63 protein-coding genes and 1 riboswitch (2 of these 64 only partly in view) are annotated in these 54,302 nt (G+C 61.5%); of the genes, 27 read left to right on the plus strand and 36 right to left on the minus strand.

Annotated elements, in window-relative coordinates; genetic code table 11:
- Positions 1–1,102: the 5' portion of a CaiB/BaiF CoA transferase family protein gene (locus EKH55_RS09410; RefSeq protein ID WP_225192674.1), read on the minus strand. Its footprint begins 113 nt before the window's first position; only the first 1,102 of its 1,215 coding nucleotides appear in the window; its start codon is at positions 1,100–1,102; the stop codon falls past the left edge of the window.
- A 149-nt stretch (positions 1,103–1,251) separates the two neighbouring features.
- On the opposite strand from EKH55_RS09410, the gene EKH55_RS09415 reads away from it, so the two are divergent.
- The 3 genes from EKH55_RS09415 to EKH55_RS09425 are packed head-to-tail and all read left to right on the plus strand — an operon-like array spanning position 1,252 to position 3,860.
- The gene (locus EKH55_RS09415) at positions 1,252–2,307 is read left to right on the plus strand and encodes a LacI family DNA-binding transcriptional regulator (protein WP_246231714.1); all 1,056 of its coding nucleotides are present in this window, start codon (positions 1,252–1,254) and stop codon (positions 2,305–2,307) included.
- Complete coding sequence (locus EKH55_RS09420) at positions 2,292–2,582, plus strand: muconolactone Delta-isomerase family protein (RefSeq protein ID WP_069458241.1); 291 nt, start codon at positions 2,292–2,294, stop codon at positions 2,580–2,582. The genes EKH55_RS09415 and EKH55_RS09420 overlap by 16 nt, the downstream gene beginning before the upstream one ends.
- Before the next feature lie 21 nt (positions 2,583–2,603).
- Complete coding sequence (locus tag EKH55_RS09425; protein WP_069458240.1) at positions 2,604–3,860, plus strand: glycerate kinase type-2 family protein; 1,257 nt, start codon at positions 2,604–2,606, stop codon at positions 3,858–3,860.
- 166 nt (positions 3,861–4,026) lie between these two features.
- Here EKH55_RS09425 and EKH55_RS09430 read toward each other — a convergent pair whose 3' ends face one another.
- Positions 4,027–4,482 carry a pyridoxamine 5'-phosphate oxidase family protein gene (locus EKH55_RS09430; protein WP_069458239.1) on the minus strand — a complete coding sequence of 152 codons (456 nt, stop codon included), beginning with the start codon at positions 4,480–4,482 and terminating at the stop codon, positions 4,027–4,029.
- 160 nt (positions 4,483–4,642) lie between these two features.
- Complete coding sequence (locus tag EKH55_RS09435) at positions 4,643–5,533, minus strand: LysR substrate-binding domain-containing protein (protein WP_069458238.1); 891 nt, start codon at positions 5,531–5,533, stop codon at positions 4,643–4,645.
- A 133-nt stretch (positions 5,534–5,666) separates the two neighbouring features.
- Between EKH55_RS09435 and EKH55_RS09440 the strand changes: the two genes are divergently transcribed.
- The 4 genes from EKH55_RS09440 to EKH55_RS09455 all read left to right on the plus strand — a co-directional run bounded on the left by EKH55_RS09440 (position 5,667) and on the right by EKH55_RS09455 (position 8,952).
- Complete coding sequence (locus EKH55_RS09440; protein WP_069458237.1) at positions 5,667–6,053, plus strand: hypothetical protein; 387 nt, start codon at positions 5,667–5,669, stop codon at positions 6,051–6,053.
- Between the two features lie 67 nt (positions 6,054–6,120).
- Positions 6,121–6,318, plus strand: a complete 198-nt coding sequence (locus EKH55_RS09445) for a hypothetical protein (protein ID WP_069458236.1) — start codon at positions 6,121–6,123, stop codon at positions 6,316–6,318.
- 271 nt (positions 6,319–6,589) lie between these two features.
- Positions 6,590–7,432, plus strand: a complete 843-nt coding sequence (locus tag EKH55_RS09450) for a Hint domain-containing protein (RefSeq protein WP_069458235.1) — start codon at positions 6,590–6,592, stop codon at positions 7,430–7,432.
- Between the two features lie 512 nt (positions 7,433–7,944).
- Positions 7,945–8,952 carry a GlxA family transcriptional regulator gene (locus EKH55_RS09455; RefSeq protein ID WP_106407832.1) on the plus strand — a complete coding sequence of 336 codons (1,008 nt, stop codon included), beginning with the start codon at positions 7,945–7,947 and terminating at the stop codon, positions 8,950–8,952.
- A gap of 209 nt (positions 8,953–9,161) precedes the next feature.
- Here EKH55_RS09455 and EKH55_RS09460 read toward each other — a convergent pair whose 3' ends face one another.
- A complete protein-coding gene (locus EKH55_RS09460) occupies positions 9,162–10,493 on the minus strand; it encodes a diguanylate cyclase (RefSeq protein ID WP_151611396.1) in 1,332 nt (443 codons plus the stop codon).
- A 332-nt stretch (positions 10,494–10,825) separates the two neighbouring features.
- Positions 10,826–11,659 (minus strand): response regulator, encoded by an 834-nt coding sequence (locus EKH55_RS09465; protein WP_069458232.1) that lies wholly within the window; start codon positions 11,657–11,659, stop codon positions 10,826–10,828.
- Positions 11,660–11,883: 224 nt separating this feature from the next.
- Here EKH55_RS09465 and EKH55_RS09470 point away from each other — a divergent pair, with 224 nt between their 5' ends.
- The 5 genes from EKH55_RS09470 to EKH55_RS09490 all read left to right on the plus strand — a co-directional run bounded on the left by EKH55_RS09470 (position 11,884) and on the right by EKH55_RS09490 (position 16,320).
- Positions 11,884–12,687, plus strand: a complete 804-nt coding sequence (locus EKH55_RS09470; RefSeq protein WP_151611397.1) for a potassium channel family protein — start codon at positions 11,884–11,886, stop codon at positions 12,685–12,687.
- Positions 12,688–12,736: 49 nt separating this feature from the next.
- Entirely contained in the window at positions 12,737–14,146 is a 1,410-nt protein-coding gene (locus EKH55_RS09475) for an adenylate/guanylate cyclase domain-containing protein (RefSeq protein WP_069458230.1), read from the plus strand.
- A 148-nt stretch (positions 14,147–14,294) separates the two neighbouring features.
- Positions 14,295–14,954: a dihydrofolate reductase family protein gene (locus EKH55_RS09480; RefSeq protein ID WP_151611398.1), complete on the plus strand. Its 660-nt coding sequence runs from the start codon at positions 14,295–14,297 to the stop codon at positions 14,952–14,954.
- A gap of 96 nt (positions 14,955–15,050) precedes the next feature.
- Positions 15,051–15,470, plus strand: coding sequence for a CBS domain-containing protein (locus tag EKH55_RS09485; RefSeq protein WP_069458228.1), 420 nt, complete (start codon positions 15,051–15,053; stop codon positions 15,468–15,470).
- 214 nt (positions 15,471–15,684) lie between these two features.
- Positions 15,685–16,320, plus strand: a complete 636-nt coding sequence (locus EKH55_RS09490; RefSeq protein WP_069458227.1) for a TerC family protein — start codon at positions 15,685–15,687, stop codon at positions 16,318–16,320.
- 5 nt (positions 16,321–16,325) lie between these two features.
- Here the strand turns inward: EKH55_RS09490 and EKH55_RS09495 are convergent, their stop codons facing one another.
- The 4 genes from EKH55_RS09495 to EKH55_RS09505 all read right to left on the minus strand — a co-directional run bounded on the left by EKH55_RS09495 (position 16,326) and on the right by EKH55_RS09505 (position 22,533).
- Entirely contained in the window at positions 16,326–18,929 is a 2,604-nt protein-coding gene (locus EKH55_RS09495) for a mechanosensitive ion channel domain-containing protein (RefSeq protein WP_427915830.1), read from the minus strand.
- A 351-nt stretch (positions 18,930–19,280) separates the two neighbouring features.
- Positions 19,281–19,841 carry a DUF924 family protein gene (locus EKH55_RS29365; RefSeq protein WP_069458226.1) on the minus strand — a complete coding sequence of 187 codons (561 nt, stop codon included), beginning with the start codon at positions 19,839–19,841 and terminating at the stop codon, positions 19,281–19,283.
- Positions 19,842–19,925: 84 nt separating this feature from the next.
- A complete protein-coding gene (locus EKH55_RS29370; protein WP_192803705.1) occupies positions 19,926–20,324 on the minus strand; it encodes a DUF1636 family protein in 399 nt (132 codons plus the stop codon).
- 122 nt (positions 20,325–20,446) lie between these two features.
- A riboswitch (cobalamin riboswitch) is annotated at positions 20,447–20,659 on the minus strand.
- Between the two features lie 98 nt (positions 20,660–20,757).
- Entirely contained in the window at positions 20,758–22,533 is a 1,776-nt protein-coding gene (locus tag EKH55_RS09505; protein ID WP_069458224.1) for an SLC13 family permease, read from the minus strand.
- Between the two features lie 327 nt (positions 22,534–22,860).
- On the opposite strand from EKH55_RS09505, the gene EKH55_RS09510 reads away from it, so the two are divergent.
- Positions 22,861–23,145 carry a hypothetical protein gene (locus EKH55_RS09510; RefSeq protein WP_151611399.1) on the plus strand — a complete coding sequence of 95 codons (285 nt, stop codon included), beginning with the start codon at positions 22,861–22,863 and terminating at the stop codon, positions 23,143–23,145.
- A 33-nt stretch (positions 23,146–23,178) separates the two neighbouring features.
- On the plus strand, positions 23,179–23,475 hold the full coding sequence (locus tag EKH55_RS09515; protein WP_106407830.1) for a hypothetical protein: 297 nt from the start codon (positions 23,179–23,181) through the stop codon (positions 23,473–23,475).
- An 11-nt stretch (positions 23,476–23,486) separates the two neighbouring features.
- On the opposite strand, the gene EKH55_RS09520 is transcribed toward EKH55_RS09515, so the two are convergent.
- Genes EKH55_RS09520 through EKH55_RS09535 form a run of 4 tightly spaced genes read right to left on the minus strand, consistent with a single transcriptional unit; the run spans position 23,487 to position 25,054 of the window.
- Positions 23,487–23,825 (minus strand): DUF1515 family protein, encoded by a 339-nt coding sequence (locus EKH55_RS09520; RefSeq protein WP_151611400.1) that lies wholly within the window; start codon positions 23,823–23,825, stop codon positions 23,487–23,489.
- Positions 23,822–24,070, minus strand: coding sequence for a hypothetical protein (locus EKH55_RS29720; protein WP_246231716.1), 249 nt, complete (start codon positions 24,068–24,070; stop codon positions 23,822–23,824). The genes EKH55_RS09520 and EKH55_RS29720 overlap by 4 nt, the downstream gene beginning before the upstream one ends.
- A complete protein-coding gene (locus EKH55_RS09530; protein WP_192803706.1) occupies positions 24,003–24,248 on the minus strand; it encodes a hypothetical protein in 246 nt (81 codons plus the stop codon). Before EKH55_RS09530 ends, EKH55_RS29720 begins: the two co-directional genes overlap by 68 nt.
- A complete protein-coding gene (locus EKH55_RS09535; RefSeq protein ID WP_151611402.1) occupies positions 24,245–25,054 on the minus strand; it encodes a lysozyme family protein in 810 nt (269 codons plus the stop codon). The genes EKH55_RS09530 and EKH55_RS09535 overlap by 4 nt, the downstream gene beginning before the upstream one ends.
- A gap of 80 nt (positions 25,055–25,134) precedes the next feature.
- Between EKH55_RS09535 and EKH55_RS09540 the strand changes: the two genes are divergently transcribed.
- Complete coding sequence (locus EKH55_RS09540) at positions 25,135–25,836, plus strand: class I SAM-dependent methyltransferase (protein ID WP_151611403.1); 702 nt, start codon at positions 25,135–25,137, stop codon at positions 25,834–25,836.
- 43 nt (positions 25,837–25,879) lie between these two features.
- A complete protein-coding gene (locus tag EKH55_RS09545) occupies positions 25,880–26,647 on the plus strand; it encodes a membrane-anchored protein (RefSeq protein ID WP_151611404.1) in 768 nt (255 codons plus the stop codon).
- An 85-nt stretch (positions 26,648–26,732) separates the two neighbouring features.
- On the opposite strand, the gene EKH55_RS09550 is transcribed toward EKH55_RS09545, so the two are convergent.
- Positions 26,733–27,422: a glycosyltransferase family protein gene (locus EKH55_RS09550; RefSeq protein ID WP_151611405.1), complete on the minus strand. Its 690-nt coding sequence runs from the start codon at positions 27,420–27,422 to the stop codon at positions 26,733–26,735.
- Positions 27,423–27,854: 432 nt separating this feature from the next.
- Here EKH55_RS09550 and EKH55_RS09555 point away from each other — a divergent pair, with 432 nt between their 5' ends.
- Positions 27,855–29,828, plus strand: a complete 1,974-nt coding sequence (locus EKH55_RS09555) for an acyltransferase family protein (protein ID WP_151611406.1) — start codon at positions 27,855–27,857, stop codon at positions 29,826–29,828.
- Between the two features lie 68 nt (positions 29,829–29,896).
- On the opposite strand, the gene EKH55_RS09560 is transcribed toward EKH55_RS09555, so the two are convergent.
- From EKH55_RS09560 to EKH55_RS09615, 13 genes are all read right to left on the minus strand, one after another.
- Positions 29,897–30,388 carry a hypothetical protein gene (locus tag EKH55_RS09560; protein ID WP_151611407.1) on the minus strand — a complete coding sequence of 164 codons (492 nt, stop codon included), beginning with the start codon at positions 30,386–30,388 and terminating at the stop codon, positions 29,897–29,899.
- Positions 30,389–30,790 (minus strand): hypothetical protein, encoded by a 402-nt coding sequence (locus EKH55_RS30260; protein WP_246231718.1) that lies wholly within the window; start codon positions 30,788–30,790, stop codon positions 30,389–30,391.
- A gap of 10 nt (positions 30,791–30,800) precedes the next feature.
- Positions 30,801–31,553: a hypothetical protein gene (locus EKH55_RS30265; protein WP_246231720.1), complete on the minus strand. Its 753-nt coding sequence runs from the start codon at positions 31,551–31,553 to the stop codon at positions 30,801–30,803.
- Positions 31,554–31,708: 155 nt separating this feature from the next.
- Positions 31,709–32,899, minus strand: a complete 1,191-nt coding sequence (locus tag EKH55_RS09570) for a tail fiber domain-containing protein (protein WP_246231722.1) — start codon at positions 32,897–32,899, stop codon at positions 31,709–31,711.
- 268 nt (positions 32,900–33,167) lie between these two features.
- Positions 33,168–33,632: a GNAT family N-acetyltransferase gene (locus EKH55_RS09580; RefSeq protein WP_151611408.1), complete on the minus strand. Its 465-nt coding sequence runs from the start codon at positions 33,630–33,632 to the stop codon at positions 33,168–33,170.
- Positions 33,629–35,257, minus strand: a complete 1,629-nt coding sequence (locus EKH55_RS09585; protein WP_151611409.1) for a hypothetical protein — start codon at positions 35,255–35,257, stop codon at positions 33,629–33,631. The genes EKH55_RS09580 and EKH55_RS09585 overlap by 4 nt, the downstream gene beginning before the upstream one ends.
- A complete protein-coding gene (locus EKH55_RS09590; RefSeq protein ID WP_151611410.1) occupies positions 35,254–35,856 on the minus strand; it encodes a hypothetical protein in 603 nt (200 codons plus the stop codon). The genes EKH55_RS09585 and EKH55_RS09590 overlap by 4 nt, the downstream gene beginning before the upstream one ends.
- Positions 35,853–36,449, minus strand: coding sequence for a phage adaptor protein (locus EKH55_RS09595; protein ID WP_151611411.1), 597 nt, complete (start codon positions 36,447–36,449; stop codon positions 35,853–35,855). The genes EKH55_RS09590 and EKH55_RS09595 overlap by 4 nt, the downstream gene beginning before the upstream one ends.
- Complete coding sequence (locus tag EKH55_RS09600) at positions 36,446–36,769, minus strand: hypothetical protein (RefSeq protein ID WP_151611412.1); 324 nt, start codon at positions 36,767–36,769, stop codon at positions 36,446–36,448. The genes EKH55_RS09595 and EKH55_RS09600 overlap by 4 nt, the downstream gene beginning before the upstream one ends.
- A gap of 2 nt (positions 36,770–36,771) precedes the next feature.
- A complete protein-coding gene (locus EKH55_RS29375; protein ID WP_192803707.1) occupies positions 36,772–36,942 on the minus strand; it encodes a hypothetical protein in 171 nt (56 codons plus the stop codon).
- Between the two features lie 73 nt (positions 36,943–37,015).
- Positions 37,016–38,011 (minus strand): DUF5309 domain-containing protein, encoded by a 996-nt coding sequence (locus EKH55_RS09605; RefSeq protein WP_151611413.1) that lies wholly within the window; start codon positions 38,009–38,011, stop codon positions 37,016–37,018.
- A gap of 184 nt (positions 38,012–38,195) precedes the next feature.
- Positions 38,196–38,819: a hypothetical protein gene (locus tag EKH55_RS09610; protein ID WP_151611414.1), complete on the minus strand. Its 624-nt coding sequence runs from the start codon at positions 38,817–38,819 to the stop codon at positions 38,196–38,198.
- A 158-nt stretch (positions 38,820–38,977) separates the two neighbouring features.
- The gene (locus EKH55_RS09615; RefSeq protein WP_427915844.1) at positions 38,978–39,163 is read right to left on the minus strand and encodes a hypothetical protein; all 186 of its coding nucleotides are present in this window, start codon (positions 39,161–39,163) and stop codon (positions 38,978–38,980) included.
- A gap of 436 nt (positions 39,164–39,599) precedes the next feature.
- Here EKH55_RS09615 and EKH55_RS09620 point away from each other — a divergent pair, with 436 nt between their 5' ends.
- The gene (locus tag EKH55_RS09620) at positions 39,600–40,211 is read left to right on the plus strand and encodes a hypothetical protein (RefSeq protein WP_151611416.1); all 612 of its coding nucleotides are present in this window, start codon (positions 39,600–39,602) and stop codon (positions 40,209–40,211) included.
- Positions 40,212–40,392: 181 nt separating this feature from the next.
- Here EKH55_RS09620 and EKH55_RS09625 read toward each other — a convergent pair whose 3' ends face one another.
- From EKH55_RS09625 to EKH55_RS09635, 3 genes are all read right to left on the minus strand, one after another.
- The gene (locus EKH55_RS09625; RefSeq protein ID WP_192803708.1) at positions 40,393–41,148 is read right to left on the minus strand and encodes a TylF/MycF/NovP-related O-methyltransferase; all 756 of its coding nucleotides are present in this window, start codon (positions 41,146–41,148) and stop codon (positions 40,393–40,395) included.
- A gap of 727 nt (positions 41,149–41,875) precedes the next feature.
- Positions 41,876–43,981 (minus strand): portal protein, encoded by a 2,106-nt coding sequence (locus EKH55_RS09630; protein WP_151611418.1) that lies wholly within the window; start codon positions 43,979–43,981, stop codon positions 41,876–41,878.
- Entirely contained in the window at positions 43,981–45,417 is a 1,437-nt protein-coding gene (locus tag EKH55_RS09635) for a terminase large subunit domain-containing protein (protein WP_246231724.1), read from the minus strand. Before EKH55_RS09635 ends, EKH55_RS09630 begins: the two co-directional genes overlap by 1 nt.
- A 101-nt stretch (positions 45,418–45,518) precedes the next feature.
- Here EKH55_RS09635 and EKH55_RS09640 point away from each other — a divergent pair, with 101 nt between their 5' ends.
- From EKH55_RS09640 to EKH55_RS09650, 3 genes are all read left to right on the plus strand, one after another.
- A complete protein-coding gene (locus EKH55_RS09640) occupies positions 45,519–45,725 on the plus strand; it encodes a hypothetical protein (RefSeq protein ID WP_151611419.1) in 207 nt (68 codons plus the stop codon).
- 329 nt (positions 45,726–46,054) lie between these two features.
- Positions 46,055–46,393 carry a GFA family protein gene (locus EKH55_RS09645; protein WP_069457357.1) on the plus strand — a complete coding sequence of 113 codons (339 nt, stop codon included), beginning with the start codon at positions 46,055–46,057 and terminating at the stop codon, positions 46,391–46,393.
- Positions 46,394–46,529: 136 nt separating this feature from the next.
- The gene (locus EKH55_RS09650; RefSeq protein ID WP_069457356.1) at positions 46,530–46,931 is read left to right on the plus strand and encodes a hypothetical protein; all 402 of its coding nucleotides are present in this window, start codon (positions 46,530–46,532) and stop codon (positions 46,929–46,931) included.
- Positions 46,932–47,103: 172 nt separating this feature from the next.
- Here the strand turns inward: EKH55_RS09650 and EKH55_RS09655 are convergent, their stop codons facing one another.
- Positions 47,104–47,490, minus strand: coding sequence for a hypothetical protein (locus tag EKH55_RS09655; protein WP_069457355.1), 387 nt, complete (start codon positions 47,488–47,490; stop codon positions 47,104–47,106).
- Between the two features lie 997 nt (positions 47,491–48,487).
- Between EKH55_RS09655 and EKH55_RS09660 the strand changes: the two genes are divergently transcribed.
- Together EKH55_RS09660 and EKH55_RS09665 are read left to right on the plus strand one after the other, a co-directional pair.
- Positions 48,488–48,682: a hypothetical protein gene (locus EKH55_RS09660; protein ID WP_069457354.1), complete on the plus strand. Its 195-nt coding sequence runs from the start codon at positions 48,488–48,490 to the stop codon at positions 48,680–48,682.
- 155 nt (positions 48,683–48,837) lie between these two features.
- A complete protein-coding gene (locus tag EKH55_RS09665; RefSeq protein WP_069457353.1) occupies positions 48,838–49,017 on the plus strand; it encodes a hypothetical protein in 180 nt (59 codons plus the stop codon).
- 63 nt (positions 49,018–49,080) lie between these two features.
- Here EKH55_RS09665 and EKH55_RS09670 read toward each other — a convergent pair whose 3' ends face one another.
- The 4 genes from EKH55_RS09670 to EKH55_RS09685 all read right to left on the minus strand — a co-directional run bounded on the left by EKH55_RS09670 (position 49,081) and on the right by EKH55_RS09685 (position 51,916).
- Complete coding sequence (locus EKH55_RS09670; protein WP_083265244.1) at positions 49,081–49,458, minus strand: BA14K family protein; 378 nt, start codon at positions 49,456–49,458, stop codon at positions 49,081–49,083.
- Between the two features lie 420 nt (positions 49,459–49,878).
- On the minus strand, positions 49,879–50,361 hold the full coding sequence (locus EKH55_RS09675; protein WP_151611420.1) for a BA14K family protein: 483 nt from the start codon (positions 50,359–50,361) through the stop codon (positions 49,879–49,881).
- A gap of 323 nt (positions 50,362–50,684) precedes the next feature.
- Positions 50,685–51,305 carry a hypothetical protein gene (locus EKH55_RS09680; protein ID WP_151611421.1) on the minus strand — a complete coding sequence of 207 codons (621 nt, stop codon included), beginning with the start codon at positions 51,303–51,305 and terminating at the stop codon, positions 50,685–50,687.
- Between the two features lie 101 nt (positions 51,306–51,406).
- Positions 51,407–51,916, minus strand: a complete 510-nt coding sequence (locus EKH55_RS09685) for a helix-turn-helix domain-containing protein (RefSeq protein WP_069457350.1) — start codon at positions 51,914–51,916, stop codon at positions 51,407–51,409.
- 175 nt (positions 51,917–52,091) lie between these two features.
- Here EKH55_RS09685 and EKH55_RS09690 point away from each other — a divergent pair, with 175 nt between their 5' ends.
- The 4 genes from EKH55_RS09690 (at position 52,092) to EKH55_RS09705 (ending at position 54,095) form a co-directional block, all read left to right on the plus strand.
- Positions 52,092–52,784: a S24 family peptidase gene (locus EKH55_RS09690; protein WP_192803709.1), complete on the plus strand. Its 693-nt coding sequence runs from the start codon at positions 52,092–52,094 to the stop codon at positions 52,782–52,784.
- Positions 52,785–52,920: 136 nt separating this feature from the next.
- On the plus strand, positions 52,921–53,250 hold the full coding sequence (locus EKH55_RS09695; protein ID WP_151611423.1) for a hypothetical protein: 330 nt from the start codon (positions 52,921–52,923) through the stop codon (positions 53,248–53,250).
- Entirely contained in the window at positions 53,247–53,501 is a 255-nt protein-coding gene (locus tag EKH55_RS09700) for a hypothetical protein (RefSeq protein ID WP_069457348.1), read from the plus strand. Before EKH55_RS09695 ends, EKH55_RS09700 begins: the two co-directional genes overlap by 4 nt.
- Before the next feature lie 99 nt (positions 53,502–53,600).
- Positions 53,601–54,095: a hypothetical protein gene (locus EKH55_RS09705; protein WP_069457347.1), complete on the plus strand. Its 495-nt coding sequence runs from the start codon at positions 53,601–53,603 to the stop codon at positions 54,093–54,095.
- Positions 54,096–54,115: 20 nt separating this feature from the next.
- Here EKH55_RS09705 and EKH55_RS09710 read toward each other — a convergent pair whose 3' ends face one another.
- Positions 54,116–54,302, minus strand: the 3' portion of a protein-coding gene (locus EKH55_RS09710; protein ID WP_069457346.1) for a pentapeptide repeat-containing protein. It continues 518 nt past the right edge of the window; the window shows 187 of its 705 coding nt (coding positions 519–705); its start codon lies off the right edge, out of view; the stop codon is at positions 54,116–54,118.

Here is a 54,302-nt window from a genome sequence, read left to right on the forward strand (position 1 = left end):
TGTGCTCGCCGATCTCCAACGCCAGAACCCGGAGGTCCGGAACCTTGCCGTCGTATCGGTTTGGATGGTTCACAAGATGAATGGTGCGGCCCTTGACCTGGACCTTGCGGAACACTTCCGAATGGACGAGTTGCGGATCGTTCAGAAGCTCGTCGTAATAGCGGATTGGAGCCCACCAGACATTATGGCTGTCGAAGCGCCGCTCCAGTTCCTCGACACTGAACTTCGCCGTCGCCAGAGCCAGGGCCTTGGCGAACTCGTCGCGATCCTCGTAGCGGTCCTTCGAAAGCAGCGCGCGCATGTCGTCGCTCTCCACCGCCTTGGCGAGATCGGGAACCTTGCATAACGAAACCACAACGTGGCCGTCTCGAGCCGGATAGACGCCATAGGGCGCTTCATGGAACCACGTTGCGAGATTCTTCTCGCGATTTAGGACGTCGCGGGCCATGCCTCCGGCGAACCAATTCACAAGCGGTTCGCCTTGAAGGTCGATCCCCGCGTTGAGAAGGCTTCCTTCCACTCGGGTGCCTTTGCCCTCGCGGAGCTTGCGGACGATCGCGCCGAGAATGCCCATGGCGAGCAGAGCGCCGCCGTGCTGGTCGACGACGGCTGCACCCACAGGAGTCGGACCGATTCCAGGCGTCCCCGTGACGCTGATCAGACCCGAGCGTGCCTGAACTAGGATGTCCTGGCCCGGCTTGTCGACCATGGGTCCGCTCGATCCGAAGCCGCTCGCCGATGCGAAGATGAGGGTCGGGTTGAGGCGGTCCAGTTCAGCCTGGTCGAAGCCGAGCCGGGAGAAGACACCCGGCCGGAAATTTTCGAGCACCACGTCGGCTCCAGCGATCAAGCGTCGAGCGACTTCCTTGCCCTCCGAGCTCTTGAGGTCGATGGCGATCGAACGCTTGTTGCGGTTGGCGCAGAGATAGAAGCCGCTCACGCCTTCGACATAGACGCCCGCTCCGGACCAATGGCGTTCGTATGCGCCCGTCAAAGGTTCGACCTTGATGACGTCAGCGCCCATGTCTGCGAGATATTGATCGGCGGCAGGCCCCTGCAGAAAATGGCAGAAACTGACGACCTTTATTCCTCCTAACAGCACCGTTTCCTCCAGCTGGTCGTTTTCGAGAAATCGATTTCACATAATTTCTCAAGCGTGTCAATGCCTCTTAGAAGAACTGCGAAAACAATTGTTTTTGTCGCCGCATCATGCGATAAATCGTTTTCACGGACTTTCACGGGAGGCTTTTGGTGGTCTTGGATAACGATCGTACGGACACTAAGCTGGTCGATGTCGCACGGCTGGCAGGCTGCTCTCCGGCTACCGTTTCACGGGTGCTCAACAACAACCCCAAAGTCGATGTCAAAGTCCGCGACCGCGTCGTCAAGGCCGCCGCCCAGTTGGGCTACGTGCCGAACGGCTCCGCGCGAGCTTTGCGCTCCACGAAGACCCGGACGGTCGGAGCCATCATCCCGACGCTCGACCACGCCATCTATGCGACGATGGTCAACAGCCTTCAGGCGCGACTGTCGGAGAAGGACGTCTCGGTCATCATCAACACCTCCATGTATGACATCGACATCGAATTCGAGCAGGCCAAGCTTCTCGTCGAGCGCGGCGTGGAGTCCGTCGTCCTCGTCGGCTCGGTGCATCGCCCGGAGACTCTGGCGATGCTGGAACAGAGAAACATCGCATACGTGTTCACCTATACGTCGCTGGCAACCGATATCGGCGCTGCGATCGGCTTCGACAATGTCAAGGCCGGAGCTATGGCGGCGCGTTATCTGGTCGATCTCGGCCACACCCAGCTCGGCATGATCGCGGGCATAACCGAGAACAACGATCGCGCCTCGGCGAGACGCGACGGGTTTCTTGGCGAATTGAAACGACAGGGGCTGGCCAACGACAACATCACGGTCACCGAGTCAGCTTACAAGATCGAGGGCGGGCGCGACTCGATGCGGAAGCTGATGACCGGACCGAATCCGCCTTCGGCCGTTTTTTGCGGCAGCGACATCATCGCGGCCGGCGCTATCAAATATTGCCACGCCGAAGGCATCCGGGTTCCAGAAGACGTGTCGGTGTTCGGGTTCGACAATCTCGAGATCGCGGAACTCACCCACCCCGAACTGACGACGATCGAGGTTCCGGCCAGAGACATGGGGACGATCGCCGCCGAATACCTTCTCGCGACGCCTCTGCAACGCCAACACATGCGGCAGCGCGAGCTATCGTTGAAGCTAGTCGTGAGAGCAAGCACGGCTCCTCGCAAGCCGATTGAGGCGCAGCGATGCAGTTTCTCGTGATCTCCCGGCGGCTGATCGAAAAGTTCAGCGACGCGGACTTCGAGCCGATCGTTCCCTTGGAAGGGGCCCGTGCGAGATACCTCTACAGCATCGGATTCACCCGACAGATATGGCATCGCTGCGACCAGCCGGGCGCTTGCCAGATCGTCGAGGCGGCCAGTCTTGACGAGGCTCGCTCCCACCTCTCCACCCTGCCGTTGGCCGAGGCTGGAATGATCGAGTTCGACATCATCCCGCTGAAGCCCTACGTGGGCTTCGCTCTCCAAACCGTCTAAACGCACATCGTGAAGGGTGAAATGGAAAATCCCAGAGAGTTCCTGGTGTCGTTGTTCAACGCTGCGGTGCAGGCGGCTGACGCCGAACATGCGATCAATGCCCACCTTCCCCAGCGGCCAAAAGGGCGCACGATTGTCGTTGGCGCGGGCAAAGGGGTAGCCCAACTCGCTCGGGCGCTCGAAAAGGCGTGGGACGGTCTCATCGAAGGGACCGTTGTGACTCGATATGGGTACGCCGTGCCGTGCGAACGGATCGAGGTTCTGGAAGCTTCTCATCCCGTGCCGGACGAGGCGGGCCTGCGCGCGTCAATGAGGCTCTTCGAGCGCGTCGCCGACCTCTCCGCCGATGACTTGGTGATCAGTCTGATTTGTGGAGGCGGCTCAGCGCTTCTACCCGCGCCTGCCGACGGCCTCACGCTTGAGGACGAGATCGCGCTAAACAGGGAACTCTTGAGGTCTGGCGCGCCGATCGCCGCCATGAACTCGATCCGCAAGCAGTTTTCGAAGATCAAAGGCGGACGTTTGGCTCTCGCGGCCTACCCGGCGACCGTGGTGTCGCTTGTCGTCTCCGACATTCCCGGCGACATCGCATCATTGGTGTCCTCGGGTCCGACGATAGCTGATTCTACTGCACGCCAAGACGCTATCGACGCGATCGCAAGATATAGAATCGAGCTACCCGCCAATATGCGAAAGCATCTGGAGCATGCCCCGGTGCCACCGTCTCCCGGCGACGAAAGGTTCAGTCGCAACCTGACGCACGTTATCGCCTCGGCTGGCAAATCCTTGGAAGCTGCAGCCGAGTTTGCGCGGAATCACGGCGTCGAAGCTGCCATTCTCTCGGACTCGATCGAAGGCGAGGCAAGCCTTGTGGGCGGCGTCCATGCTTCGATTGCGCGCGAGATCGCAATGCGAAACCGACCCTTTCGAAAGCCCGTTGTTATTCTATCTGGTGGCGAGACAACGGTCACGCTTCGTGGCAAGGGCAAAGGGGGCCGCAACACAGAGTTTCTTCTGGCGTTCGCCATCGCGATCGAGGGGTTGGATGGAATCACCGCATTGGCGGCCGATACCGATGGCATCGATGGGAGCGAGGACAATGCGGGGGCCTTCGCGGACGGCAGATCAGTCGGTGTAATGACGAGCTTGGGCAAGACCGCGCGATCAATGCTTGAAGGCAATGATGCCTGGAGCGCGTTCGATGCTGCCGGGTCACTTTTTGTCCCCGGGCCAACCGGAACGAACGTCAACGACTTCCGGGCGATCCTTATACAATAGATGGGCCTCGATGAACGCTTAGGGCCGAACCGGGCCATTCCTGGTGGGATGACGCCGACCGCTCTGGGTCGAGAGCGGTATTCCGTTTCCGGTACCAGGTTCGCCACCAATTGGGCAAGAAGACTGGCTATCTATCGGTGACAGCTATGCCGGCGCAAGACGGGCTTTACAGGTCCGTGACAAGGTCCGCATGTCCGAAGCCCTTCGAGTAGTCGAGCACGGAGATGACCGTCGGCGTTATGCGGAATATGCGGACGTCCTGCGGGGTCGGCATCGGCACCGGCAGCGAGACCTGCTCGGGATACTTCAGCGGCAACATGCGCAAGACCTTTTCCGCTTCGGTCCGATCGACCACCGCTTGCGCGCGCGCTGCCATGGACAGCCCCGTGATCGCCATCAAGTCCGATGTATCATGGTCGATCGTCAGCGACACCCGGTCATCTTGCGCCAGATTGGTCGCCTTTTGGCTGTCCAGACCGCAGAGGAAGTAAAGTGTAAGGCCCTCGTTGACATAACCGACCGTTGTCGCCTGCGGCCAGCCGTCTGGCCTCAGCGTGGCGATCGTCATGATCCGGTGTTGATCCAACAAGCTCAGGATCTTCTTTCTGATCGCATTGTCCACCTGGCGTCTCCCTGGCCGCGTGACATTCAGGCTCCCATGCTACGGAAGCCGCGTCGAATCGGCATTGATGCGCGTCAATGGACTTTCCGTGTCGGCGGCATGGATTGCGCTCAGGCCGCCCCATAACCGTCGATTGGCTGGACAAGACGCCCTGCCCTCCCTATAGCATCTGCAGTTCTGCAAATGCGGCGCGCACATGCTCCGCGACCGCCAGCACCGGTGCCGGCGCATCCTCGATCACCTTCATGCCGATATTGTAGTGGCCGAGATCCGGCAAACCGTCCTGCTCGCCGAGTGGAATCATCTGGCCCTGCACCAGATAGCGCGGCAGTGGCGCAATCGCCAAGCCGGCAAGCACCGCCGCCCGCTGCCCGGTCGTGTAGGCGCTCAGGAATGCAACGCGGAATTTGCGCCCGGCCCGCGAAAGCTTCTCGACGGCATCGGCTCGCCACACGCAACCGTCCTCCCACATCGAGACCGGCAGCGGATCGCGCAGATGCGCGTTGCCGCACTTGGCGCCGGCCCAAACCAGCTTCTCCTGCATCAGGGTTTCGCCGTCCCTGGCCGCGTCGTCGGTAAGACTGTTGTATATCGCAAGATCCAGCCGGTGCTCGTCGACGCGTTTGCGCATGGCATTGCTCATGCCGATCGAAACGTCGACCGTCACATTCGGGTAACTCTCGGCAAAGCGTTTCAGCACGTCCGGCAGGATCCGCTCGCCGACGTCCTCCGGTGCACCGACCCGCACCACGCCGTTCATGTCGGGCATGAGAAAGCGCGACACCGTCTCGTTGTTGAGCGAGAGCAAGCGCCGGGCGAAGCCGAGCAGGAGTTCGCCCTTCGGCGTCAGCGACACCGAGCGCGCGTCGCGCAGGAAAAGCGTACAGCCCAGAGTTTCCTCTAGCTTCTTGATCTGCATCGAAACCGCCGACGGCGTGCGATAGACGGCCTCCGCAGCCGTGGTGAAATTGCCCGTCTCGGCGATGGCGACAAAGGTCTTGAGCACATCCATCTCGAGCAGTGGAAGCGCGTGACGCAGCATCACGTTCATGGCGGCATCCTTATTCAGAAAATCTGATAGATAACTTTACTCTATTTCGTTTGATTGAACATGACCGCGGCGCGATAGTCAAGCAGCAAGGCAGGCGGAAGTGCCGCCGGCAACGCAACGAAAGGAAAAAGGCATGGCCGCTCTGACGCTGGCAATCGACAATGCCGCAATCTCCGCGCGGCACGCAATTGGTGTCGCCTCCGCACGCGCGCTGGCGAGCGGGTCCCCTCGCGTCGGAGGCGCCGCGCCGAGGCCCCGCGGAGACGACGATTTCCTGCTGCTCATGCTGTCTCGGGCGCAACTCGTCATCGAACGGATCGCCGCCGAAAGGCGCGCCGCCAAGATCGACAGGAATCGGGTGGAAACCTGCCGGCAATTGGCGAAACTGCCGGCATGGGCCCGAAATGACCTGTTCCATGCGGAACAGAAAATAGCGATGCCGTCGGCTAGAACCATTCTCGTGGAGCGGCAACCAATCACGTTGTTTGATGGAAAACATCAAACATATTCGTTTGATTGATAAATTGGGTTGCGTCATACAGCCATCATGGTCGCGACCTTTTGAAAAGCTCAGAAGGATACCAGCAATGTCTATGAACCAGCATTCGTCGTCGTCGAGCCAGAGCCTTTCGGCGCTGCCCGGTCTGTTCAACCTGCGTGCACGCGCATGGGCCGCCTGGAAGCGGCACCGCAATGAGCGCGCACTGGAAAACCTCTCCTACGATACGCTGAAGGACATCGGCTTCCCTGCCGTCGACGACGTGGCTCATAAAACGGAACAATGAACAGCGCCGCCGAATGCCAACCTCCCGGCATTGACCACGTAGCGATCCCCTGAATGGCATTCCACCGGGTGGGATGCCATTCCTTTATTGTGGACCGCCTAGTCCGCTGGCCTCCGATCGCCGGCACGATGGTACTGCATCTACGCCTCGCGAGGTATCGCCACCTTCATTCAAGGGAGCAGCTGGATAGCCGATTGTCGAACTAAGCGTCCCCCGCACGATCTGCCACAATCTAGCCGAGCAACTGTTCGAAAAATAGGGAGAAAGCGCGATGCCCGAAGGAGAGAGGCGTGCAAGGGTGAACCAGGCGCGGCGCCATTTCCTTGGCTTCGCGGCGGCGGCCGCCGCCAGGGTTGTGGCGATGGGCTCGCTTGTCGGTGCGGCGCTTCCCTCGAAGAGCGAGGCAGGCGGCAGAGCATGGTGGAAGCTCGACCATCCCGGTCGGGGTCATGGGCACGGCCGCGGCAAGAACGATCCCATGTGCCTGCTCCGCGGCACCGCGATCAGGACGCCAAAGGGCGAAGTCCCGATCGAGGAACTCCGCATCGGCGATCTTGTCGAGACCGTAAACGGCGTGGCCTTGCCCATCAAATGGATCGGTCGCCACCTGTACCGGCGGACGGCGCCGACCTGGAGCAAGGACGTCGCGCCGATCCGCATCGCCCGCCACGCACTGAACGATGAGTCTCCTCGCAACGACCTCTACCTCAGTGCTCGCCACGCGCTTCTGATCGACGGGATGCTCGTCCGGGCGCAAGACCTGGTCAACGGCACGTCGATTACGCGGGTGCAGCCCACCGACTGGGACAGGCTCGAATACTTTCACATCATGCTCGATTCCCATCAGGTGCTTCTGGCGGAGGGCGCACCAGTCGAGAGTTTCCTGCTCGAAACGGCCAGCTATGAGACCTTCACCAATTTCGCCGAATTCGCGCGCCTCTATCCTGCCGATCGCTTCGCCTTCATGACGCCTTTTGCGCCCTATGTCGGCTATGGCGGCAGGGAACACCTGAAGGCGCTTCTACATCTGGCGGTGGGCGGCCCACGAACGATGTCCCCGCTCGAGAACGCCTGCAGTCGCATCGCGGCACGAGGCGAGAAGCTCCTCCGCTGAGCCTGGTCGATGCCTCGTTGACGCGGCGCCGCAGTTCGCCCATACCCGCGCGCCTCGCGAAAATGCAGCCGCTCCTTCGGCATAGCGCATCGGCCCGAAAATCGTACCCGATTTTCGGAAAGCTCGATGCGCTAGTTCAAAGAGTTACAGCGACCTTTGCGCGTCTGAAAAGACGCGCGGCGCTGTAGCGCTCGATGGAGCGTCGTGCGCTGCTTGTTCAAATATCGACTCCTCCGCCATCGGCTCCAGGGGCGCAATCAGCAAAGCCTACAACCGAACCGCGACTGCCCGTCCTTGGCGCCCTTCGACGGCGGTTGCCAGATTGCGCCATGACGGCCGGCATCGCGTCGCTCTCCATACATTTGCCCAATTCAGCGCGCGCAGCTTCGTCGCTGCGATATCGGATCGCGAATTTTCCCAGTCGCGCCTGTCTTCGCCGACGTCGCAAATCGGCAAGCCGACTGTTATATTAAAAGCGACGAATAGATACCGCGTCCAGGATGGGAATTCTCATGAACAAGCCCCTGATCAAAAAGCGATCGCTCGTATTCTTCCTGGTACCGAATTTCTCCATGCTGCCCTTTTCGGCGGCGATAGAAACGCTGCGCATCGCCAATCGGATGCTCGGCTACGACGCCTATAGCTGGCGCCTGGCCTCGACCGATGGCCAGAAGGTCGTTTCCTCCGCCGGCATCGCCCTTGAAGTCAACACGTCGCTGGCCGAAGAGCGCAAGGCGCTCGGCGGCGAGGGCCGCCCCTCGATGGTCCTCGTTTGCTCCGGCGTCTATGTCGAAGAGTTTCAGAACAAGTCCGTCAATGCCTGGCTGCGCGAAGTCTACAATCGCGGCATCGCCGTCGGCAGCCTCTGTACCGGCGCCCACGTGCTGGCTTCTGCCGGCCTGCTCACTGGCAAGCGATGCGCCATCCATTGGGAGAACCTGCCCGGCTTTTCCGAAAGCTTTCCCCAGGCGGATGTCTTTGCCGATCTCTACGAGATCGACAGCAATATTTATACCTGTGCCGGCGGCACCGCCTCGCTCGACATGATGCTGAACCTGATCGATCAGGATTTCGGCGAGAACCTCGTCAACCGTGTCTGCGAGCAGGCGCTGACGGACCGCGTGCGCGGGCCGCACGATCGCCAGCGGCTCCCGCTTCGCGCACGGCTTGGCGTGCAGAACACCAAGGTGCTCTCGATTATCGAACTGATGGAAGCCAACCTCGCCGAGCCGCTCTCGCTGGTGGAAATTGCCGAAAGCGCCGACCTCTCCCGACGCCAGATCGAGCGGCTGTTCCGCCAGGAGATGGGACGCTCTCCCGCCCGCTACTACCTAGAAATCCGCCTCGACCGCGCCCGCCACCTCTTGATCCAGTCGTCGATGCCGGTCGTCGAAGTGGCCGTCGCCTGTGGCTTCGTCTCCGCCTCGCACTTCTCCAAATGTTATCGCGAGCTCTACAATCGATCGCCGCAGCAGGAGCGCGCCGAACGCAAGCTGACGCTGCAGATGGCCGCCCGGTAGAGCCTCGATCCGCTCGCCTCGTGCCGGCTCTCCGGGAACCGAGGCTATGATCGCTGACCGGACCCGGTTGAAGGTGCCGCGCTTTACGGCGAACGCTTTCAATCGGCGCGTCGAGCTTTCCGAAAGCGGGTACGGTTTTGGGGCCGATGCGCCAGCCGGCATTTTATTCAGATTCACGATGAGTTCGTCGGCGCGTCCCGCCGATCCGTTCAGGAGGCCAGCGCGTCGAGCAGCGTCAGTTCCGACATCACGCGGTTCCGCCCTGCATGCTTTGCCATGTAAAGGAACTGGTCGGCAGCGTGCAGATAGTTCTCGAAGGATTCGGGCGCCTCTACGGTCGCCAGTCCGATCGAGACCGTGATCGTCAAGTCGTCGTCGTCGACGACGATCTTGGACTTCGCCAGTTCCACCCTTACCCGCTCGCAAAAGGCGAATGCCTGGTGGACGTCCAGCCCGTCGAAGAGGATGCCGAATTCCTCGCCGCCGAGGCGGGCAAGCAGATGCTCCTCGCCCACCAGCGCCTTCAGCCGCCGTGCTACATGCTTCAGCACCACATCGCCGATCTCGTGGCCATAGGTATCGTTCAGACGCTTGAAGTGGTCGATATCGAGCACGGCGATCGACGTTCCCTCGCCACGTCGCAGGCATTGATCGACGAGACGCGGGCCCGTGACGAAGAAATGGCGCCGATTGAATATCTCGGTCAGATAATCGCTTGCCGCGGCGCGCCTCAGCCCCTGAATGCGCTGCTGCAGCGTCGCGGCGTGGCGCACACGTCCACAGAACTCCGCCTCGAGAAACGGTTTGCGGATGAAGTCTGCTCCACCCGCCTCGATGAAGCGCGCCGCTGAGCGTGCGTCGCCGTGTTCGCACAGGCCGATCACCGGCACGCTGTCCTCCCCCTGGCGCCTACGAAGCTCTTCGAGCAAGGCCGCCGGCTCCATGTCGGCGCTTTCCGCATCGATGACAATGACGTCGATGGCCTCGCCCTGATCCAGGACCTGCATCGCCTCGGACGCCTCGGACGCCTCGATCACCGACAGCCGCTGTCTGCGCAGGATGCCGGTCAGTTCGGTGCGCGAGTCCTTGCTGGGGTCGACGAGCAGCACGGTGATCCGGCCGTTCGTCAATGCCCTGTCGACAGACGTGAGCAGGCGGTCGATCGATCCAGGCTCGTTCTTGATGATGCAATCTATGACGCCCCTTGCCAGGACCTCATCGCGGGTGTCGTCATTGAACGCCGCAGTGAAGACGATGGCGGGCACCCGGTTTTCGAGAACGAAGTCAAGCGCCTGGCAATTCGGCGCATCCGGCAGGTTTAGATCGAGGACGGAGAGCGCGAAGGGCGAATCCCCGGCGGCCGCCATTTCCGCCCTGGCAGTGTTTAACGAGGCGCAATGGGTGATGTTGATGCCGTGCGTTAGCTCCAGCCCGTATTTCAGGGCGGTGGCGAACATCCGCGAATCCTCGATGAGCAGCAGTCGCTTGTCGCGGTGCTTCTGCACATAAGTCGCCCGTCTCGACGCGCGGCGCAATCTCACGATTCCTGCACCCTCCACCCCTGCTGGTGACGAACGCGAGCGCGCGCATCGCCCTCCGGCAAATCTTTACCGTTCATCCGGCTTGACGGCCACCTGCTTCCTTCCCGTCGAACGGGAAGGAAGCAGGTGGCCGTCAAGCCGTGGCTCTGAATGAGCTCCGGATATGCAAGTGCGCCGGTCGGCGCCGCTCGCAGAAGCCGTGCTTCGACAGACGGCACCGACCGGGTATTCCAATTCTCTTCCGCAATTGAAGAACCCTTCGGTTGCAATTCCGTTAATGGATCAACCAAAAGCCATGAAATTCCACTGCAAGCAGACGTTTCGGAGAGGGTTCAGGCGGAAATCTTCGCCTTCTCGTTCAGCGTCCTGATCTTCGTCAACGTGTCGAGGTTCTGGTTGACGCGACAATAGAACTCCTCATTAACGAAGGGGCGAACGACGAAATCATTACCCCCGGCTTTGAGGAAGCGTGCGGAAAGCAGCCGATTGGTGGACGAGGAAACGCCGATGATGCGCAACTGGTGTGGCCCGCGGGCGGCCCGGATGCGGCGCGTCAGTTCGAATCCGTCGATGTCCGGCATGTTGTAATCGGTGATGACGAGGGCGATATCCGGATTGTTCTTCAGGATCCCGAGCGCGACCGCACCGTTTTCGGCGGCGCTCGTGCGGAAATTGTAACGTTTCAACTGCGTCGTGAGCAGCGCACGCGCTGTCGGGCTGTCGTCGACGATCAGCACGTGGTGCTTCTGATTGGTCAGGAACCGACAGACCGATTCCGCCAGCATGTCGACGGCAAAGACACTGTCCTTGATGACGTAGTCGACGATATCCTTTGCCAGGATCGCCTCGCGGGTACTCTCCTGGAACGAGCCGGTGAAGACGATCGTCGGCACGCTCATCTCGATCAGATAGTTGAGCGCCTCGCCGTTTTCCGCGCCCGGAAGGTTGATATTGGAGATGGCAAGCGCCGGCGGAAAGGATGCGTTCTCGACGGCGAACTGCAGCTCCTCGAGGTCACGACAGACGATCACGTCGATATCGAACAGTTCCTTCAGCCGCTTCGAGACCATGGACGAGAAAAGATTGGAGTCCTCGGCAAGCACGATGCGGTGCTCGCCCAGGGATTCGCCGGAATAATACATTCCGGAAACGCCGAAGAATGACATTGATCGCCTTCAAGAAAGAGTGTTCCCCGAAGGCATGCTAGGGGCAAAAGGCTTTAGAGGCTGTTAATGAGAGGACGACAACCGGGCATGGTAGCGGATCGCGGCCAACGCCGGTCCTGAGGCACAATATCAAATCGCAATCTCGATCTGCTGGCGGGCAGCAGGTCCGCCGCCCTTGTTCGGCAGCCGCTTGACCACCAAACCGGGACGCCTATCTCCCGGTCATGGACAGGATTGATCATCGGCCATGGTCCGTCTCATCGAACCTGCAATCGCTGTCAGTGGCGATCCGGCGCATTGAACGCGGGCGCGATCAGGGGGCACTGCGCTGGCAGGCGCTGCTGGCTTTCATCGATCTCAGCATACTGGCCTTCTTCCTCCTGGGTCCCTACCTGCGGGCCGGCCCCATCTATCTGATCATCGACTACACGATCGCCGCCTGGATCGGCGGCGAATTGCTCGCACGCGCGGTCGCGGCGTCGTCACTGCGGAACTTTATCAAAAGGTCCATGACGTGGATCGACCTGGTCATCCTCGGGACACTGTTGTTTCCGGACGTCCTTTTCAATTTCGCATTCCTGCGAGCCATGCGCCTCTGGGCTATCGGGAACAGTCCGCTGCTCTGCGAAATACTGCGCCGTCTCGGCTGGGCGCATTTGCACGATGTTATCCGGGCCTCTCTGAATTTCCTGGTCTTTCTGTTTATGGTGACGGGGTTCGTCTACACGACCTTCTTCTATGGACGCGAGGCCGGAGAAGGATTCGTCGACGCCCTTTATTTCACCGTTGCCACGATTACCACCACCGGCTTCGGCGATATCACGCTTCCCGGCACGCTCGGCAAGCTGACATCCGTGGTGACGATGATCGTCGGCATATCGCTTTTCGTCAGACTTGCTCAGGTGATCGTCCGTCCATTCAAGGTGAATTTCCCTTGCCCGAAATGCGGATTGCAGCGACACGAGGCGGATGCGGTCCATTGCAAGGCCTGCGGTCAGCTCCTCAACATTCCGGACGAAGGCGATTGAGCAATCAAAATCCCCTGACCGCGCGCCGTTTTCGATATAGTATGCCGCCATGGGAGAAGCTCAGTCTCTATTCGAAGTTCTGCGCCAGTCGGTAAGGCCGCACGTCGTCGAAGCCTTCGAGCGGCTTGTGCGGGATGCGCCGGACCGCAAGCTCTGCCGCATCAACGCGCTCGCCTTTGCAGCCGCCGCAGGTCTCGATGAGGAGGAGACGATCGCGGGCTTCCTGCAGGCCTCGCGGCTTGGCATCTTCGAGCTTTCCTGGAATGTGCTCTGCCCCGGCTGCGGCGGAGTTCTCGACGCCAATACGACGCTGAGGACGGTGCAGAGCACCGAATATACCTGCGCACTTTGTGCTGCGGGTTACGAGCCGACGCTAGACGAAATGGTCGAGGTCACTTTCACGGTAAGCCCGCGGGTGCGCCATATCGAGGCCCATAACCCGCACGAATTGCCCGCGATCGAATTCTTCCGCCAGATGTACTGGGGCTCCGGCGTCGACCTGCCGGAGGAGGACTATGAGGAAAAGGTCGACGAATTCCTGATCGAGGCGCTCGAACTTCCACCGGGCGAGAAGGCGGTGATCTCGCTGCAGCTTCCGTCGAAGTTCGTCATCGTGTTCGAGCCGGTGACGCATGCGGCTCAGTTTCTTGACGTGAGCGGCGAACCGACGCGGGAGCGCCGGAACCTGTCGCTCGTCTTCGACCGTTCCCACCGCCATGCCGAAACGCTGAAGCTGCAACCGGGTCCGATCCGCATTCAGCTCGAGAACCACGCAGAAGTGCGCACCCTGCCGTCGGTCTGCATAGCCGATGAAGCGCTGCACGCCCTGCTTGGCAGCCGACGACCGTTCCTGACCGCAAAACGGCTCCTGTCCAACCAGACGTTCCGCGACATCTATCGCACCGACACGCTCGACGTGGACCAGCGGTTGAAGATCACCAGCCTCACCTTCCTCTTTACCGACCTTCGCGGCTCGACCGAACTCTACGAGCGCGTCGGCGATCTTGCGGCCTTCGACCTGGTGCGGGCACATTTCCGGGTCCTGAACGAAATCGTCGCGGCCGAGGCCGGCGCCGTCGTCAAGACGATCGGCGACGCGGTGATGGCGACCTTCCCGACGCCGGACCGCGCGGTCGCCGCGGCGATGCGCATGCGCGACGCGATGCGCGAACTCAACGACGAGCGCGGCAGCGAGGACCTGCTGCTGAAGATCGGCATCCACGAAGGGCCCTGCATTGCAGTCAGCTTGAATGAGCGGCAGGACTATTTCGGCCAGACCGTGAACATCGCCTCACGCGTCCAGCATCTTGCCACCTCGCGCGAGATCTTCGCCACCGGCTCCGTGCTCGAGGACCCGCGCGCCGCGACCCTGCTTTCAGACCGGGGCCTGAGCCCGATGGCGCATAACGTCGCGCTGCGCGGCATCGCCAACGAAATCAGCATTTTTGCTATTCCCTAAGGCGGCAAAGGCGCGGCGCTGTAGCTGATTGTTCCAACCTGCAACCCACCACCCAATTATTCGACCTGGGAAGTAAAATCGTTTCTCCCTTGTCGGCATTGTCCGCCACCGAACGTCCTGGATGAAAGGCGAGCAAGGAGATACGACCATGCGCAAGATCGTCGTTGGTGCATTCACCAGCCTCGACGGAATCATGCAGGCGCCGGGTGGTCCGCATGAGGATCCCGTCGGCGGCTTCGAATATGGCGGCTGGGCCGCCCCCTCTTTCGACGAGGCGATGGGCCAGGCAGTGGACGAGATGTTCGCCGAGCCCTTCGATCTTCTCCTGGGCAGGAAGACCTACGACATATTCGCAGCCCACTGGCCCTATGCAGGCGCCGACGACCCGATCGGCACTCTCTTCGATCGCATCACCAAATATGTCGCAACGCGCGACCCCGACCGGCAGTTCGACTGGCAGAACAGCCGGACGTTGGGAGCGGACGTGGTCGGCGCACTGAAAGCGCTCAAAAGCGAGGATGGACCGAACCTGCTGACGCAGGGTTCGACCGATTTCCTGCAGACGCTCTTTGAGAACGACCTCGTCGACGAGATGTATGTCTCGTTCTTTCCGGTCATCCTCGGAAGCGGAAAGAGGCTTTTCGGCGAGGGCACGAAGCCCATGGCGTTGAAGCTTGTCGGCTCCCGTGTTTCCGGGTCGGGCGTAACGGTCAACAAATACGTCCGCGCCGGCGAGGTCGTAACCGGCTCCTTCGAGTTCGATCAGCCGACGGAGGCGGAACTGGAGCGGCGGCGGAAGCTGACCTGAGCGGCCGACAGATTTCCTTTGCGATCATGCGAATACCCGCGAATAGCCACGATTTATCGCGTATAATGGGCGCTCAGCTGACAAATGGAGGGTATGATGAGAACCGAAGAAGCCATGCATCCCGGCGTTCGTTGGATCGGGCCGGACACGGACTTGCGTACCATCGCGCGCATCATGAAGGAGGAGGATATCGGCGCATTGCCCGTGGGCGAAAACGACCGCCTGATCGGCATGGTGACGGATCGCGACGTTACGTTGCGCGCCTTTGCCAATGGCGATGACATCTCTTCGCTCACCGCCCGCGACGTCATGACGAGGGAGATCGTCTATTGCCGCACCAACGAATCCGTCGAAGACGCCATTCACCTGATGGAGTCGAAAAAGATTCGACGTCTTCCGGTCATCAATGACGACAAACGCATGGTCGGCATGCTGTCGCTGGGCGATGTTTCCCATTGCGCCAGTCAGGAACTCACCGGCGAACTGGCGAAGGCGGTCAGCGGCCATCACGCCTGAACGCCTTCACCTCAGTTGGCTCCGACGCCGCGCGTTTTGGGAACACGCGGCGTCGTAGGCGCGCCCGAGCTGCGCCGCACGGGATGTCTTTCCCGCTGCGGTTTCCCGGCGGCAAGAATACTGCGGGCGACCGGCAGAACCCCTTGATCGAGTGGATCGTCGCGGTCTATGCCTCTAGCCGCGCGGATATTTCGCGCGCGGAGAGGGGCACGCCATGGAAATCTTCACGTCCGCCGGTTTGCTGGCGCTGCTGCAGGTCATCGTCATCGACCTTGTGCTTGCGGGCGACAATGCGGTGGTGATCGGACTTGCGGCCGCGGGCCTTCCGTCTGATCAACGCAAGAAAGCGATATTGGTCGGCATACTGGCCGCCACGGCCCTCCGGATCGTCCTTGCGACATTTACGGTTCAGCTTCTCGCAATCATCGGGCTCCTCCTCGCCGGCGGCCTGCTTCTGCTTTGGGTCTGCTGGAAGATGTGGCGGGAGATCCGCTCCGGCGGCCACGGCGATGTGCAAGGCCTGGATAGCGCAACCGCGCCACGCAAGACCTTCGTCCAGGCAGCGACCCAGATCGTGGTTGCCGATATCTCCATGTCGCTCGACAACGTCCTCGCCGTGGCTGGTGCCGCGCGAGAGCACACGACGATCCTCGTCTTCGGCCTGATGCTTTCGATTGGCATGATGGGCGTTGCTGCGAACATCATAGCGAGATTGCTCAGCCGCCATCACTGGATTGCCTATGTCGGCCTGGTGATCATCCTCTATGTGGCACTCGACATGATCTACCGGGGTTCGCTCGAGGTCTGGCCGCATCTGATGCCGGCCGCCCAGGCGCTGGTCGCCGGTTGATCGAGTTAGCGCTTGGTCGGGCGCGCTGCCGCGGGCATGTCCTCTTCGTCGGACGGCAGCTTCGCTGCAACGCGCTTCGCACGCGTCTTGGAGAAGCCTTCGTCTTCCAGGGCCTTTTCCAGGGCCGCCTTGTGATCGTCGTCACCTTCGACATGGATATTGAGATTGCGCTGGGGAAAGGGAATCTCGATGCCCTCTTCTCGGAAGCGCTCGAAGATCGCCACGCGCAAGTCGTTGCGCACGCCCACGCCGTTCAAGAGATCGGCCAGGTGCACCCGCAATTCGAAATCCAATGAGAAATCGCCGAAGTTCAAGAAGGCGACCGACGGCTCCGGATTCTTCAGGACCATCGGATGCTGTCCGGCGATCTCGAGCAGAATCTGCATGACGCGGCGGGGATCGCTGTCGTAGCTCACCCCCACCGCCACCTCCGCCCGCCCGACGCGGTTGCGATGCGTCCAGTTGCCGACGGACGCATTGATCAGTTCCGAATTCGGCACGATGATCGATTGCTGCTGGAAGGTCTCGATCTCCGTTGCGCGGACGGAAATGCGCCGCACGAAACCTTCCGTGGTGCCGCTGACGATCCAGTCGCCCACCTTGAAGGGCCTTTCGACCAGCAGGATCAGGCCCGAGACGAAGTTGGAAACGACGTTCTGCAGACCGAAGCCGACGCCGAGCGAGAGCGCGCCGGCGACCAGCGCGAGGCTGGAGAGGTCGAAACCCGCTGCCGAAACCGCAATGAGGGCCGCAGCACCGACGCCGACATAGCCGATGCCCGTCCGTATCGAGTTGCGCACGCCGGCATCGACGCGGCTCCGCGCCATCACGTTCCTGTCGATCCAGCCCTGTATCCAGCGCGTCGCGGCGTAGCCGAACACAAAGAACAGGAGCCCGGCAAGAATGCCGACCAGCGAGATGGTGATCGTGCCGATCCGGATCTCGGTCAGGAGCCGATAGGCCCAGGATTCGATATCGGCGATCTGGAAGCCCCATTGGAGCAAGATGAGCGGGATGAAGAACAATACGACCAGCGCATAGATGCCGAGCCCCGCGGCAAGGCCGATCTGATCGAGCGCCACCGATTCGAGGTTGAACCGCCGCTCGAGATAGCGGCCGACGATCGTCTCCGCAAAAGCGCCTTGCTTGGCAACCGACTTTCCGGTGAGAAACCCGATATACATCATGACCAGGATGGCGCCGGTGATGATGATCTGGGTGGCGATGAAGCGCGCCATGCCGACATAGCCGGCAAGCGCGATGGCGACCAGCGCCGCGCCCATTGCCAGAAGCGATGCGGATATGATGCGCGGCCACGGGCGACCCGGCGCGTGGAGAGGGTCGTCGCGCCGCAGGACCGGCCGAATCCAGGCCATCGACATCAGGATGAGCCCGATGATGATCGACGCGACGAAGCTCTTTGCAACCGTCAATATCACGGGCGAACCAAGCGCCTCACTGATGCTCCCGAGCAGATAGTCGAGGCCGTTGACGAGCGCCATCGCGAAGATCGGCACCATCAGCACCTTGGCACCACGGTCCGAGACCCGCACGAGCCGCCATGCCGAGTGCGTTGGCGACAGGACGGAACTGGCAAGGCTCGTCACGAAGAACAGCACGACGCCCATGCCGAGCGTCACGGCAACGATCGGCGCGATATCAGGCCTGAGCACGTTGAAGCTGTCGAGGAAGAAATAGCTCGAGGCGGCGAAGGCCGTCAGCGCCATGGTGGGAATCATCGTCGACCAGAATGCCCGCGACAATTGCCGGAAATAGGTGGGCTCCTCGTCGTGACGCTGGAGAAAGGGAGCGAAGAGCCGATATCCCCCGGCGAGGAAAATCAGCGCCGCACAGAGCGACAGGAATATCGCGCTGAGGAAGGGCAGGCGCTTGTAGTTCCAGGCAAAGGTCAACCAACTGCTGACGCTGCGCCACAATGCGGTGGCTTCGGCCGCCGTCGCTGTAAACGCCTCGCTCAGCATCTCCGCCGAAACGTTCGTATGCCTCAGCAGCGTAGTGGAGAACAGTGCCCGACGTGTCGCGGTTATCGTGCCGGCAAGCCGTCGCGCCTCGCCGGCAAGACTCTCCGCACGGGCCGCGATCGCATTGATCGCCGCCCGTTCGGCAAGCAGTCGTTGTCGCTCCTCCGTCACGATTGCCGCCTCCGGCGGCTGGTCCTTGCCCGGCGGCTCGCCAAGCTCTTCCAGGCGCGCCTTGATGTCGTCCAGTCGTGGCCGGGTGGCCGCGGCGGCCGAAACGATCTCCTTGGCAAGAGCGTCGGCCTGTACCTTCAATTCGGCAAGGCGCGTGTCATCGTCTTTTGCATTGGCAACGCGCTCCCCCAGTTGCTTGAGATCGCGCTCGGCTTTGGTCAGTTGCGCTTCCGCCTGCTGCAGCACCGGCGATGCGGCAGCTCCGGCGCCCGCTTCACCCCGTGGCGCCGGTTGTCCCGACCGGGCAGGCTCGGCTGCCGGGGCGGGCGATTGTTGAGCGGGCTCGCTTTGCTCCACGGGCCGAGCCGCGTCCTGGGCCGTCGCCGGCGCGCCGCCGGCGAGCGCCAGCACAACCAAAGCAAACAAGAGGGCGGTCAATTGTGCTGCCGAACGCAATTCAAGATCCTTCGCAATCCGTCTATCGCCGATGGGCTCGCCAAAGCGAGCGCCATCATGTCCGATCTGCATACGCAACAAGGCGAAAAGATGCAAAACGGCATCTTTTGCGACTTGCCCGTCAATGACCGCCCGCGCGTCTTTTTCGGACGCATTCAGACGCACATAAAGCGCCGCGCGTCTTTTTAGACGCGCAAAGGTCGCTGTAACACTTTGAATTGCTGCATGTCTTTGTCCTTAAATCGAGGTCGATTAAAGGAGACATGCAGTAGGTCGCCGCATTCTTTGAATCGGCGCATTGCGCTTTGCGAGGACCGTCACTTCGCTCCTATGCCCTGAAGCGGAGCACCGTCAGAACCCCGCGCCAGGCTTAGCCAGATAGGCCTCCTCCGCCGGCGTCGACCGGCGCCCGACGATGCCGTTGCGATGGGGAAAGCGGCCGAACTGCTCGATGACCTCGCGATGGCGGATCGCATAATCGAGATAGTTGGGCTCGCCGAGCTCGGTAAAGAGCTTCACCGACATCGTCTGATCGGCGAGGTTCTCGGAATGCTCGAACGGCATGTAGAAGAAGGCGCGCCATTCCGGCGACACCGCCTTGTCGGCGCTGGCGCCGATGGCAAGCTGTGCTTCGCGCAGGGCGAGTCCGTCGGTCGCAAACGCCAGCGGCGATCCGCGATACATATTGCGCGGGAGCTGATCGAAAAGAATGATCGCGGCGAGCCAATTGCGCGGGCTCGCCCTCCAGACATCGTCGACATGCCTTGAAAGCGCCAGATGCGCATCCCGGAAGCGCTGCACGCACTCGCGATCGAGTTCGGCGCTCGGCGTGAACCAGTGCTCGTAGGAAAGCTCCCCGAACCAGAAACGCAGCACGTCCTCCGGTGTGCAGTTGGTGCTTTGGTCAGTCATTCCGGCCCCTCTCCTTCTGACGGTCGCGAGTGGTCAGATAGGCGATCGACTCCACGATTTCCAGCCGGCCCTCGGCGGCCTCCATCACTGGAAATGCCCGGCAAGCGCCTCGGAGACGATCAGCGCCGCCGGAACGCGGGCGAGATTGCCGCCGCCGGCGGCGCTCGGCCCGCCGTCCACGCCGCCATTCGCATAGGCGACGGCGAAGCCGACGAGATCGTCGATATTCTCTTCGGCCGCGACATCGCCGAAGAGATACGTCGCCCTGCCCGATGCCTGGAAGGCAATGGTGCAGGGACGGGTGCAGGCGGCCATGCACACCGTCCCGGCAATCGCGAAATCATCGGCGAGCGGCTTGCCGAGCGCCGAAATGCTGCCGTTGAGCATGGCAAGCAACCGGGCACCCGGTAGGCACGGCCCGCCTGTTAAGTGGCACTCGGTCGAAAGCGTTATCTTGTGCGCTGATTGATGCGAATTCGCCATGGCTGTTCTCCGCCGGCCCCTGCCAGCTTTGCAAGGGGGCCGCAGAGAATGGCGAAACTCGAAACCGACGATTGACGCCGGACAGAAGCCGCTTCTTTTCCATCGGAACACCCCGTCCGTTGTGGTTGATCGGTTCGATGGCAGGTCTCCTGGCTCGCGGGTCGCGGCGCATCCACGTCTTCCCGGCCTCCCGGCCAGTGACATGTTGTGGATGCGCTTTCCGCTCACAGTTGCGGGGGCAGCCACGGCATCGGCCCCTTTCGGGCATCCTCACCGCGTTCCCTTTTCAGCCGCTGCCGAGTTTCGGCAGCAGCACCATCACGCCCTTGGTTGCACGAGTCTCGGCTCGATGCAATGGGGTCGGGATAATGATCGACAGTGCCGTCCGCCCTTCTTCGCTGCTCCTTCGCGATCACGGCGGAAGACCGGCTCGCTATTGCAGCGGCCAGAACCACATCAGCAAGGGCACCGTGGCAAGGATGATGACGATCGACAGCGGCAGTCCGAGCCGCGGATAGTCGCCGAACCGGTAGCCGCCCGGGCCCATCACCAGCGTATTGCACTGGTGCCCGATCGGGGTGAGGAAATCCGAACCGGCGCCGATCGCCACCGCCATCAGAAAGGCGTCCGGCCTGTAGCCGAGCGTGGCGGCGAAGCTCACGGCGATCGGGGCCATGACGAGCACGGTCGCGGCGTTGTTGAGAAACGGCGTCACCGCCATCGCCGCAATCAGGATGAGCGCCAGCGCCCCGGCCGGCGGCAGGTTGGTGGCTATGCCGCCGAGCCAGCCGGCGATCAGGTCCGAGCCGCCCGTCGTGCGCAGCGAGTCGCTGACGGGGATGAGCGCCGCCAGCATCACCAGGATCGGGCCGTCGACGGCCCGGTAGACGTCCCGCAGCGGGATGACGCGGAAGATCACCATGGCAAGGGCCGCAGCGAAGAAGGCGACCGGCACCGGCACCAGGCCGACCGCGGTCGTCGCCATCGCCGCCGCCAGCAGCAGCAGCGGCAGGGTTCCGCGCCGGATCGTGCCGAGCAGAATCTCGCGCTGCGCCAGCGGCAGGCAGCCGAAGTCCTGCAGGAAGACCGGCAGCTCGCTTCGCGCCCCCTGCAGCACCACGATATCGCCGGCCTGCAGCCGGATGCTGCCGAGACGCTGTTTCAGCCTCTCGCCCTGCCGGCTCACCGCAAGCAGATTGACATTGTGATTGTTGAAGAGCGCCAGCCGCTCGGCGGACATGCCGATGAGCGGCGAATTGCTGCCGATCACCGCTTCGATCGCCTCGATCTCCGCACGCGTCTTGTCGCCCGGCATCGGCAGCCGGTCGCCGGCGATCTTCAGCTTCGCCTGGGAGACGATGCGGTCAAGCGCCGCCGGTCCGCCTTCGAGCAGCAGTATGTCGTCCGTCTCGATCACCACATCGGGTAGCGGCGCCAGATGCGTGCCGCGCCGGAAGATGGCGATGACGACGGCGCCGCCGTCGCCGATCCTGACGAGATTGCTCACGGGCTTGCCGATCGCCGGCGAACCGGGCGCGGCCACGGCTTCCGCCGTATAGTCGGTGATCTCGATCGCCTGATTTACCGAGACCTCCTGGCTCTTTCGCTCCGGCACCAGGCGATAGGCAAAGAGCAGGAAAACGCAGCCGACAAGGGCAAGCGAAGCGCCGACCGGCGTGAAATCGAACATCGAGAAACTCTCGCCGGTCAGTTCCGCGCGCATCCGCGAGACGACGACGTTCGGCGACGTGCCGACCTGCGTCATCAACCCGCCCATCAACGAGCCGAAGGCCATCGGCATCAGGAAGACCGAGGGCTGCACCTTCGAGCGCCGGGCAAACTGAAAGGCGACCGGGATCATGATCGCCAGCGCGCCGATATTCTTGATGAATGCCGAGAGCACGGTGACGGTGACCACGAGCAGTGCAAGCTGCGCCCTGACCGACTGCAGCTCCGGCAGGAAACGCTGGATCGCCGCATCCACGATGCCCGAGCGGGCAACGCCGGCGCTGACGATCAGGGCGCTCGCGACGATGATGACGATATCATCGCTGAAGCCGGCAAAGGCACCGTTGAAAGGCACGATGCCGACTGCCACCGAAAGCATCAGCGCCGAGCAGGCGATGACGTCGTAGCGAAATCGCCCCCACACGAAGAAGACCATCATTGTGCCGATGACGATAAACGAGAGAAGCTGGTCGGCGGTCATAAGCGAGTACCTGAAGCAACGACTGGTCGGACACGGGCCCATTTTTCGACAGACCACCCGGCCGGTCTTGGACGGCGCATCGCTTGGACGGCCGCCCACCGCCTGGCGAGTCTCCCCCTACATCCTCTGAAGCATCCATCCGATGCAACTGAAATATCGCGGAACTCCCCGCCGGGCGCCCGGTCCTCACCAGGAAACTGCGCCGTACCCCTGCCTTTTCTTGGATCGCGTTCGAAGAAAGGATAAGATGTACGAGCAGTTGAAGAACCGGCAATGGTTCTTCGCCTTTGAATTTCGCCTCGACCGGATGCCATCAGGAACGCCGGCATGAAGATCGTCCTTGCCGTTCTCTACGCGACGCTTGCGCTCGCTGCCTGCACACCCACGACACGGACGGTCGGCTACGGGCCCGGCCTCGAGCCGATCCCCGGCAGCATCACCTATGGCGGCCAGCCGCGCACGAAACTGACCAAGGCGCCCGTCGGCAGCATCGTCCCGCACCACTTCTTCGACCGATATGGATATCGCGTCTACGAGACCTACATCATCGAGCCGGATCGCTCGCTGCGCCTGACGAGCCGCCGCATAGACTACGATGTCTTCGACCATTGAATTGCAAAGGAGGGCGGAACAATGCCCAGGGCCCTGAAAAATGCGATCCCGTTGCTCGTCGCGGCACTGCTTTCGGGCGCCTGCACGGTGAGCTATGCCGGCGGCTACAGCGGCTACCACCCCTACGGCCTCGAACCCATTCCCGGCAGCATCACCTATGGCGGCCAGCCGCGCACGAAGCTGAAAAAGGCGCCCGTCGGCAGCATCGTCCCCCATCAGTTCAACGATCGTTTCGGCCGGCGGGTCTACGAGACCTACGTCATCGAACCGGATCGCTCGCTGCGCCTGGTGGACCGTCGCTACCGCGACTTCTTCCCCTTCGATGATTGAGGGGGAGGCCCTCAGCCCATCCGCATCAGCGCCAGTCCGCGCTTCACCGCATCGGCAAAGGTCACGCCGAGCGAAGCGCCGCCAATGCCGATGACGCCGAGCGCGCCGAGCCCCATCAGCTTCCATTTGCGCACATCCTCGGTCACCGGCTTCATCTCGCGGATGTCGTCCCGCGCCGTGGCGACGGCGCTCTCGAGCGTCCCCACCCGCCCCGCCAGTTCCTCCATCCGGCGGCTCATCGAGGCGCGCGCGGCATCGCTTCGGTCCTCCGCGCGGCGAAAATCCTCGCGCAGGTTCTTCACCTCGGCAAGGAGCGTGCCGAGCTGCTGGTGCACATGCCCGTCGATCATTCCCGCCCCTCCCCCTGACCCCGCCTTTCCTGCCGCCCTCGCCTTTCCTCCCGACCCCGCCCTTCCCCATGGCTTGCGCATTCCGCCTTCCCCCATACCGCCGCGGCGCAGAGGCCGACGACGGTCCGGTCGATCTTCCGCTGGTCCGCCGCCGTGGCGCCGCGCGCGCCGATGAGGTCAGTCCCGACCACCGGGCGGAGCCCGGCGACACTCGCCGGCCCCGAAGTTCCACAGGCCGCCGCCATCGATGCAGCGGTCAAAGTCGCTGCGGCGAGCAGCCGATTGCAAAGCCGCTTCATTGTTCTGCCTTTCGATTGTTTGCGTGACCGACCGGGCCCCCTCCTCGCGGATCTGGAGCACCGCCCAGGCGACGGCGGCGATGAGCAGCGCGCCGGCGGCGATCTTCACCCCACCCGGCATCATTTCATCCCCAGCGCCTGGCGCACCGCCGGCATGGAGGTGATCGCGTAAGCCGCGAAGCCGACGATGACGGTTAGGATCGCGAGTTGCACCCGCCAGTCGAGCGCCACCAGGTTGAGCTCCTTCAGCGCCGTGACGATCGAGCCGCCGGCGGTCAAAAGCCAGGTCCAGAACCGGCCGGACCGGCCGATCGGCTTCGGCCGCACCGGGCCCGCCGCCGCGTCCTCCCCCGCCGCTTCTGCCCGCCGCGCCGCCGCGCGCACCCGCTGCAGCATCGCCTCCACCCGTTCCGGCCGCACCAGCGCTTTGTTGAGCCCGTCGCCGGCATAATAGGACTGCCCTCGCCTGACCTTCCCCTTCGCCCCCCTCGTCTCCGCCAGCACGGGCAGCGACGCCCATTCCTGCGCGAGGCGCCGGCCGAATTCGGCCGGCGTCATCCGCCCGGCCGCGAAGTCCTTGTAACCCCGGCGCTTCAAGAGGTGATAGGCCATGCGGTCCTGCAGCTCCGGCGTGAACCGCTCGCTGCCGCTGAGCCCCATTTCGCCTTCTATATCCCTCAGCGTTCGGGGCGCATCCAGCGTGTTCCTCATGAACTGGTAGCCGCCGGCCGCGCTCGACCCGAACCGCCTCGTCCACCCCGGCTGCGCCGCCTCCACCTCGTCGAGCGTCATCGACGTTATCGGCCGCGGCAGCTTGTCTTGATTGTTGCCGTAGATCACATCATAAGACGCGCGGTCCCCCCGCCCGACTTCCGCTTCACGGATAAAGTCGAGCAGGATCGCCGCGCCGGGAGGCACGGTTTTGTCCATGGTTCACCTTGTTGGTTGAATTTGGATATGGGTTGCTTTAAGCGAGCTTCGCTTGCTGTAAGCACGGAGAGGCGGACGACATGAAGTTCATTGAGAAGGCAGCTCGCAAATACCTGCGCAAGCGGGGATACTCTGTCTCACAGAGTGGGGGCGAGGACAGCCATGCCGACTATCGCCTCATGAACTACTCCAGCTATGAACAGTATGTTGCCATTCAAACCGAAGGCAACAAACGCAAAATCGATCAGGTTTGGGCGGACGAAGCTACAATCGATGTCATCTGCCAATATATTCGCGAGAATATTCCCCGCGCCAAAAGAGGCCTTTGTCACGGGTCGAGAAACGGCACCGAAGTTCGGTGGTTTGCGGATCGCTTGGGCATCGAAGTGATGGGCACCGACATTTCGGAAACGGCGGCTCAATTCGGTCTTACCCAATGGGATTTCCACAACGAGAACCCAGATTGGACTGGTCAGTTCGATTTCGTTTACACGAACTCCCATGACCACGCTCATGATCCGAAGAAGGCGTTCACTACCTGGGTAGGGCAGCTGGCGCCCGGCGGGAAGCTTTTCATTGAACACACGATCGGACAAACCCCAGCCACCGTGAAGCAGTTGGACCCGTTTGGCGTCGAACCGAAGTTGCTACCATACGTCGTGCTCGGATTCGGCGAAGGAAACTACGCCGTAACAACGATGCTCAAGCCGGGACACGAAAAGGGAGGCGGGCCTATTAGGATCTTTGTCATAGAGCCGATCAACGCTGTTGTTCAACAGTGACAGGCGCCTCGTACCTCTAACCGATCGAGTAGCGAGATCTCCTATGGTGTGGTTATCCGATTTGCGCAAGCGTGTTTACCGGGGTTTAAGGTACAGGGTGACGCGCCCGTCTCCGCCGATCGCCCCATTTCCCTTCGTTGGTCCCGTTGTTGTCGTTGGGTCGGCTCCCGTTTCCCATAAGCCGATCGGATGGGGCTCGGATTTCCTGACCATCACTGTGAATGGCTCACAGTCCGTAATCGAGTCGTGGGGCACTGAAGTCCCCGACATCACGTTCCTGATGTACAACCAGATATACGGAACGACGCCAAACGCCGTGGCAGTGAGAGGTGTGCTGAAGGGGCGACGCACGGGAATACTCTATGTGCTTCCGTGGGAAAAGAACGACCGCGAACGGTTGGAGAAGGGTTTATGCGCGTTCGATTACAAGTACGACAGCCTGCATATCGTCGATCGTTACGAACGGATGGCGCTTCTAGACCGTATCGCGGGCCTGCGTTCCGCCGAGCTTGATTCCGACTCAAAATGCTCAAACGGCATGAATGCAGTGCTTTTCGCCCTCCACAACGGTGCACCCGCGGTGATCATTACCGGAATCAACCCGAACTCCACTGGACATTCCTACAACAGTGCCGGGTTGGCGCGGCAGCATGTCCAGATGGATAAAGAGATTATCGCCAAGTTGGTTAGCGAGGGCCGCCCGATTTTCACCGCGGACCCGACGGTTTCAGCAGACTTGGGCATTCCACTATGGGCGGGGGCAATTAAACCTCTCGCGTGTCATGTTCCGTCAGATGGTCGTCGACAGTGAGCCGACCAGCAGGCACAAAGGCATCTCCATACGTAGACCGAGGCCGAAGCAATCGCGCAACGACCTCGCTCTGTGGAGTTGAAAATCAACGGGAGCGCTGTGTCACGTGGAGAACGCGATCGCGCGCTGCGAACCACTCCTCAGCGTAATCGTCACTCTTGTATTCCTCGAAGTACGGGCCTCCATCGGTAAAATGCACAAGGCTGGCATCTGCCGAATACTCGTACTCATTGACGAGCCAATTCCAGCGGGCAGGCAATTCACCGATGAGATCCTCGGACTCTAGCCATTTGAATTGATGTAACTCCAGTCCGGTAGCGGTGTTGACGTAATTAACGTCCAATCTTCGGCACTTGGCGTTATTGAAAAGAATCACACTGGACCAGTTCTTTTTTTCGTATTTTGTTTGGACCTGCCCCAGGAACTTAGTTTCAACTTTGGGAACATAATCGTGCTTCACGCACATTGCCGCGTAGCGATCATCTCTTAGCGCCCAGAGCTTGGCTATATCCGTGCGCATGAGCATGTCGCAGTCGACAAAAAGCGACCAACCCTCGTAGTTACTCAGATACGGGACCAGAAAACGTGAAAAGGAGAATTCTGTCGACTGTAGTGGGTTTCGCTCCCGCGTAAATACTCCCTCGACGTTGTTCAAAGCAACCGGCGTAAACGAAACTGGAATTGAACTATTTTCCAGAATACTTTGGCAAAGCACATGATAAGCAACGACTTCCTTGCTGTCGAAGCCGATATAAATCTTAGCGCTATCCGTCATGATTATCCCAATTCTTGTTTTCGATAAATCGTCGTAGACAAGCTCTTACCCGACGCAGCGACCAAGCAGGCATGAACCGAGCACGCGCGGCAACAGCCTTCTGGAGCCAAGGGCTGGTTTAGCCAAAAATGGCAGCGCAGTGAAGCCTAAGCAGTAGACGCCGCTATCAGCCCCGGAAAGCACGCGGTCACCTCAATTAAATTCTTGTGGCCATTCACAGGCCTCAGACTGGCAAATCCCCTAGGCTTCGCTTAGTGGTCCGTCAGAACTTGTAAGAATTGTATTCTAGCCATCGCTGATTTCGCGGCTCGACTAACCCTCCCCTGCCCAGGGCGTGGAGGGTCGGAGCACTTATTGCGTGGCCAAAGTAGGACGGAGAGCGCGTTGGGGGCTGCACTACGGAAGACAAGCTACCGGCCAGATTTGGACGGAATGAGAGCCGTTGCAATCTTGCCTGTGCTTCTTTTTCACGCGGGCTTGCCAGGAACTCCGGGCGGCTTCATCGGCGTAGATGTCTTCTTCGTCCTTTCCGGCTATTTTATGGCTCGCATCATTCTAAGCGACCTCGATCGAGGCTGCTTCAGCGTGAAGCAGTTCTATGTTCGCCGGATAAGACGTATTTTGCCAGCCTTAGCAGCAATGATAGCGGTCTCCAGCGTCGCGGCTTGGTTCTTGTTTATGCCGCAAGAATTTTTGTATTTCGCCAAAAGCGTGGGTGCATCCGCCCTATTTATCTCAAATATTCTTTTCCGCCGTGAAAGCGGATACTTTGATCTAGCTTCTGATATGAAGCCTTTGCTTCACACCTGGTCTCTATCAGTCGAAGAGCAGTTTTATATCATCTTCCCCGTCACTCTCCTCTTGAGCTATAAACATGCGCGTAGGTGGATACCTCTGATACTAATTTCCGCGATACTTCTATCCTTTGGCGTCGGTCTCTGGGCTGTTTTACACGCTCCAGCAAAAGCATTCTATCTCCTTCATTTCCGTATTTGGGAACTACTAATCGGAGCTCTAGTGGCGGCTGCGCCTCCAGCAAAATTTGCAACATTCACGTCCCGAACGCTGACGGTGGTCGGCCTGGCTTGCGTGCTTGTGCCCGTATGCCTCTATTCACCCGAACTGCCTTTTCCCGGAGCCTATGCTGCCGTGCCCTGCCTGGGCACCGCCCTCGTGATTTACTCCCGCTGCGAAGGAGGATTGATAGCAGGATTCTTGAGCAACCCTGCTTCGGTCTTCATCGGCCGAATTTCTTATTCTCTGTATCTGTGGCACTGGCCGATCATCGTATTCTCTCGCCACGCTGTTGGCCACAGCCTCACAGGCGGCTGGATATTGGCTGTTCTCGTAGCATCTTTTACCGTGGCTTACCTATCGTGGAGGTTTGTTGAACAACCAGCGCGATACGGAAAGATTGCGGATTCTCACATAGCCGTGTTCGCCTTCAGCGGTTGCGCGATCTTGACCGCAATTGCTTTCGCTTTCGTCGTCAACAAGTTCGATGGCCTTCCCCAGAGGCTGCCTAAAGATGCATGGAGACTCTATCAAGCTACACATGATCGGAGCCAATTTTACTCGAAGCGGTGCTTTGCGGATACAAACGGTAGCGGCCTAACACCGGATCAAATACGAAAGGGTGATCTTTGCAGAGTTGGAGCCAGTTCAGGCGAACCACAGTTCCTGGTCTGGGGAGATTCCCATGCCGCCGCCATTGCGCCGGCTATTGACGCTGCGGCACGCAGAACAGGTGTTTCGGGTCTGTTCGTCGGGCGCGCATCGTGCCCACCTCTCCCCAACGCAGATTTCGGCCCTTCTGCCGCCGTAAAGCGTTGTGTTGACCACACCTCTGCCGTCATGTCCCTCATCGAGCAGAGGCAGTTCGCGTTCGTATTCATGGCGGCCTATTGGCCGAAGTATGTTCACCGAGCAGAGCTTCCGGGACAGGGCATCTACTTCGATCCTCATGTCGAACCGTCCACTGCAGATTGGTCCGCGCCGGTTCGCGCGAGCCTAGAGACGACCTTGGCCAAACTTACCCATCAGGGCACGCGAGCAATTCTGGTCATGGACGTGCCGGAAATGGGCTACGACGTCCCCGAGGCCTTGGCACGAGCCTCGATAACGGGAGGCTCGCTCGACATAGCGCCCTCCCTTGCGTATACAAACAAGCGTCAGGCTCTGGCGCGGCGCGTCCTACAGCAAACGGCCAAATCCGTGGGAGCGCTTGTCATCGATCCGCTCGGTGCAATCTGTGACGCCCAGCGATGCCACGCAATCCGGGATGGCGTGGTTTTGTACGCGGACCAAGACCACTTATCGGCGAAGGGCGCTGAAAGTCTCGCGCCCCTTTTCTATTCGGTATTAAGCCAAACGTTATCGCGGGAGACAGTCTTCGCGCCCAATTGACGACGGTGGGGGAGCGGGGCGGGAACGCGGATCATATCGCACCTAGTCCAAGGCGCTTTGCATCGGCATCACAGGTCGAGCGCTATCATCCACGCTACGTCTATCTCGACATCTCCGAGATCGAGCAGGGAGCCAATCGTGCCAATGAGATTGTGCGAGCGGTTGAAGATTGGCGCGTATTCCCACTCAATCTGCGCCTTATCCCTATCTGGGCCAGGCGGCATGAGGTTTATCGCAGCCGTGACCTGATTTGGCGAGATGCCAGCATTAATAAGGCCGAGGCGGAACTGGCGCGCGGAAAGCGGCGGCAAAGACGCGCGGAATACCTCAATGGTTGGCGGTAAGTGAGGCTGCACCGGGAAGGATGAATTTTCCGCGAGCCATCGCCGCAACGTCGGGTTTAGGCCAAACATGTCGTCTGGGCGGCTGCAATAGTCAGTGTCGTAGGTGCTACCGTGCACATCCGTGATGTTGCAATGGACGATAAATACGCCGCGCTCGCTTGTAGCTTTGATTGAAGACACGGAATTGAGTGCAGGAGTGAATGAGTTGATCGTCATTCACGCAACCCTCTGCAAGACGGTCCAGCCATCGTTGTTCACCCCGCGGGACCGCCACGTTCCCGACAATATAGCCCCCGCATCCACATGGGCGGAATGGAGGTACTGATAACTGAGGCTTGAACGCAGAGCAGGCGTGACAGAGGCATTTCGCGACGCATTGTTCGTATAACAGAAGATGATATGCCCCAAGGGAAAGCTCGTGTCATTCGCACCCGTGCCCGTATAAACCTCCGCCGCCGTAAACCCCAACGCATGCGTATGGCTCGTGGACGTAACGGAATTTGTCGTCGAGTTGGTGATGCTGCCGGGCGTCCCCAGCGTCAGCGTCCGGTTGGCGGCAAGGTCACCGCCGCCGGTCAGGCCGTTGCCGGCGGTGATCGTCCGCGCTTCCGGCGTCACCCCAAGAGCGTCATAGTTTCCAGCCGTCAGAATTTGGCTTCCGAACAGATAGCCTATGTTCGTGTCGCCCTCCAGTTGCAGCGGGTGCGGGGTATCCCAGGCTCCGTTCCCCCGTCCTGTCGACGAGGACGTGGAAATTCTGGGAATCGACATAGGCCCAGAAGTCATAGGCACCGGATGTCGTGTCGGTGAATTTGAGCCTGGGATTTGCGCCGGATATCTCGATCTCGTTTCCGCTGGTCGCGATCTTGCCCGAGGTGGAAAGCGTGGTGATGCCGGAATAGGCACCAGAAATCCGAGCGTCGGGGACAGTGCCGGCCGTCAGGTTGGACGCATCGTTGGCGCCGAGCGTCGCGCGCGCCGCGGCTGCATCCGCGTCGTTGAGAAGCGTCTGCATGAAGGCCGAAACACCGAGCGTCGTCAGCGCGGCCGCGGCGTTCGCATCGTCGAGCAGCGTCCGCGCGAAAGGCGTCAACGCCGTCGTCGCATAGGCATCCGCCGCGGTCGTGTAGATCATCCTGTCGGCCGCGGTGGTAAGCCCGGAAATCGAAGTCAGCGCGGCATGGGCCGTCTGGGCGCCGAGCGCCGTTCGGGCGGCGCTTGCCGATGTGGCACCGGTTCCGCCCGCGGTGATCGGCCGTGCGGCATTGGCATCGGCCGTCAGGTCGTCGACCAGCGCGTTATAGGGCACGCTCTGGATCGTCGTGTTCGGCACTCCCTTGGTGCCGGCCGGGGGTGAATAGACTCCGCCTGTTCTTGGCAATGGTGCCTCCATCAAAACTAGCGCATGATCCGACCGGAGTGAAAAGAGGATCGACAAGATCATGCGTCGAAAAGAAAGAGCGCCGATCTGATCCAGACAGATCGAAACGCGCTCTAAACCGGGAGCATCTCCGGGAACGCTTAGGAAGGGTCAGCCTACTTTGGCATCTTCCCCGCCGCGAAGAGCCGCCCATAATCCACCCGCCGCATGCCGTCGGGCCCGCGGACGACCGCATCGGGGCGGGTCTTCTCCACCTCCTGCGCCATCACGCCGATATGTTTCGTCTCGCCGGCGGATTCGCCCCGGTAGCGGTATTCGTAGAGATTGTGCCCCTTGAGCCTGCCCACCTTCTCGATATTCTTCTTGGCGCGCCGGTCGGAAAGCGGAATTTTCCCGAACATGCCAAGGACGTTTCCGAGCAAGCTGCTCCCCGCCTGCTGCCGCGCATTATAGGCCGCCACCTGGTTCTGATAGTTCTGCTGCACCAGCCCTGCATAATCCACCGGCTGGATCGATTGCCCCTGCGTCGGCACGAAGCTCGGGTTCGTCACCTGCGCGCCGGATATGAGCGCCGAGATCTCGTTGATCGGCTGGTTGCGCATCGCATATTGCTCGTTCAGATAGTTCGAGCGCGCCGCGTTTCGGGCATCGATCAGCGCCTGTTGCGCGTTGAAGCCCTGGTCCTTGAGCGCGTTGTTGGCCGCCGTCGCCGATTGGCCGTTCTGGTGCATCTGCTGCAGGGCATTGTTGCTGAAATCGGCATTCTGCAGCGCCTGGCCATAGGCCTGCGCCTGTGCCGCATTTTCGAAGCCCGCCTTGTCTCGCGCCAGGCCCGCGAGCCGCGACTGCTCCTGCCCGGCATTCAGCACGGCCGCAACGCGGGCATCGTTCGCCGTCCGGTTGGCCTCGTCGATCGCGCGATCATAGGCCTGCGATCCCGGCTGCAGCCCCGGGTTCGCGAGCCGCGTCTCGAGGGCAGCCCGGTCGCGCGCGAGCTCAGGATTGAGGCGGGCCATCAGCGCCTCCTCATATCTGCGCGTGTCCAGATCCGTATCGTAGCTGCGCGTCACCCTGCCGGCATCGCCGACAGAACTCGCAAGCTTCGGCCCGCCGGAAAACTGCTGGTATTGCGGCAGCGCGAGCTTCGAAGGGTCGCCCGCCGCCGGCGCGCCGGAGAAGATATTCCGATGGTACTCAAGCAATTTCTCCCGGTGGCGCAGGTCAGCGCGCACGCTTTCCGCGACCTGGAAGTTGACCAGGAGGGAGAGCACGAGGAGACCCGCGCCGATCAGCACCAAACCGCCGATCAGCAGGAATCCGTTTCCGAGGAGCCCGCCGAAAACCACCGCCCAGTCCCCCTGTTCCGGTTATCACGAAAAAGGCCACCGGCTACGACCACTCTATCGCGGATTGCGCCCTGGCGAATTCTTTTCAACAGCATGAAGATTCAACATCGAGCTTCCACACAGAAGCACGACCACGACAGCGCCGCGCGTCTTATCAGACGCGCAAAGGTCGCTGTAACGCTTTGAATTGCTGCATGTCTTTGTCCTTCAATTGAGGTCGATTAAGGAGACATGCAGGAGAACTGTCAACGCTCCCCTGGTCCAACCGTCAAAGTCGATTGACGGCATGCGCCCGCCAAGCATCGTCCGTCAGCGTGAAGATGATTTCCGCCTCCCCTCGTCCGCGCAGGCGGGGAATGCGGTGGCCTGTGAACCCGAAGCGGCGGGCGATATCGACCATGCCGCGGTTTTTCTCCGAGACGCGCAGCACCGCCAACTGGCAGCCGATCTCGTCGAACGGATAGCCGAACATGGCCCTGAGGACCGCCCGCGTCAGCCAGCGCTTGCTGCTCGAGGCCGCGGAAAGCTCGATCACCCCCGCTTCCGGCACGTAATTGTGGTAGACGACGCCTGCAATGAGCCGGCCCTGCTCCAGAACGCCCCCCTTCTCCACCACACCCAGCGTCGTGAAGTCGGAAAAGCCCCTTTCGCAGCCCTCGATCCGGCTGGCGACGAAGACGCCGATCGCCTGATTTGTCGCGGAATCGCCCGCCCCGCCCCAGATGATCTTCAAGCGCTTCCCTCCCCGGCCGAGACCTGCATCGTGGCGAGATCCACTGCGATGTCGAGCTTCACCGCGCCGCCGGAGGTGATGACGCAGCCGACGGCAAGCATGTCGCCCGCCGCCCGCACGTTCTGGCGAAAATCGTATCGCAACCGCTCCGACACGCCGTCCCAGCGTGCCACGTCCCAAAGCCCGACATCCCATTCCGGCGACGCCGTGTTGCCTTCCGTCACCCGGTCGAAGGGCGGCGCCGTCCTGTCGAAGTCCGCCCGCGCGAAAAGCTGCACCCTCGGCTTCGTCTTCGCGCGGAAATACATATGCGCCAGCGATGCCGCGGCCCGCTGGCCGAATTGCCCCGCCGGCATGAACTGGGAGAGATAGGTGGCGGTAAAGCTCAGCCCATCGTCGGTGCCGCCGGAGTCCCCCTGCCAGCAATAGCCGTCAAGCGATCCGAAGAAGAGGCCACCCTGCAGCGTCTCGAAGCAGTTTGCCCGCCAGTTGCTGATCGTCGACCAGCGCCCGGTGAGCACATTCATGACGAATGTCTTGTCGCTGACGACGCTGTTGTCCGGAAAGGCGACGAAGACGAGATTCTGCTCGACCCAGGGCTTGAGGGTCCAGCCCGAGCCGGTCGCATTCGCCGCCTGCCGCCAGTCGTCCTCGATCGGCCGGGAGACCGAAACCTGCGCCAGCGCCTGCCCTTCTCGCTGATGGAAGTCGCGCTGAAACACTTGGCTCATCGGCGTCAGGCCGTCCGTCGTGGCGATCAGCACGTCGCCGCCGACGCGGATCCAGGCATTCTTCCCGAGCGGCTTGCCGATCTGGTAGACGCCCTTCAGCGCGAAGTCGCTGGCGCTCGAAGGGTCGGAGCCGGCATAGACGGCGATCTCCCCCTCGGTCGAAACGAAGACGCAAAGATCGGAAAGCCCGTCGCCGCTTTCGAGCGACCAGGAAAAGCCGGTCAGCAACGATCCGCCCTTCTTCATCACGCCGCCGAGCGGAAACAACGAGGCCGCCCCGCCGATCGCATTGACCGGCAGATAATAGGCATCGAGCGTCGCATTCTTCAGGAAGAACTCGCGGTTCTTGAAGAGCCAGCCATAATTGAGCTGAGCCATGGTCGTCGCATCGGAGAAGCTGATCGCCGGCGTCGTCGCCCAGCTGGATCCGTCATAGATGCGGCGCGGATCCGCGCCGTTTAGGCAGACGAGAAAGGAGCCGCCGGCCGTCGTGTGCTGAAAGGCGCACCAATCGCCGCCATTGAGCCCGCTGACCTCCGCGGCGGTCGTCGCCGGCGGTGCTGCCGGCGCCGTCATGTTGTAGATCGCGCTCGCCGTCGCCATGAACAGCTTTTCATTGCTGCCATATTTATATTTGAAGGCGCTCCGGATGGCGCTGCCATCCGCCGCCAGCCCCGCCTTGCGCGAACCGCCGCGGATCGTGCAGCCGGTCAGCGTCGGCAGGAAATTGCTGAGCACGCTTGCCGATCCCGGCACTTGCGAGGCCATGTCGGCGGTCGTCACCAGCCCGCCTTTCGGCGCCGGAAACGTCACCGCATGCGAGGTTTGCGAGCGGCCGATGCTCGCCTGGCCGCGATTGGTGAGTGGCAGCCGGCCGGGAAGAACCCTCGTCATGATGACCCCCTGTCCGCATTGATCTCCTGCAGGAGATCCGCTTCGAATTCCGCCAGATTGTCCTCGAAGGGCAGGCCCTTCTGCCGCTTCCAGCGCCAGATCAACCCTTTCGCAAGCAGCCGCTCCGGAAAGAACGTCGTGTCGTCGTCGGCGCGAAAGAAATCGCGCTCCTCGTAAGGATCGCCGAGCACCCAGTTCCTGGAGAAATAGTCGATCGTCGCGCCGGCGGCCGAAGCGGTCGGGGAAAAGAGCATTTCCCTGCCGCGAAGATGGCAATAGGGCGCCTGAGAGCCGACAGCCGCCACCACCGCCCATTGCGCGTCATTCGTCACCAGCCGGACGCATTCCCCGACGGCGCTGCGGACCGCGCCCCCCGGCGCAAGCCGCTGATAGTCGGAGGGCAGCAGCTCCGGCGAAGCGGAAACGGCGAGGCTCTTCAGCAGGCGCCGCCAGTCGGCGCGCCGCGCGATCTCGCCGCCCGCCTCCTGCGCCAGCGCCACCATCGTCTGCGCATTGGGATCGTTCGTCCCGTAGACGCTCTCGAAACGGTCGAGCGAAACGATATCGCACACCCCGTTGACCGCGGTCAGAAGCGTCATGGCGTCGGCCCTCCGATGGCGATTTCGCCATTGCCCCAGCGCAGCCTCTCGTCGGCGAGCCCAAGCCCCGCCATCGCCTGCCGCTTCAGCGTCTCGGCCGCGCCCGCCTTGGCGGCGTCCCGTTCCCAGATGGCGATTTCCTCGACCAGCCCGTAGAGATAGACGTCGGGCGCTCTGTCGATCAGCCAATTGCTGGGCTCGGCGGCCGTCAGGGCCGGTATCCTGGCGTAATAGGTGACTTCCAGTTCCGCCGCCCCCCTCGGCCGCACCCGAATCCGGTCGCCGATGATCGCGTAGCCCACCGGCGCGCCGCCCGCTGTTGCAACCACCGTCAGTTCAGCCAGCGGCCGCGCCCGCAGCAAACGGCTGCCCGGCGCAAGCACCTGCCGCGCCTCCAGGAAGTCCGCCGGCAAGCTGCCCTCGCCCTCCGCCAGCGCCAGCGTCGCCGCCTTTTCCATGCCGGCAAGGCGCAACACGCGATTGAACTTCTGTTCCGCCAGGGCAACGAAGCGCGGGAAGAGATGGGCAATGTCGTCGCGGCCGGAATAGGCGCCGGCATCGACCAGCAGGGATGCATAATCCGATATCGTCATAGCCGCCCCTCGAATGAGCGCCACGCGCGGTTGTCGCCGTCATTGAGCCACCGCTTCACATAGCGATCGTCCCCCTCGGAGTGGGCCCGGACCAGGCTTTCCGAATGCGCCAGGTTGAGCGGGATGGAGGCAACCTTGGTCCATTCGCCGAAGCCGTTGCCGGCGGTCGCATTGCGGCTAAAGGCGTTCTGGCGGACGAGGTTTTCGACCGGGTAGTCCGTCCGCCAATGGGTTTTGTTGCCGTCCTCCATCACCCAGACGGAGCGGCCGGTCAGGAAATCATGGTCGAAGAGCTTCCAGTCGCCGTCGCGGATCACCATGGTCACTCCCCCGGCAGCGGATCGGCGCGCTCGGCCTTGCCCTTGGCAATCAGGAATTTAGCCGCATCTAGCGGCACATCGAGTAGCGTGCCGGCCGGGACGCGATGCCCTTCAGTTACCCATGTGTCGTAAAGAAGCCTGACCGGTAAATACTTTGTCTTCACTTCAGTCATCGTGCGCCTCGTCCCAAAAACAAAAAAGGCGCCTCTCGGCGCCCGTATAAATGTCGGCGGTTCACCACGCCTGCTAGCTGGCAGCACTCAGGCCGAAGAGGTCTGCCGCGATACCGAGTCCCTTTTCGTTGTGCACCTTGAGCGTGCCCTCGCCGATGATCACGCCCTTGTCGGCGTCGCCAGTCTTGGCGACATCGCGATCCTCCTGAATATTGCGGAGCCACAGGAATGAGAGCATGTCCGTGTCGATGAAGAAGGCGTTGCGCGCCAGACCGGTGCTGACGGCCTGCACCCGGTTCGGATGGATCATAACCGTGCCGAACGGACCCTCGTAATAATCCGCCGTCGCGACGATCGTGTTGCGCTCGCCGCCCTGCGAGACCGCATAGCGGAAGGGCGCCACATTCGCATCGGACATGAAGGTGACGAAGACGGATTTGACATAGGGCGAGACCGAGACATGGCGGAAATTCGCGCCGTTCTGATAGCCCTGCTGCATGACGTCGTCCAGGATGGCCTTTGTGAATGCCCGTTGTGTGCCGGTGACCGGCGCCACAGTCAAACCCGTCCCCGGGTTGAAGCCGCCATTGGCGCCAGTGGCCCCACGCGAGACGTTGGTCTCGATCCAGGTGTTCAGCGAGCCGAATTCGCGCGTGGCGCCACCGGCCGAAGCGTTGGTGTCGGCGATCGCGAATTCCACGTCCTTGCGGATTTCCACGCCCTTCTTGAGTTTTTGATACTTGCGCTTCTGGACGTTGCCGGCCTCGGAAACGACTTCCTGAGTCGCCGAGATAATCCAGTCCTTGCGCATGATTTGCGTATAGTTGCCCAGCCGCTTCGGCGGAGCAATCGCGCCGAAGGCATATTCCTCCCCTTCCTCGCGGATATTGGCCCCCGGCGCGACGAGTTCGTCCGTTTCCCATTCCGGGTGGACCGTGACGCATCTGCCCTTTTCGATCAGCGAATAGATCGGAGTGTCTTCCGGCGTGATGCGCGAAACCACGTCCGAAAGTTCCTCGCGATTGCCGACGGCCTGCGTCGACTGGAATGTGTTAGTAACGACTGCCATGTGTTGGTCCTTATATATTGATGAATGCGGGCCGTCCTCGCGCCGGCGAACCGAGCGGACGGTCATTTCATATCGGGGATTCAATTGCGCTTGGCTGGCACTGAACGTGCTAAATACCGTCTACCCTGTGTCCCTTCGGGATGGCCGGCCAGAGGGGGGTAAGCGCGCCGCCTGGACTTGCCGACTACTCGAAATCGACCGCCATTGCATCGCGGATCGATCCCGTTCTCGATAGTCGCTGCATCGCCTCGCGGCTTTCTCGACTCTGCCGCTGCGCCAGGCTCTTCGCCTTCGTGCGGGGTGCCAAGGCCGGGGCCGCACTAACCTTCTGCAAGGCCTTCGCACGTGCCCTCTCGGCATTGAGCCCAAGCCGGGCATAATGCACGAGCTTGAAAAGTCGATGGTCAATCACCTCCCGCATTTCCTCGTCAGAGAAGCCGAGTTCCCTCGCAGTCTCGAAAGCATCGGCGAAGAAGGACCGCCGCCCCTCGTCATCCCCTGTCTCCGGGAAAGCCTCAAGGAGCTTGGCGTTCTCCGCCGCGATCCGTTCCTCGGCTTCGTTGACTATCTCCTCCTCATCAGGCAAGTTCGGCTCGTCGCCTAAGCTATGAATATCGCCTGGGTCATTCGCGTCCCGTCCGGTCGCCCCGCCGTCGCGCTTGTCCTCCTCCCGCCTTTCCTGGTCCTCCTCTGGCGAGTTGACATCCTGCGGTTCTCGGAAATTGAGATCATCGTAGGTTGCGGGCCTGGTCGAGCCTTCAACGGTTTTGCTCCCGCCAGACAGCCGGTTGGCACTATCGTTCATCATGAAAAGACCCTCAAAAGAGTGTTCGGGCGGAGCGGCGCGTCGACTCCGCATTGAAAAATTCGCGCCATTTCAATTTGCTGCAGTTGCTTCATGGCTCACTTTGAGAAGGGAGCAGCCTAGACGGCAGAGGGACTGCCTCCGCCAGCAAAGCACCTGCCTTATGCGGGGGCGCCTATTCCCTCGGCCTTGACTTGTCCCGTCAGGAACTTGAGCTTGCCGCGAAAATTTCGAATTGCCCGCGCCTCGGCCGCAAAGGCAGCGCGGGATTCGTGGTCCGAAAGCCTCGCATTGACACAACCGTTGATCGCCGCCGCTTCGAGCTCATCCATCATTAGGTTGAACATTGGGTTGTCCAGAAGCGCCCGCGCAGCTTCAGTTTTTTCGTCTGAATTCAACACATGCATCCTTTCTCGGGAGGGAGCTGAAATCTGCCGAGACGCAGACGGAGTAGGACGTGTTACGCCAAGCGCCGCTGCACAGGTCGATATCCCTCGACGATCGGAAAACACCTTCGTCGTCACCAGCACTTGAATTGCTGGATGATAGACAGATCATGCGCGCACGGCTGCATGTCTCCTTAAATCGACCTCATTAAAGGCCAACGTTTGTGCATCTGATAAGGCGCATGGCGCTTTAAATCAGGGGTAACTATGGCATTCGATGAAACCTGCGTGGGATGTTCCTGATGTCTACGGCCATACACGCAATAAGAGCAACGAAGTGAAGAGACTTGTACTACAGCACTATTCCGGAGAACTCGGTGAGGTCGAGAGACTTTCAATGGCCAATATCCGGGCGTTTGCCGATCAGGAATGCGCAGATTATCAGTTTTTGAGCGGCAATATTTTTTCGCCCAAGTTCTCGCCGCCGCTACAAAAGCTGGTGATGCTCGACAAGAAGTTCGATCACTATGATGTCGTCGTGATGCTGGACATGGACATGTTTGTTCGCAAGGGCATGACTGAAAGCCTATTTGAGCAACCGGGCATAGGCGTCTCAGCGCCGGACCAAAGGCGCCTAAAATGGGCATATATCAGAAAGATGAAAGGACTGGTTCATTGGCGTTATCCCTATTGGAGTGGATGCCTTTGGAAGTTGGACCGCTCCCATAGGCAGCTATTCCGTTCGAAGCTGCATTTGGTCGATATCGAGAAATACAACCGTGGTCGCCTAGAAGACGAAGGCGTCATGCATCAGCTCGCGCGTCACAGCCGGTTTACCGGTAGAATTCTGCCGGGAGGCGACAAATGGGGCATGTCTAGTTGGCAAGATAATCTTGAGAAGGCAGCGATGATCCATATTCGACCGCGAGTTTCCACAATTAAGGGAGCTAAGCGAACAAAAATTGAAAACTTGCGCGAGTTGGTCGATCGGGGCCTGATCGCTGGGTAGTTCAACGATATTTGCGTTCGAGCAGTTCCGCCAGGGACTGTATCCATCTCGACATGAGGCCCAGCAACGGCTCGGCCAGAGCAACAGCCCAGGCTCCCAGCGGGCGGAAGAGCGTTAAGCTCTCACCTTGCAAGCCTGTCCAACTAACTCCGCTTCGCCTGGAGTCTGGCTGCCATGCCATTCATACGACGAGCACGGCGCCCATCAGATGGCTTTCCAGAAAGAACGACGGCTTGGTCTTCGCCATATACTCGTCGACCGCAAGCTTCGAACCCGGGAAAGTAGCGGAGCCATAATCATCGATTACGATCACGCCACCCGGGTTCATGCGAGGATAGAAAAATTCGAGGCTGTCGCGGGTTGGCTCATAGAGATCGACATCGATATGGACCAGCGAAAACCGGCGATCCGACAGTCCCGGAACATTGAAGACGCCGGGTATCCAGCCTTTGTGGAGCGAGACAAAGGGGAAAGGCGATAGCACTGCCTGGACCTGTTCGTAATCGGAGGTGAACTTCATTTTCTGCCGCTTTGTGTCTTCCGGGGAAGAATCGCCACGGCCGATGCGATCCTGAGCGACTTTGTCGGAAAGTCCGCCTTCGAAGGAATCGAACACCCAGAACCGGCCCTGCCATTTGAGCGACTTGAGCAAATCTGCGACCATATAGGTCGAGTGACCGCGCCAGCAGCCGCACTCGGCGAAATCGCCAGGCACACCCGACTGGCTTACACGCTGCGCCATTTGATAGAGCGTGAAGAACCGATTTTGCTTGAAGACGTTGTCGCTCGATCCAGTGGCCCGCGCGGCCTCGAAATAGGCGCCCAGATAAGGGTCGCGGTCGTCTGCGTGGCGCGCGTATCGGTCGATGCGCTCGAAATCCACGCTCCGTTCCGAACCACGCTTGTTGGATTTGAGAAACGGCAGTCTGAAACGCATTGGCATTCCCCGAATTCTAAGGCACCCGTGAGTGCTAGGCCTCTGCCCCTTGAGGCGCTACGACCGTGCAAAAAGCAGTCCGCTGTTGCGCCGTCAAGTCTGACGATAGAGCGAAGCTGAATCATCGCACACAAGAACTGTGGCAATTTGGTCTACGATTGTTACCATGCCCCGCTTAAAGAGCGCCCCCCAACCCAGTGACGCTTGCGGGGGGTCCTGTTTCTTCTCACCCCGGCAACCCTCCAATACTGGCCGCATCCAGCGGCTCGCCCCACTACTTCTTCGTCGTCACGCCGAGGTGTGGCGCACCACCCTCATTCGACCAGCACGAACAGGGCACCCCTGCAGGGCCGGTGCCATACGGACACACCACCTTGGGCGTCGTGCACTGCCTGGGACTTTCCTTCGAACTCATTTGCGAAGTGGTCGTACCGGACCTGGCGGAGACGAGCGGGGTCTCCGCGGGTGCAACCGTTTCGCTGCAAGACGACGCAAGCAACTGAAGCAAAACGATAAGTGAGACATGGACAAATCTTCTCATGCTCATGCGCATATGTCGTTTCGCGCGAGTATTCAAGAGTGTTCAGTATTGTTGGGTTGCACCACAGTAACGAAAGACCTCGGCTGCTCGGGCTCTTGTCCAGCCGTATGCCTGCATTTCAACGCGCCTTTTTCCGCGGGAGCGCCATGGCCTGCTTATTTTGAGAAGGCAACTGGGCATTGAAATTCACCCCGGCATCCCCCCAACCTGCGCCGCCGTCAGCGGCTCACCGCCCCTCATTTCCGCAACATTCTGCTCCCGCTTCAGCTCCAGCTCCGCATCGATCTGGTAGCGCTTCAGCGCGCCCTTCTGCTGGATTTCGGCAAGCTTCAGCGCGCGGTCGATCTCCAGTTTCCGCCGCTCGTTTTCCGCCGAAAGCCGTGCCTTTTCGGCCTCCGCCTGCGCCCGCATCTGAAGCTTCAGTATCTCCGGGTTCGGCTGCTCGGCGGCCGCCTGCATGCGCTGGCGGATCTCCTCCGGCGTCGGCTTGGTGAAGTAGAGCTCGGGCGATTTCAGCCCCGCCGCCTCCACCGATTTGGCAATGCCGTTATAGAGGTTGTCCGGCGAGACATAGGGGTTGTCCGGCCCGAGCGTCGTCAGGAGCTTCTCCTGTAGCTCCTGGATCAGCTGGATCATCATCATGTCGCGCTCGCGCGTGCCGGCGCCAAGCCCCGTATTCACCGTCGCGTCCATCTCCGCGTTCCAGTGGCGCGGGTCGAAAGTCACCCATTGCCCGCGCAGCCGCACGGCGCGCGGCCGGTCCTGGTGCTTGATCGTCAGCCGCAACAGGCCCTTGAACACACGCCGCAGCCCTTGCGCGAATGTGCGCACCATCAGCTCCGTCTGGCCGATCCCCGCCTGCTCGATCAGCGCCGTCGCCCGCGCCGTCATGTTCGTCAGCGCGTCCGGCGCAAGCCCGCTCGAGGCGTCGGAAATGCCCGTGCGGTCCGTCGCCTCCTGGTCGAGATAGGAGAGCATCGCAAAGGATTCCTTGGCGACGAAGGGCACCATCGTGTAGCCCACCGCCGCGCGCGCATCGATCCCCTGGCTCACCCGGATCGGCTGGCCGAATTTCGGGTTGAGCACGGCTTCCGGATTGGCGATCGCCCCTTCCTGCACGATCGGCTGCTGGTTGTTCTGCCAGTAGAGATTGTCCAGCGTCTGGCGCATCAGCACGGTTTTCACCCGCTGGATCTCCGCGAGATCGTCGGTCACCGAGCCGCCCTCGCGCTGGTGCGGCCGCCGCTCGATGATGAGGTCGGCAAAGGGCACCTCGTCCCATTCCTCGTTCGAAAGCAGGTTCTCCTCGCTTGTGCCGCCGGCAAAAACCAGCCGGCGCAGTTCCGCAATCCCGTCGTCGTCGGCGTCGATCGTCACATAGAGCTCGTAATAGTCCACCTCCTCCAGCGCCTTCGGCATCTCGTCGCGCGCATCGAAGGCGTCGCGCCGGCGGGTTAGGCCCTCGTCGTCGCGGCCGCTGTCGCCGGTCGAGGCCGGCAACCGCTCGATCATGTCGCGGTCGTAGCCCATCGCGATCAGGTCGGAGCGGCGCATGCGCATGGCAATGCCGGTGATCGGGCTGTCCTCGATCGAGATCGCATCCGGGTGGATGAGAAATTCTTCGAGCGGCACCGCCGCCAGCCGCGCCGTGCCCCGTTCGGTGCGGCGCCGGATCTTGACGCTGTAGCTCGGCTGCGCCACCGGAGCGGGATGAGGAAAAGTGTCAAGCCCGCCCGCATTCGCCGCGAAAGCCCGTGGCGCTGCCGGCTCGATCCTTTCGATCGTCTGCGATTGTTCCAGCACCTCGACATCGTCGTCGCCGACGAGATGCACCAGCGCCGCCTCGTCGAGGCCCGTATGGGTCGAAACGCAAACCGTCTGCTTCTTCTCGTACCACCAGCGGATCACGCCGTTCCGGAGCTTCAGCGCGTCATGCGCCGCATCCTGCACGGCGTCGTAGCCGTTGCTCTCCGGAAACACGACGTAATTGATGTAGTCGGTCGCCTGCTCCGCCGCCGCCTCGTCCCCCTCGCCGACCGGCTGGTATTCCACCACCTTGTCGTTGCCGAGAATGGTGCGGATCAGCGAAGGCAGCACCTTCTTGATCGCCGCGCGCACGTCGCGCGAAACCACCTTGGAGCGATTGGCGTCCGCCGGCACGTCCCGCATCGTGCCGTCGTAATATTCCATCGCCTTGATGCGCTCGGTCGCGAGCGCGTCGCGATAGCTCTCGCAGTCCTTCACCATGTGGCTGACAAGGGCGCACAGGCGTTCATCGGTCATTGCGGCCATCAAAGAACCTTTCGGGCGGTGAAATTCCAGTTCGCGTTGCCGTTGTTCGCCCGCGCATAGCGCTTCATCATCAGCGCGTAGCGCGAGGCGGAGATCAGGTCGTCCCGTTCCTTGACGATGCGGCCGTCCTTGCGGTGATAGAGGCGGAATTCCTCGAACCATTCGGTCGAGGTGGAAAACACCTTCCAGCGTCCGGTCTGCATCCGGGTAAGCATGTCGGAGAGCCCCGCCTCCACGCCGTTGGTGCCGTCGTCGAAGGTGGCGCGCTCGGGCAGCAGCATGAGCCCCTGCGCGCGATATTGCGCCGCAAGCTGGTTGCCGCTGCCCTTGTCGTGCTGCAGGCCGTCATGCGGCCAGGCGAAGGGAAGCCAGCCGCCCCAGGGTTTCAGGGCGGCCGCATGGATGATCGGCGTCGCCTCCCGCTCGCGATAGGTCTTGGTCACGTAGAAGACGTCCGCGTCGCGGTCCCAGGCGCAGCCCGCGGCGGCAAAGGGGTGGTCCCAGCCGAAGTCGAGGCCGCCGATCTGCACCCAGTGTTTCGGGATGTCGAACGGCTCGACGCGAATGCTCTCCTCGGTCACCGGGAAGATCCGGCCCGAGCCGAGCGACGGAATGCCCTTGGTGCGCGCCTCCCGCTCATGCGCGGGATAGCTGGCAATGATCCGCTTCCGCTCCTCGGCCGTGTAGTGGTCCGCGTCCTCGATCGTCATGGTGATGATCTCGCGGTCCGGCGATTTCTCCATGAGGTAGCGCGCCACCACGGCGCTCAAGCCCTTGAGCGGCGTGAAGGTGACGGCGATCGAGCCGCCCGTTGCATTGGTGCGGGTGATGCCCTCGAAATACACGTCCTCCGGCGGCTCCTCGTCGAACCAGACGTAGTCCACCGTGTTCGCCTGCCATTTGCCGCGGCCCTGCTCATAGGCCTTGAAGAGCAGCGTCGAGGTGCCGCCCGTTTCGTGCCGCACGGTGACGCTGTCGAGCGCGCCGGAAGCGCCGGAACGCCGCGTCGTCTGAACGATCGTCGCCTTGGGAATGAAACCGGTGCCCCACTCCTCCTCGCTGAGCGGCGGCCCGACCAGCAGCCGCTGCACGCCGTCGCGGGTCAGCTCGTGGGATTCCGAGCCCGCCAGCATTACGATCGGCTTGTCGAAGCGCCTGCCCGTCCACCAGTCCGGGTAGCGCCCGGTCAGGTGCATGGCCGCTTCGGCCGCCCCGGCAAGCGTCTTGCCGAGCTGGTTGCCGGCCATGAACAGCCGCTCGCGGTAGTCCGCGCCGGCCGCATGAAAGTCGTGCTGCTTGCTATAGGGCCTGTAGCCGGCAATGAGGTTGGTCCGCCGCCGCCGGTCGAGCTCCGCCATCAGCGCGGCCTGTTCTCTCAGCATGGCGGAAAGCTCCGGCGCCACCGCACCGTCGGCCGCCTCCATTCGCTTTGCCATCCGCCGTCCTCGTCTTCATCTGGCCGATGCCGGATGCCCATCCGCCGGCCGGCAGGAACATCGCGGTCCCTGGGCCGTTAGTTCCCCCGGGAGGATGCGCCATGCCGAAACTGATAGGATTCATGATCACGCACATGACGGTCGGGTTCCTGATCGGAAGCCTCGCCGCGATCGCGCTCGTCCTGCTGCATCCCGCTGAGCCGGAGGGTCTTCAACCGCTCGCGCTCTGGCTCAAGGTCTTCGCCCTCGGGGGCCCCTTCGCCCTCGGCAGCCTCGCGACGGCATTGATGCTGGATGCGGAGTCCTGACGCCCAGCCGCAACGCTGCACGTTCCCCATGCAAGCCTTGCACCATCTGTCAGGAAGACCGATTGTGATGAGATGTGTTTACCGGCGCATCGCGCCGAAAAGAGTGGCATGGCGATATAATTGCCCAAAAGTGTGCAGCGGTTTTGGGACAACGACATGCATAAAAATGAAGAACTGAAGCGCGTTGCACGATTACGATGAAGCGCGAAGCGCTTTAGAGCATGATCCGACCGGAGTGAAACGAGGATCGATAACATCATGCCTCAGAAAGAAAGCGTTAGAGCCGATCTGATCCAGTCAGATCGAAACGCGCTCTAGGGAGCCGGATCATGATCGAAGGTCATTGCCATTGCAGGGCGGTCCACATCACCGTCCCCGTCCGGCCGGAAACGCTCGGCGATTGCAATTGCTCGCTCTGCAGCCGGCTTGGTTCGCTCTGGGGCTATTATGCCGCCGAGGAGGTCACGATCAGCGATCCGCAGAACAAGCTCGTCGGCTATGTTCAGGGCGACAGGACGCTCACCATGCATCACTGCAGCACATGCGGCTGCACGACCCACTGGTCGCCGATCGGGCGCTCGTCCCGCATGGGCGTGAACATGCGCATGTTCGATCGCTCCGTCTGGGAGGACATCCCCCATCGGCTGATCGATGGCGCCACCTGGTGAGCGATAGCGCTCGAAACCGCCGTCCCTCCCTGTACCGGCGGTAACTGCCGGCTCATCCGAAATATCCTTCTATCGGCACGTTCTCAAATACTTGGGAGCATGGTAGTTTTTCCGCGAATTGGTGGGAGGAATATACATGCCGCGTATTGCAAATCTCTATTTCAGGACAGCCATTGTCTTTCTCGTGCTCGGCATTGCGATCGGGCTGCACATGTCGATTTCGGGAGACCACGCCGTCACCGGAGCGCACGCCCACGCCAACCTGCTCGGCTGGGTCACGATGGCGATCTTCGGCGGCTACCACGCGCTCAATCCGCAGAAGGCGGCCCGCCGCCTGGCAGCCATCCAGTATGCCGTCTATACCTTCGGCGTCGCCGTTCTCGTTCCGTCGCTCTATCTCATGCTGTCGGGAAACGCGGCCATGGAGCCGGTCGTCGCCATAGCCTCGCTCATCGCCTTTACCGGCGTCCTCCTGTTCGCCGTCATCATCTTCTCGCGCGAAGAGCCTGCCAGGGCGGCGGTCTCGCCGGCGGGCTGATCGGCCTGCCGTCATCAGGGTCAGGACCTATTAAATTCGTCCATTCTGCGTGGCGGATTTCGCGCCTGACTGCGTCGGAAAGTTTTGAAAATGTAAGGCATTTCCTGCATCTTCCCTCTAGGCAGACACGAAATCCGCCACGCAGAATGGACGAATTTAATAGGTCCTGACCCTACTTGGCCGCTCCCGAGCGAGTGGAACGCGTCCGCCGCACCGAGCGGCGGGCGCCGATTTTCTTTACCTCGAGCAATGGCCGGACCGCCATGTCCAGCACGCGGATCCGCTCGATCAGCTGCTCATCCGAAAGATCCTCCATGCCGCTGGCGGCAGCTCCGAGGTCCTTCGGCAAGATGGAGGCGACGAGCTTCAGATAGCTCTCCGGCTTCTCCTCCCGAATGCGCGCCACCACGGCCGCGCCATACGCCTCGAAATCCGCCTGAACCGCATCCGCGAAGGCGCCGCCGAGCCGGCTACGCCCGCTTGCCCGCTTCGCCCCGGCCTTGGCCGGCGCCGTGTCCGGCAGATCCGCGGTGCAATCCGGGCTTTCCTGATCCGGCATCGGAATGCTCCTCTGTTTCACCTACAGCGCCGCGCGTCTTATTCGAGCATGATCCGACCGGAGTGAAACGGGGATCGATAAGATCATGCCTCAGAAAGAAAGCGTTGGACGCGCAAAGGTCGCTGTAGCACTTAGAATTACTCCGCTTCACCCGGGGGCGGCCGGCGATGCCGCCTGCTCGCGCGCCGCGCCTCTTGGCGCCGCTGCAAGGCGAAGGCGCATCGCCGGCCGCATACGGCGCCGCGGCATCTGACGTGAGACGCGCCGGTTCGCCGTGATGCCAAGTCTCGATTTCGTGAACTGTCGGGAAAGGCGGGAGTCTACAGCGCTGCGCGTCCTATTAGACGCGGAGAGGTCGCTGCGACTTGTTGAGCGATTGCCTTGTTCTTGCACCCCTTCACCTAGCGAGAGGTGCGACTGGCTGCCTATCGATGATTGCCGGGGCCGGGATGAGGATACAATTCCTATCGTTGATTTAAGGAATAACCGAGCCGCGCCAACTGTGCAAGCGCCGCAGGAAGTGCGAGCCGGCGATTTTCCGTTTAGCCACAGCTTTATGCAGGCTCTGCGCGCCCAACCCCAAGCAGGATCGGGTCTCGCGGCTTTGCGTCCGACCAGGCGCGCGGCGCCGTAAATACGGCTGCTGTACAAGTGTATATTATAAAACGCTTGCACGAGAGCCGCCGCCTTGGTTCAATCGGATGGCCGATGCGAAAATGCGCGGCATCGTCCGATGGAAGAGTGCCTCCGACAGTAAGCGCGGCGGAACCATCGGACGAATTGCTGATACTCGACTGCCGTTCGTGCGCGCGCGGCGGTGCTATAATTAAAGTGTTGGCGGCCAGCGAAAAAGCTGGCGGCCTATTTGAACAGATTGTCAAAAGCGCTGCAGATTGCAGCAAATTTCAGAACTGTACCATAAAGCCCGCTTCCGGCGGCGTGCCGGGAACCAGAAACTGCCCTCACGCATTGCCTTCGCGGGAAAAGGAGTTTCGCCATGACCAGCTCTTGGATCTTCATTGCCTTCGGGTTCCTTGCCGGCGCCGCCTTGTTTCTGACGGCAGCCTGGCAGCAAATGCCGCCCACCGAACAGGTAGCCGTGAAGCTCGAGAAGACCGATCGCCTGCAGGGGCCCGCCATTCATGCGTCGTTCCTCACGGAGCGCTTCGGACCCGACCGTTCGGTCGAATAGCAATCTCGAAAAAGGCACGCTCGATCGCTCTTGCCTTTCGGCGAGCGACTTGAGAAAAGCGGAAATGATCTGCGCCGGATCCTGCTGCATGTCTCCTCACCTCGCTTAAGGACCATGATGCAGCGGTCCGGCGCAATTTTTCGAAGGAGCCTGCTTTGAGTGCCGACAACAAGCCCGACGCCACCATCAAGGTCGAAAAGCGATTGAACGGGCGCTGGGCCTTCGTGCTCACCTATCGCGGCGTCACCTATCCGGCCCACGGGCAATTCGGCAGCCAGGTCGAGGCGCAGGCCGCCGCGCTCGCCGCCAGCAAGCTCCTCCGAAAAAACGGCTGATCCGCCCCTCCCCCGCTGCGTGGCTCCGAAGCCTTGCTGGCCGGCCGCTCGACGGGCTGGGAATCAGTTATAGGGTGAGTTGCAGGGACGGCGCGGCCCCTCGAAGGGTTGGAACGTATTGTCGTAAGCCCGGTAGGAAATGTAGCGCTCGCGGCACCAACGCAGATGGGCCTTGGCGAAATCCTCTATCCTGCGCCGTGGCCTTGGCAAGGGACCGCCAACCGTCGCCCCCGGACCTATGCTGATATCGGGAGCCATGCCGCGGTAGCGTGCGCCGTAATTCGGATATCGTTGCTGCAGGAAATCGCGGTACTCCCGTTCGATGAACAGCTCATGACGGTTGTCGATACAGGTGCCGGAGGGGCAGTCCTGTGCCGGCGCAGGACCGGTCCCCGTTCCTGCGATCGCCAATACCAGGCCGATGATTGCCGGCGTCCTCACGAGACCCGCCTTCCTTCCTGCGCATCGGCACCAGATCGGACCCGATTTTCGGATTGCACGCCGGGAATCATATCACAGGCCCAAAACCCAAGACACGGGGACTGCCGAAAGCTGGCCCCCACATGGGCTGATGCATGTGGCCTTCCTCGGCGTGCCGCGCCGAAGCGCGGGCCGCTCTTCGAATAGCCACGATGGCGGGAGTTCAGCAGACGAAACCAGCGCGCGTGCCGGCCCCGCGTCGCAGGTGCTGTCGCCCGGCCTGGCCGTCCTCCGCAGCAGCTGCGGAGGACCGGCCGAAGGGACTCGTGGCGCCGACTGCCTCCCCGCGTGCGGGGAGCACGCCGCACGCCTTGTCAGACGCGCGAGGTCAGACGCGCGAGGATCCGAAACGATTTCGCGCTGATGCACTCCCAAGCCCGCTCACAGATAGGGCGAGATGCACGCCCTCCGCGGCCCGTTATAGGGCTGGAACGTGTTGTCGTAGGCGCGATACGAGCGATAGCGCGCGTAGCACCAGCGCGTATGCGAACTGCCGCCTCCACCGTAATAGCGCGGCTGCGCCAGCACGCCACCTATGAGAGCGCCGGCCGCCAGGCCGCCGATGACCGCGCCGAAATTGCTGCCGCGGTGGTGATGACGGTGACGGTACCGATCACGGTAGCTGTAGCGGTGGCGGCGATCGCGGTCGTAGCGATGACCCCGGTCGCGATACCAGCGGCGGCAGGAGCCCGGATTGCGGCAACGGTCGTTCGCGTTGTTCTCGCCGCGCTCGTAAGAGAACTGCACGCGCTGAACGTCCGCGGCCTGCGTTTTGGCCGTCGGCACGATTGGAAATGCCATCGCTGGCGGAACGCCGCTCAAGGCGGTTGCCAGCGACAGGGCAAAAATTGCTAACCTCTTCATTGGCTTCACCATTTTCCTTTGCACAGAGTCCCTTCAGACAGGAAAATGGCCGAACGACGAAATTGTGCCCCATAGGGGGAGACGATCACGAGATGTTGATGGCACGTGACCGAAAATCGATTGCGGCCCGCGCCTCATTAGAACGCCGCGCGTCTTTTCAGACGCGCTAACGTCGTTGTAACTCTTTGAAGCTGCGCATCGAGCTCGCCGAAAATCGGGCACGATTTTCGGGCCGAGGCGCTGGAGGCGCAAAAGTTGCTGTTGTACTCAGGGCTGCGTTGTCCTCGCCCTCGGTCCGGGAGAGATGTGTCAGGATAAAATTCCTATTCTTGAATAAACGAATAATCCCTCTCCCCATGTTCGCGCAAGCCCTTGTCGAAGAGAAGAGCATTCAAACCACGCTTTAGCCACAACAATTGCGGCTCCGGCATCATCCGCAGCCCTTCATAATCCATGACGCAGACATTGAAGACCGTCGTCTTCACCTGCCGCCCCTCCTCGCATCTCAAGAGCACGCCTTCGAGCCGCATCATCGTGTCGGCAGCCTTCCTGGCCTGGCGGTGGCGCGCCTCGCTCGTCTCGCCGGCATGCCCCTTGACGCGGCCGATGACCTGCGCGCGCACGCTCGGAAAGGGTATGCCGGTCAGGTGATAGTAGCGCGTCATCACCGCGGCATAGTCGTCGCCGGCCTGCCGCTGCGTCTCGGTGATCCGCCCGTCGAGAAAGAGCCGGCCGAGCGTATAGCCGGCAAAGGCGCTACCGGTCTCGAGCCCGTGCATGCGCTTGCGCGCCGCAAGCGCCACGGCCATCGCCTCCTTTTCGTTTTCCCGCCGTGACCATTCCGGCTTGATCTTGCCGCAGGCGAAGCGTTCGGCATCGGCCTTGCGCGGACGGCCGAGTTGCGCCTTGCGTTTCGCGCGCAGCTTCTGGGCCTTGCTCATCATCGGACTATCCTTTCAAATTCGGGAGAAAGCTGGGGATGCGCTGCGGCACGGACATGATTCGATTTCTCCGCTGCCGTCCGCGAGCCGCTGAAAGTGGCGGATTAATCAGAGTGACCGGTCGTGGCTTTCACCACGGCAAGCACTGTCGTGTGATCCCGCCGGAAGATGCGGCCGATGCGGGGCAACGACAGGTCCGGGCGGCTTTCGTAGACCGCCCGCATGCAGGCATGCCGGGGCTTCACCAGCCGGCGTTCGCGGCGGACGCTGATGACGTCCTCCCAGCTCACGCCCGGAAAATCCGCGAGCACGTCGGCAACGATCGTGTCGATGGATGGTCTTTCCTCGGTCCGGTCCGAATCGACACCATCCGATTGCCGCCCCCCCAGCAGCGCTTTCGCCTGCGCCAACAGGCGCGCCTCCGCATCGGCAAGATCAGCCTCCAGCGTAGCGATCCGGCGCGCCTTGGTTGCGTTGTCGGCGGTGAGTTCCGAAAGCTCGAACCGAAGTTCCGCCATCGCGGCCGATCGGCCTCCGCCGTCTCCGGCGCGGACCAGCCGTTCGCGCACCGCCCGATAATGCCGCTGCTGCCTTGCACTTTGCGAATTCTCCATGCACTCACTCCTTGTATTTTGAAGCATTCGCCCGCGCCACGAGTCGCAAGACGAAGGTCCCGCAAACCGGCGAGCGAACCGCCACGAGGCCTTCAGCGACCTCGCCGCCAGATGACATCGTTGGTGTTGCCATGTCAACATGATTTGTGTTATTCGTGTTGCTATGTTCCAGGTTATGAGCGAAAAAGCTGACAGGTTGCGCCAGGCGCGCATTAGTGCGGGCTTCCGTTTTGCCTCCGATGCGGCGAACGCCCTCGGCATCGTCGCCTCCACCTATCGGGCCCACGAGAATGGCCAGAACGACTTCGACCTCGACGAAGCCGACTTTTATGGGCGCAAGTTCAACGTCGACCCTTACTGGCTCATGCGCGGGGCTGGCCACACTCAGACGAATGGCGGTTCGGCGCCCTCTGCCCATCCGGTGGAAGTCGAAGAACCGAACGCGACGATTGGCGCCAGCGTGCTCGGCAAAAGCAAGAAAATTCCCGTCTTCGGCCAGGCCGTTGGCGGTGTTGACGGTGAATTCCTGATGAATGGCAGTGTATTGTTCGAAGTCCTGGCGCCGCCGGTTCTCTCCGATATATCCGAGGCTTATGCCGTCTGTGTCTCCGGCGAATCCATGTCTCCGCGCTATGAGGACGGGGAAATCTGCTTCGTCGATCCGGGCCGCCGCGTGAAAAAGGGCGATTACGTCATCGCACAAATTCGCCTCGAGGAAGACGGCGCCCTGCTCGCCTATGTCAAAAAGTTTGTGCGCCACAACAACTCCGAACTCGTGCTCGAGCAGTTCAACCCCGCCAAGGAACTGCGCTTCGACGCCCGCACCGTCCATTCGGTCCACTACATCGCCCTTGCCGGCAACGCCTGAGTGGCGGTCTGCGCTCGCGAATCGCGAGACGCAACACACGCGATCGGGAACAACACGTTACGTGTTGACACTATACGGGTCGCAATGGCATGCTGTCGACCTAAGATGACAACACGAAGGATGTGGTCGAGCGCAAATGTCCATCCCGCGAATCAAGGCCGATCTCCACGGTCACATAGATGCGCTTTTCAGCGCCGATCTGCCGCAGTCGAGCGACCTGGAAAGTCAGGCGGCGCTCGAAATCTTTCTCGTCTCCACCTATTCGAGCCTCGCATCGCTTGCCTGGCATATGGGCGCCGACGGCAGCGTGCTGCAGCGCGAGGCTGTCCCCGCCGCGCAACTCATCGGCGACGTCTTTTTCGAAAGCAACCGCGAACGGGAATATTCACCGGGCAGCACGGATCCGACGCAGCGCCTCCTCGGCACGCACAACCACCGCCAGCAGTTCGGAGGCTCGTTTCGATGAACGCCGAGACCTACGCCATCGCCAATCTCGCCGCCCTCAATCTGATCGAGGCGGTCAGCGCCGCCTATTACGTCACCGACGCCGAGACTGCCGCGCGGCATGAAGGCCGCGCCCGTGAAATGCTGAAGAAGATCGCGGCCGCCATGGGATACGACATCGCCGTCGTCGATCGCGCGCCGCAGCAATACCCCTCGCCTTCCCCCGTGGCCGGCGCCCGCATCAGGCTCGTTTCCGAGCGTGCCGCGGAATAACAAGGATGCTAATACCAAGTCTCGGTTCCTATCATCGAGCCTTGGTATAACATGGCGGCACGATGAATTGCGCGTTCCCCCTCTCTTGAGGCTCGGTCCATGGGCGGCGAAGTGACAGAGCGGTCCTACGCGGTACTACAGCCCGCGGATCTCGAGAGGATCGCAGCGGTGGCGATGCGGGCATTCGCCGGCATCTTCGAGCGCGCGCCGGTCGCCGGCCTCTACAGGGATCGGCTGCTCCTCATGGCGCTCGCCCAGGGAAGTGCGCTCCACTATTTGAACGGAGCGAATGGCATCAAGGATTTCGACGTATGGGCCTTTTTCGCGGCCGGACCGCCAAAGCCGTTTCCCCATCGTAAACGATGGTGCACGGATTTCGGCGCGTCACGCTTCGGCCGGCATCCGGCCGATCGAAACTATTCCGGCCGCCGCGTCGATCTCATGGGGCGTTCGATCGCGATTGCCAAGGGCGAGTGTCCGCAGGACGCCGTGCGGCGCTGGCTCGCCTCGCCCGCCAAGTCGGCAGTCGCCCTACGACAGAAGCCAATCTACTGCCTGCTCCCTCCGAGCGCCTTCGGCGATCGGATCAACTGACCCGCCGTCCGCGCACCGTATCAGTCGTCGTCGGCAGGGCATGGCCACTGGGACGGCGCCGAGATGCCGGCAGGAAGCTTCGTTGCCGCGTCGCCGCAGGTAAGATCGATCTGGTCCTGCATCAGGCCCGAAGCCTGAGAGAGATCGACGCCCTCTATTCTCGTCTGGAACATGAAGGCGCGGCTGAAGTCGATCGGGCCCTCGAAC

The sequence above is a fragment of the Sinorhizobium alkalisoli genome (genome assembly GCF_008932245.1).
GTDB classification, from domain to species: domain Bacteria; phylum Pseudomonadota; class Alphaproteobacteria; order Rhizobiales; family Rhizobiaceae; genus Sinorhizobium; species Sinorhizobium alkalisoli.

Excerpts from the sequence above, each read along its gene's own strand:
- EKH55_RS09605 (WP_151611413.1), bottom strand. The coding sequence starts at position 38,011 with ATGGCAGTCGTTACTAACACATTCCAGTCGACGCAGGCCGTCGGCAAT.
- EKH55_RS29370 (WP_192803705.1), bottom strand. The coding sequence starts at position 20,324 with ATGGCGAATTCGCATCAATCAGCGCACAAGATAACGCTTTCGACCGAG.
- EKH55_RS09480 (WP_151611398.1), top strand. The coding sequence starts at position 14,295 with ATGCGCAAGATCGTCGTTGGTGCATTCACCAGCCTCGACGGAATCATG.
- EKH55_RS09520 (WP_151611400.1), bottom strand. The coding sequence starts at position 23,825 with ATGATCGACGGGCATGTGCACCAGCAGCTCGGCACGCTCCTTGCCGAG.
- EKH55_RS09445 (WP_069458236.1), top strand. The coding sequence starts at position 6,121 with ATGTCTATGAACCAGCATTCGTCGTCGTCGAGCCAGAGCCTTTCGGCG.
- EKH55_RS09465 (WP_069458232.1), bottom strand. The coding sequence starts at position 11,659 with ATGTCATTCTTCGGCGTTTCCGGAATGTATTATTCCGGCGAATCCCTG.
- EKH55_RS09550 (WP_151611405.1), bottom strand. The coding sequence starts at position 27,422 with ATGACGGATAGCGCTAAGATTTATATCGGCTTCGACAGCAAGGAAGTC.
- EKH55_RS09705 (WP_069457347.1), top strand. The coding sequence starts at position 53,601 with ATGGGCGGCGAAGTGACAGAGCGGTCCTACGCGGTACTACAGCCCGCG.
- EKH55_RS29365 (WP_069458226.1), bottom strand. The coding sequence starts at position 19,841 with ATGACTGACCAAAGCACCAACTGCACACCGGAGGACGTGCTGCGTTTC.
- EKH55_RS09620 (WP_151611416.1), top strand. The coding sequence starts at position 39,600 with ATGGCCAATATCCGGGCGTTTGCCGATCAGGAATGCGCAGATTATCAG.
- EKH55_RS09475 (WP_069458230.1), top strand. The coding sequence starts at position 12,737 with ATGGGAGAAGCTCAGTCTCTATTCGAAGTTCTGCGCCAGTCGGTAAGG.
- EKH55_RS09600 (WP_151611412.1), bottom strand. The coding sequence starts at position 36,769 with ATGGTGATCCGCGACGGCGACTGGAAGCTCTTCGACCATGATTTCCTG.
- EKH55_RS09450 (WP_069458235.1), top strand. The coding sequence starts at position 6,590 with ATGCCCGAAGGAGAGAGGCGTGCAAGGGTGAACCAGGCGCGGCGCCAT.
- EKH55_RS09610 (WP_151611414.1), bottom strand. The coding sequence starts at position 38,819 with ATGATGAACGATAGTGCCAACCGGCTGTCTGGCGGGAGCAAAACCGTT.
- EKH55_RS09560 (WP_151611407.1), bottom strand. The coding sequence starts at position 30,388 with ATGACGATCAACTCATTCACTCCTGCACTCAATTCCGTGTCTTCAATC.
- EKH55_RS09690 (WP_192803709.1), top strand. The coding sequence starts at position 52,092 with ATGAGCGAAAAAGCTGACAGGTTGCGCCAGGCGCGCATTAGTGCGGGC.
- EKH55_RS09505 (WP_069458224.1), bottom strand. The coding sequence starts at position 22,533 with ATGACCGCCGACCAGCTTCTCTCGTTTATCGTCATCGGCACAATGATG.
- EKH55_RS09510 (WP_151611399.1), top strand. The coding sequence starts at position 22,861 with ATGAAGATCGTCCTTGCCGTTCTCTACGCGACGCTTGCGCTCGCTGCC.
- EKH55_RS09640 (WP_151611419.1), top strand. The coding sequence starts at position 45,519 with ATGCCGAAACTGATAGGATTCATGATCACGCACATGACGGTCGGGTTC.
- EKH55_RS09680 (WP_151611421.1), bottom strand. The coding sequence starts at position 51,305 with ATGATGAGCAAGGCCCAGAAGCTGCGCGCGAAACGCAAGGCGCAACTC.
- EKH55_RS09555 (WP_151611406.1), top strand. The coding sequence starts at position 27,855 with ATGAGAGCCGTTGCAATCTTGCCTGTGCTTCTTTTTCACGCGGGCTTG.
- EKH55_RS09630 (WP_151611418.1), bottom strand. The coding sequence starts at position 43,981 with ATGGCCGCAATGACCGATGAACGCCTGTGCGCCCTTGTCAGCCACATG.
- EKH55_RS09540 (WP_151611403.1), top strand. The coding sequence starts at position 25,135 with ATGAAGTTCATTGAGAAGGCAGCTCGCAAATACCTGCGCAAGCGGGGA.
- EKH55_RS09695 (WP_151611423.1), top strand. The coding sequence starts at position 52,921 with ATGTCCATCCCGCGAATCAAGGCCGATCTCCACGGTCACATAGATGCG.
- EKH55_RS09425 (WP_069458240.1), top strand. The coding sequence starts at position 2,604 with ATGGAAAATCCCAGAGAGTTCCTGGTGTCGTTGTTCAACGCTGCGGTG.
- EKH55_RS09545 (WP_151611404.1), top strand. The coding sequence starts at position 25,880 with ATGGTGTGGTTATCCGATTTGCGCAAGCGTGTTTACCGGGGTTTAAGG.
- EKH55_RS09585 (WP_151611409.1), bottom strand. The coding sequence starts at position 35,257 with ATGACGAGGGTTCTTCCCGGCCGGCTGCCACTCACCAATCGCGGCCAG.
- EKH55_RS09625 (WP_192803708.1), bottom strand. The coding sequence starts at position 41,148 with ATGCGTTTCAGACTGCCGTTTCTCAAATCCAACAAGCGTGGTTCGGAA.
- EKH55_RS09590 (WP_151611410.1), bottom strand. The coding sequence starts at position 35,856 with ATGACGCTTCTGACCGCGGTCAACGGGGTGTGCGATATCGTTTCGCTC.
- EKH55_RS09435 (WP_069458238.1), bottom strand. The coding sequence starts at position 5,533 with ATGAACGTGATGCTGCGTCACGCGCTTCCACTGCTCGAGATGGATGTG.
- EKH55_RS09420 (WP_069458241.1), top strand. The coding sequence starts at position 2,292 with ATGCAGTTTCTCGTGATCTCCCGGCGGCTGATCGAAAAGTTCAGCGAC.
- EKH55_RS09440 (WP_069458237.1), top strand. The coding sequence starts at position 5,667 with ATGGCCGCTCTGACGCTGGCAATCGACAATGCCGCAATCTCCGCGCGG.
- EKH55_RS09645 (WP_069457357.1), top strand. The coding sequence starts at position 46,055 with ATGATCGAAGGTCATTGCCATTGCAGGGCGGTCCACATCACCGTCCCC.
- EKH55_RS29375 (WP_192803707.1), bottom strand. The coding sequence starts at position 36,942 with ATGACTGAAGTGAAGACAAAGTATTTACCGGTCAGGCTTCTTTACGAC.
- EKH55_RS09655 (WP_069457355.1), bottom strand. The coding sequence starts at position 47,490 with ATGCCGGATCAGGAAAGCCCGGATTGCACCGCGGATCTGCCGGACACG.
- EKH55_RS29720 (WP_246231716.1), bottom strand. The coding sequence starts at position 24,070 with ATGGCGGCGGCCTGTGGAACTTCGGGGCCGGCGAGTGTCGCCGGGCTC.
- EKH55_RS09470 (WP_151611397.1), top strand. The coding sequence starts at position 11,884 with ATGGACAGGATTGATCATCGGCCATGGTCCGTCTCATCGAACCTGCAA.
- EKH55_RS09615 (WP_427915844.1), bottom strand. The coding sequence starts at position 39,163 with ATGTTCAACCTAATGATGGATGAGCTCGAAGCGGCGGCGATCAACGGT.
- EKH55_RS09485 (WP_069458228.1), top strand. The coding sequence starts at position 15,051 with ATGAGAACCGAAGAAGCCATGCATCCCGGCGTTCGTTGGATCGGGCCG.
- EKH55_RS09490 (WP_069458227.1), top strand. The coding sequence starts at position 15,685 with ATGGAAATCTTCACGTCCGCCGGTTTGCTGGCGCTGCTGCAGGTCATC.
- EKH55_RS09535 (WP_151611402.1), bottom strand. The coding sequence starts at position 25,054 with ATGGACAAAACCGTGCCTCCCGGCGCGGCGATCCTGCTCGACTTTATC.
- EKH55_RS09650 (WP_069457356.1), top strand. The coding sequence starts at position 46,530 with ATGCCGCGTATTGCAAATCTCTATTTCAGGACAGCCATTGTCTTTCTC.
- EKH55_RS09660 (WP_069457354.1), top strand. The coding sequence starts at position 48,488 with ATGACCAGCTCTTGGATCTTCATTGCCTTCGGGTTCCTTGCCGGCGCC.
- EKH55_RS09595 (WP_151611411.1), bottom strand. The coding sequence starts at position 36,449 with ATGACGATATCGGATTATGCATCCCTGCTGGTCGATGCCGGCGCCTAT.
- EKH55_RS09675 (WP_151611420.1), bottom strand. The coding sequence starts at position 50,361 with ATGAAGAGGTTAGCAATTTTTGCCCTGTCGCTGGCAACCGCCTTGAGC.
- EKH55_RS09685 (WP_069457350.1), bottom strand. The coding sequence starts at position 51,916 with ATGGAGAATTCGCAAAGTGCAAGGCAGCAGCGGCATTATCGGGCGGTG.
- EKH55_RS09530 (WP_192803706.1), bottom strand. The coding sequence starts at position 24,248 with ATGATGCCGGGTGGGGTGAAGATCGCCGCCGGCGCGCTGCTCATCGCC.
- EKH55_RS09455 (WP_106407832.1), top strand. The coding sequence starts at position 7,945 with ATGAACAAGCCCCTGATCAAAAAGCGATCGCTCGTATTCTTCCTGGTA.
- EKH55_RS09635 (WP_246231724.1), bottom strand. The coding sequence starts at position 45,417 with ATGGCAAAGCGAATGGAGGCGGCCGACGGTGCGGTGGCGCCGGAGCTT.
- EKH55_RS09700 (WP_069457348.1), top strand. The coding sequence starts at position 53,247 with ATGAACGCCGAGACCTACGCCATCGCCAATCTCGCCGCCCTCAATCTG.